This window comes from Aeromonas sp. S16(2024) (assembly GCF_041403065.1).
Taxonomy (GTDB): Bacteria; Pseudomonadota; Gammaproteobacteria; order Enterobacterales; family Aeromonadaceae; genus Aeromonas.
On sequence record NZ_JBGLQX010000021.1, the window covers coordinates 1 to 55,436 of the forward strand.

A 55,436-nucleotide genomic window follows, 5' to 3' on the forward strand; every position below is an offset into this window, starting at 1 on the left:
AAAGCGTCGATGGACATGAAATGGTTCCCGAAAAGGGAGCATAAGATCATAACCCGCGACATCGGTCAAATCATGTAAATGTGCTCAATAAACGTTCGCGATCTCGCCCTGTAATAGTGGTAGCTTCATCGAACATAGTAAAAAATCCCTTTGGGGATTCATTACTAAGGACTCTCTCTTGAAAAAGCTTCCAGCTTTCAGCAAATACGTCCTTCTCATTATAACCCAATCTCTCATGTATATATTTTCGCAGACCTAATTTTGCTGCTTTCCTATAATTCTGAATTGCTTCTAATTTAGTTGTTTGAGCGTAGTGGGCGTAATAATCAGTGATTGCCATCACTATCTGCTCTGGCACAGCATGAATTACACCAGTTATAGAGTTGTGGCTATCAATTTCAACATATAAACTATCGGGGACTGAATTAGACTCGGTCCACTCTTTAATCAGTTCTGTTAACTGTTGTCCTCTAGTTCTACCTTGCGCATCACCAGCCGCCCAGTCTTGAGCTAGTTGTATAACCGAGCTAGGAGCTAAACCACAGAACTTGGCTAAGCCTTGAAGAGAAAGGAATGTTTCACCATTGGGTAAAACACCCATGCTAATACTATCAACTTCTTGCATCTTAACTGGCACTAAGGACAAGTTTTGTTGAATCACGTTATACTCCATTAAGAATTTTTATATTGAGCTGGTGTAACATATCTGTCGGCAACTAAATAACACTATGGTGACTCTTTATATTTTTGAACTGTAATGAAATTAACAATGGCACAATAAATGGTAGGTTTTCCTGTGGAAGGCGCATAATGGACCTGTCCAGCAACTAATACATATGCTCCTTGTAAGTCATCGAGGCTTTTTAAGTGGAAAGATGAGATAAACTTTTCTTTTATATCTCTGAATATTTTTATACTGACACCTTTCCTAGATTCACTTGCATTTAGCCATAGACCACCATCAAGAACTTCATCTTGGGCATCAACAATAACCCCCCAGAATAGTCTATACCTATTATCATCCATGGAGTCGTTGACTTCATCAAATGAAACAACAAGATTCTTTATTTTCCCATCAACCTTCAGTCTACCAGTATCAGAAAACAATCTAACTTGCTTGTCTGATTGCCTAAATTCGGGGAATCTTTTTAGGTAAGATAAAATCTGTCGCAAACTTTTGTTTGCTTCAGTTTCATTTTTGACACCAGCCCCTTTTCCTATGGCTCCACCGCTAGGTTTAACGACAAACTCCTCTTCAGGTATTTGATCATACGATATATCAGCTAAAATTCCGCCAATCTTATCATCCAAATTAATAACGTATTCCGTTACTAATGGGATTTTGCCAGCCGTGGAAAGCTCACCATCGGTTTCATCTTCAATAAGTAAATATGATGTTCTATATTGGCACTCAGAATTATAGTGATGGGAGTTAAAGTGAGCTGCCCTTTTTACTTTAGCAAGAGGGTTAGTTGCAGAACGGAACCATGCAACATCGCCACATCCTTTACATACAAGACCTGCTTTTAATTTTTTTTGATGCTCAGGAGACAATATCGAAAAATCAGTAGCTGAGTATGTAATTCCAGTCTGTTGGCACAATGCATAATCCATAGAACCCTCTTACCAAGCATTGACAATATAAAGTCATGCTAATGGATGGAATGCTTCATTTGAAACAGTGTGAGCTCATTTTGTGATCATCAGCCAATTCAGGACAGTAGGTTCGATTACGCTTCGTTAATCGAACCTACATGCAGGCGGGTTCCGACAGGAAAAAAAACCAAGATCCCGCCTGTCGGGCTACCTCAACTGAAACGCCTTGACGATAAATTCGATAAAGAGCCGCACGTTGCGGGACTGCTCCTTGTGGAAGGGGTAGACGGCGAACAGGGCGTGGGGGTCGGGTTGCCAGTCGGGGAGCAGCTTCACCAGGGAGCCGTCCGCCAGCTCGTTCGACACGAACTCTTTGGGCACCAGGATCACCCCAAGCCCCTGCACCGCCGCCTGTTTCAGGGCGATGCCGTTGTTGGCGCAGAAGCTGGCGGGCTTCAATTCCACCGCCACGCTCTCCGCGTCCCGGGTAAAGAACCACTTGTTGGGGGAGGAGGAGAGGCTGTAGCGCAGGCAGTTGTGAGCCTTGAGATCCTCAGGGTGGGCGGGCTGGCCCGCCTCCTTCAGGTAGTCGGGGGCGGCGCAGAGCACTCGCTGCACCTCGCACAGGGGTTTGGCGCGCAGGGTGGAGTCCTCCAGGGTGCCTGCCCCCCGGATCACCAGATCCAGCCCCTGATCCACCAGATCCATATAGGCGTCGCTCAGGATCACCTCGATGCTGATTTCCGGATAGCGGCGCTGGAACTCGCAGACAAGGGGGTTGAGGCGGATCAGCCCGTAGGACATGGGCATGCCGATCCTCAACCTGCCCCTGGGGGTGAAGGAGGCGGCCATGATGGACTGGTCGGCGGCCTCCAGGCTGTCCAGCACGCCGCATATCTGGCCGTAGTAGGCCATGCCCGATTCGGTGACGCTCAGCCGCCGGGTGGTGCGGTTGATCAGCGCGATGCCGAGAAAGGCTTCCAGTTCGTTGATGTTCTTGCTGACCGCCGCCTGAGAGAGGCGCAGGTCGTCCGCCGCCGCCCTGAAGGTGCCCATCTCCACCACCCGGCGAAAGACGTTCAGCGCCGTGATCTTGTTCATCCTGCCCCCGTTAATTCACTACTGGTAAATGATGGCGCCATCATTGCGCACTTTTATCACAATAGTGCGGATCCCGGGGCTGTCCATCCCCCATCCCCGGCCATCGGTCGCCAGCCGTCATGGAAAAGAGAGGCATGACAAGGGCGGCCGGGCTGCAGCCCGACCGCCCGATCCATGGGGGAGGCTTATTGCGCCTTGCCCGGCGCGGGGGGCAGGGTGATGCCGACATCGGCCCAGGGATTGGTGCCGAGCAACTGGGCGTGGGGCACGTCGGCCTGGTAGCGCATGGTGAATGCCTCGGGGCCGTGGGCGAAGGCCACCAGCAGCCCCTGTCTGGCGTCCATCAACCCGGCGTGCATGCCCAGCCCGTGATAGCTGACTCGCACGGCCTTGTCCTCCAGGCCCACCTTGTCTATCTGGAAGCGGGCTATGCTGCCGTCTTTCAGGGTAAAGCCCCAGCGGAACGGGCCGCCGCTGACCACCGTCATCACCTCGTCGATGTCGGTGCCGTCTTCTGCGGAGTTGACGTGCATCCGGCCATATTTACCGAGCACGGCGCTGCGGGTGCGCTCGTCCAGCGCCATCAGGTCATAGACCTTGGGGTAGGGGCCGACGCCGGTCTCTTCGGTGGCGACGCCGCCCCCTTGCACCGCGGGCTCGCGCCCTGCGAGCCTGGCCTGCTCCAGCAGCTCCCCCTGACTCAGGTTGAAGGCCGCAATCAGGGCGCCGTGCTCAGCTTTGGTCAACGCGCGGCGGTGGGAGGCTTCGAGCAGCGGCCTGGCTTTGTCGGGAATGTCGACGGTGACCACGTTGACGCCTATGGGGTTGAGCACCCCGTTGACCGCCTCGACCCCGGTCACGGCGGGGCGGCCATCGCTGAACTGCACCGAGACAAGGTCACCGGCGAAGGTGTTGAAAGAGAGGGCCGAGGCGATGGCGCCAGCCAGCAAAGCGACTTGGGGGAATTTCATATCAGACTCCTCGTTAAGGTTCGAGAAGCAGTCTAGGGCGCTGAAGTGTTCACTGAAATGGCACTCAACTGATATCAAAATTCACTGATGGTAATGAATCACGAGGAAGAGGGGCCTGCCGGTCGATCCCGCCCGACCTGGGAAAGATCAACTTATCTCCCCCGTCTGTGTGTTTGCGTACAGACCGGGCCAGTGGACGGGCCGCACTATCAGACGGGTCGTTTATGTCGCCCACATGCAACGTCAAGGAGAAAGCCATGACCATTGGAACCGTTCTGCTGATCGTGCTTGTCCTGCTACTGATCGGCGCCATTCCCCGCTGGCCGCACAGCCAGGGCTGGGGCTACGCGCCAAGCGGCGCCATCGGACTGGTACTGACAGTACTGCTCATCCTGGTCTTGCTCGGCAAGATCTAGGCAAGTTCACTTCGGAGAAATCAACAGATGCCACACAGCAACCTAATCCTCATCGCCATCTCGCTGCTCTGCACCTTGGGGCTGAGCGGATGCGACAAACCGGGGTCGGCGGAACAGGCCGGCAAGAGCATAGATGAGGCGGCCAGCGAGACTGGCAAGAAGGTCGATGCCACCCTCGACAAGTATGAAAGCAAGGTGAGCCAGCAAGGTGCCGAGAGCGCCCAGGCCTGGGCAGACACCGAAGTCACCACCAAGGTGAAGACCAAGCTCTTCGGCGAGCCCGGCCTGAGATCACTGCAGATCAGCGTCGATACCGTCGGCGGTGTCGTCACCCTGACCGGGACGGCCGATTCGCAAGCCAACAGCGACAAGGCCAGCGCGATCGCGATGGCGGTCGATGGCGTCGAGAATGTCGTCAATCAGCTGACCCTCACCGCGACCCAATAGGGTCGCTTGCTCAAGGAGCACAAGATGGAAATGCACCAAGCCTACCGGGAAAGAATGAGCGCCCAGCTCAAGGAGTGGGGCTGCCAGATCAATTTGCTGGAAGCCAGGCTGGAGACCCTCTCGGCCGACATGAGGGTCAAGGGGGCCAAGGAGCTCCAGGCGCTTCGTGCCAGGCAGCATGCGGCTTCCGACAGCATGGAGGTGCTCGGCAGGGAGAGCGGCGAGTCCTGGGAGCAGGTCAAGCTCACCGCCGACCAGATGTGGCACGATCTGAAGAGCGGTCTGGCGGAGGCTCAGTCCAAATTCAAGTGAGCAGGGATCCCCCTGGGGGAAGCTGGGTGTCCCAAGATGAAAAAAGTCGGCGAGCGCCCGGGCGGGGAGTTCGCCGCCCACTCAGCCAGCATGATGATGTTCACCCGCCAGCGAGAGCAGGCCCCCTGCCAGCCCTTGAGCCGCTCGCCGGCATTCACGCCGCCTTTCCCCATGTCGCTGGCTGACCCCGGATGGCCAACTCCCCATCCCTCCTTCCGTCTCGTCAACCGCCATCACACAGAGCGCTGTGATCCAATCATTCGGAACAGTCATATCACTCTGGCCACTAACCAAATGGAGATTGATCAAATGAAATGGTTTCAGCGTTGTGCAGCCATTGCCATGGGATTAACCCTGGCCGCCTGTGGGGGTAGTGATAATGACAGCAACCCGGGCAATACCAATACCGCCATCAGGATCAGCCATCTGGCTCCTGATGCCCCCAAGGTCAATGTAAAGGTTGATGGTGCCGCTTTCCTGACGGCCGTTGACTATGGCTCAAGCAGCGGGCTCAAGCCGGTTGCCGCTGGCAGTCACGAAGTGGCGGTCGACGGTATCTTGCCGAGCGGTACGACGACGGTTATTGGCCCGGTGTCACTCGACCTGAAACCCGACACCCAGTACGACGTGCTGGCAGTGGGCAAACTGGCGGGCAGCGGGGATACCGCATTTGGCCCGCTGGTGATTGAGCGGCCGAACCAGGCGCCAACGGGCGGCGATATTCGTGTGCAGGTGCTGCATGCCGCACCGAGTGCACCGGCAGTCGACATCCATGTCACCGCGCCGGGGGCCGCCCTGACCAGCCCGACGCTGGCCAACATTCCGTTCAAGACCTATAGCGACCCCCTCACCCTGCCGGCAGGGGAATACCAGATCAGGCTGACCTTGCCGGGGACGGTGGATGTGGTCTATGACTCCGGCCCACTGCCACTCAATGCCGGGGCTGACCTGCTGATCGCGGCAATCGACAACCTGGGCGCAGGGCCAAGCCCGGTACAGCTGCTCGCCATAGACGGTGCTGGCGCAACCCCCATCTTGTCTGCCGATGAACAGGCTCAGTTGAGGGTGGTCCATGCGGTCGCCGATGCCCCTGCCGTCGACATCTGGGTCAATGGCGTTGCGCCGACAGCGGCCCCGCTGCAAGGATTGGCGTTCAAGGGGAATACCGGCTATCTGGATTTGGCGGCGGCGGATTATGACTTTGTGGTCACGCCAACCGGAGCCGCCACCCCTGAGGTGATCAGTGCCAGCGACGTGCCGCTCAAGGCGGGCGTTCGCTACTCCCTGTTTGCCGTTGGCCAGTTGCTGGACCCCGCCGGTGAAACCATAGAGCCGCTGTTGCTGACGGATACCGGACGTGTGGTTGCTACCGAGGCCCAACTGCGGGTGCTCCATGCCGCCCCCACGGCACCGGCGGTTGACATCTATCTGACGACGGGGTCGGACATCAGCAGCGCCACCCCCGTACTCAAGGCCGTGCCCTTCAAGGCTGACAGCGGCTATCTTGCCGTTGCCGCCGGGGATTACCAGGTCACCGTCACCGCCTCAGGCGACAAGACCCCGGTCATTGGTCCCCTGCCGGTCACCCTGGCCAACGGTCAGGTGCTGACAGCCGCGGCCCTGTCTGACAGCGTCGGTGGCGTGGATCCCGAGTTGCTGATCCTGGACGACGTCAGCAGTAAATGATGATCCTCTGCTAGTCGACTGACTCGCAACCTGACCCAAACTGAGCCCTTCGGTTTGGGTCTTTTTATGGCAGGAAATCAGGGTTCCCACCTTGCTGAACATGCCATCGCCAGGGGGCTGCCGAGGGGGACAGGGTGCGCCATGGGGCCTGGCTCCCGGCAATGGGGCGGCCCTTGTGGTATCAAGTCAGGGTTACTCCCCCCAACCAGAGCACATCGGAGAAGAATCATATGCTGGCGCTGATCACCACGGCTCACCACACCAGTTACCCCAATCCCATCGGCTTTAGCGCCGGGGAGCGGGTGCGTATCGGTCACGAGGATGACGAGTTTCCGGGCTGGGTTCGCACCGTCACGACGGATGGCAACGAGGGGTGGGCGCCGCTGTCGCTGCTGACGCTCCTCGGGGAAGGGGAGGCGCTGGCGCGCCAGGATTACACCGCCCGCGAGCTGGACGTGGCGGTGGGGGAGCGGGTGAGGGTGGATCGCGAGCTGGCAGGCTGGCTCTGGGTGCACAACGAAACAGGGTGCTCGGGCTGGATACCGGCAAGCTGCATCTCCTCGCCGTCATAAGGCGGGGGGGCCCAGGTGCGCGTGTTCGAGCGGAGAGAGTAGGGAGGAGGGAGAAACCCGGCCACCAACGGGGCGCGGCGGCCGGGTGAATTGTAAAGAGTAGGGTGACGGAAAGCGGGATCAGCCTAGTCTAATCAACTCGATGGGGGCGTAACGCTCCTGGCTGTTTGCCAGCAGCACACACTTCTCGTGTTCCGCCTCATAGGGGGTCAGGTTGTCGGTGTGCGCCTCCTTCAGGGTGTCGACCGCGCCGGTGGCGGCAATCATCACCCGTTGGCCCAGGGTCAGCACATTGCGGTTTCTGTCGTAGATCTTCATGGCATTCTCCTTGTGGGATGGGCGCCCCGGCCCGTGCCAGGGCAACGGGCCCCAGACTACGCCTCCGAAAAAGTGCGATACCTGTCACAGATCAAAAAAAGGGGAGAGAGGGACTCGGGGCAGCGAAGCGGCGCTGGCGCGCTGGCAAGGGGGCCGCCGAGGCCGCCACTGCCTGTCGCAGGGCGGGGAGGGTGCCCCCGCTTTTCATTTCTCCGGGCTCGAACTGCAAGGGGGATGCGCTATAGTGGAGCCGCTCGTTTTACTGCCTTCAACCAACCGAGAGTGCATTATGAATCGTGATATTGCCGCCCAGTTCATCAAGATGCTGACCAACCTGGACCAGTGTCTGGCCAAGGCCGAGGCCCACGCCGAGGCGAAGAAATTCAACGTGGAGAACTTCTTCAATGAGCGCCTCATCGTCGACATGCTGCCGCTGAGCAAGCAGGTGCTGATCTGTTGCGACAGCGCCCGCGCCCTGGTGGCCACCGCCAGCCTGAGCGAGCCGCCGGTGCTCGGGGATGATCCCAAGACCATGGCGGATCTGCGCGCCCATGTGGCCAAGACCATTGCCTATCTGCAGAGCAAGCTGGACGCCGACTTCAGCCAGTATGCCAGCGGCCACTACTACCCCTACTGGGCCGGTGGCAAGGGGATGGACGGCCACAGCTGCGTGCACGAGTACGGCATCCCTAACTTCTACTTCCACCTGACCATGACCTATGCCCTGCTGCGCCAGGCTGGGGTGGATCTCGGCAAGCGGGATTACCTGGGTGGCCTGAACCTGCAATAAGAGCCCATCCCATCAGGCTGTTTAACTCGCCATGTTGAACCCAGGCTGTGCTCGAAATCCTCACGTACTCCAGTACGCTCCGGTTTCTGCGCGCTGGCTGTGTCCAAACTGCCTTCGACAATGACGCCTATTGGGATAGGTTGTAAGCCGCTGCTCTGCCGGAATGAAGAGAGCCTGCCATCCGGCAGGCTCTCTGCTTTTCGGGGCTCCCGCATCCCGGGGGTGGCGCCGGCTTATTCGCTCGGGATCCCCGCCTGTTCGATGGCGAGATCGGTGCCGCACAGCACCTGGGTGAGGGTGATGGTGACCCGCATCTCCCCGGGCAGCTTGGGGTCGTCGAAGCGGTCTGTGTAGCGGATGCGCTTGCCCGGCGCCAGCTCGAGATACTCGCCGCCGAAGGCATGGCTGTGGCCGCTGCCAAAATGGAAGAACGCCATCCTGAAGGTGCCGCCGACGCTGGCCTCCAGGTGTTCTACCCGGCAGGTGAAGCCATGGGGCGGCAGCCACTTGGTCAGGGCGTCCGCCTCGATAAAGGCTCTGTATACCCGCATCGGCGGGGCCTTGAGAACGCGGTGCAGTGTCACGGTTCCAGTCGTCATGAGGGATACCTCCTCGGTTGGTCCGCAGCAAGAATAGTCGCCCACGGCGATGTTGGCCGCTGCTCGGGCGGCGAATCGGGTGAGCGAGGATGCCTGGCCCCGCCGCTCTCCTGCGTCGCACTTCTTCGCTAACGCAGTGATTTTTCAGCGGATTGGCGAGGAGTTGATCAAGGTAGAGGTTATTGCCGCCGTTCGCTCATATAATCGCCGCCATGCAAGCGACTCGGAAGGATTCGATGACAAAGCCGATGGTGGCCCTGCTGGGGTTGTTTTACGCCTGCCTGGTGTGGGCCAACCCCGTTCCCTTCGTGGCCAGTCCGTCACCGGTGCAGGGGAAGATGGAGCCGCTGCTCTCCTGGTTCACCGGCGAGTTCTCCAGCCAGGAGCAGGCCGGTTACGACCAGCGCTTCACCAGTGCCGAGCTGCGACTGGTGGAGATCTGGCAAGGGGAAGGTCCTTATCGCTGGGTCTATGCCGAGCAGTTTCTGACGGAACGGGCGGTGCGCCCGTTCCGTCAGCGCATCTACCGTTTCTCCCCGCTGCCCGATGGTCGCATCCTGATGGCCGAGCTGACCATGCCGAGGGCCACGGATTTCGCCGGCGCCTGGCGTCAGCCCAGGCTGCTTGACACCCTCACCCCGCAACAACTCTCCCTGCGCCAGGGCTGCGAGATCTGGCTGACCCGCCAGGCCAGCGGGGAGTACGCTGGGCACAGCAAGGTCGGCAGCTGCGCCACCGACTTTGGCGGCGCCACTACCCTGGTGCAGTACCTCTGGATAGGCCCCAACAGCGTCAGGCTGCTGGACAGGGCCTATGACAACGGCGCCCACCAGCGCTGGGGCAGCCCGGGGGAGGGGTATCTCTACCTGCGCAAGGTGAAGCAACGGGGGGAGTGACCTGGACGGCGCCGAATCACGCCGGCATGTCCAGCGCCCTGTAGTGTTGCGGCAGGCTTCGGCAGCGGGTGTTGCGGTTGGGCCGGCGGGTGCCGACCCTGGCCTCCTGCCATTTGATGTACTTGCCGATCATGGCCGGTGTCATCTCGAAGCGCTCCGCCACGGCACTGAAGCTGCCCACGCGGGCAGCCTTGACTAAGGTCTCGATGGCGGTCAGACGATTCACTCTAAACACCTGGTTTATCACGCCGAGCACCGTCATCTCTGGCTGGCGACGCGGCTGTCAATATACCGGGCGGCACTTGATTGACGATGGAATACCCTGTGATGAGCCTCGATTATTACGCCCTCTACCTGCTGCTCGCCCTGGGGACTGTGCTCAGTCCCGGGCCTGCGGTGATCTACACCATAGGCAACACCCTGACCCGGGGAACCCGCCACGCCATCGCAGGCTTTGTGGGGGTGGCGGTGGGGATACTGCTGGTGGCGACCCTGGCCTCGCTGGCGGTGATCTGGTTTACCCATTGGCTGGCCGGTGGGCAGCAGATCCTCACCCTGGGGGGCGCCCTCTATCTGCTCTATCTCGGGGTGAACTCCTGGCGTCAGCGCGGGGTGAGCCCAGTGGTGAGCACGAGCTCGGATCGGGATTGCTGGCGCAGCTTCGTCAAGGGGGCGCTCATCAGCCTGCTCAACCCCAAGGCGATCATCTTCTTCACCAGCCTGTTTCCCCAGTTCATCGACTTCCGCCAGGGGGCGCTGGGCCAGTGCATGCTGCTGGCGCTGACCTTCAGCGCCGTGGTGCTGGTGGTGCACGGCGGCTACTGCCTGGTGTTTCGCTGGGTGGGCTTGCAGGGCTATGGCGAGCGCTTCGCCAGGGGCATCAACCGGCTGTCGGCCGTGATGTTCACTGGCTTCGCGATCCTGCTGCTGATCAGGGCGCTGGGCTGAGAGAGGGCCAGGCGGGGCACCCCGCCTGGTCAGTGCGTGGTTTGGTCCCGTTTATGTCGCGAGCCCAGGCCAGTGCGCCTGAAGGTCGATGAGAATGGAGAGGCTGACCGCCCCGAACAGCAGACCCGTGGCCAGGTTCAGGGGCCGCTGCACCCGGCTTAGCAGGTGCTGGGCCCGGGCGGTGGAGAGGCTCCAGGCCAGCAGCCCGAACCAGGCCAGGGAGAGCAGGAACAGCTCCAGGATCAGCAGGCCCCGGGTCAGGCCATCCACCTGGGGCGTCACCATGGCCGCCAGCAATCCCATGAAAAACAGCAGTGCCTTGGGGTTGAGCAGGTTGGTGGCGATCCCGGCTCTCAGCCCCCGGTTCCAGCCCTGCAACTCCCCGCCGGCCCGCAGTGCCTGGGTGGCGGAGCCGCGGCGCGCCGCCTTGATGGCCCCCCAGCCGAGCCAGCCAAGATAGAGGGCGCCCACCACCTTCACCGCCAGGAACAGCCAGGGCTGGCTCGCGATCAGCAGGCTGATGCCAGTGAGGCTGAGGGTGGCGTGCAGCAGGATGGCGAGTGCTATGCCGAGCGCGGCCCCGAGCGCCGTGGGCCTGTGCAGGCTGGTGCGCAGGATGAGCGCGAAATCGGGGCCCGGGCTCGCCAGGGCGATCAGGTGGATGAGACCTATGGTCAGAAACAGGCTGGTGAACATGGCATACCTCGCTACAAAGATGAGGCAGCAGCATGGGGGATGGAGGCAGGGGCTGGCTTGTAAAAGATTGCAGTGGGGTCGGTCAGCCCGGGAGCATCTGCTGACGGTAGTCCGCCGGGGTCAGCCCGAAGGCCTGGCGGAAGCCGTGGTGGAAGTGGCTCTGATCGAAGAAACCGACCGCCAGCGCCACCTCGCTCACCGGCAGGCCGCTGCCGAGCAGGCGCTTGCCCTGCTCCAGTCTCAGCCGCTTGAGCCAGGCGTAGGGGGTCATGCCGGTCTTCTTCTTGAACTGACGCAGGAAGGCGAAGCGATCCAGCCCGAACAGGGCGGCCAGATCCTCCAGGCTGTGGTGCCCGTCCAGCTGGCCGAGAAGGTAGTCGCGCAGGAATCTTATCTGGGGATCCGCCAGGGCATGGCGCTCCGGTGCCAGGTGCAGCAGCTCGCCGAGCAGTGCCAGCAGCTGGCTCTCCGCCAGCAGGGCGTCGGGGGCGGGCTGATCCAGATACATGTGCAGCCGGGCGAAGCCCTGATAGAGATCGGGGCGGCTCTGCAACCCCTTGTCGAAGAAGGGTTCTGGCTTGTCTGGCAGCCAGCGGGCCAGCTGCTCGGGTGCGATGGCGAACACCCGCACCTCGTACCCTTCCGGCAGCAGGCTGAGGCCATCGTGCATCTCGTCCGGGTTGACGGTGGAGAGCTCGCCACGCACCAGATTGTGGCTGCTGCCCTTGTGGATGAATTTCTGGCCGCCCTGCTGCACCAGACCTATGTGGTAGTCCAGGTGCACGTGGCGGCCATAGCTGAACTCCCTGTGGTGGGAGTGGGAGAGTTCAACCCCCGGCAGCAGCCGGGATTGCCAGTAATGGATGCGGGATTGGGGAGCGCTCATCGACTATTGATAACCTGAAACCCGAATATTGGCTTGTAGATTATTGCAGTGTCGACGCGCCATGCCGTCAACCCTGACTGGCAGCCCTGCGCCGCTTGCCGCTGCGCAGCCCGTCCAGGCTGAACAGCACCAGGGCACTCCAGATGCAGCCGAAGGTGATCAGCTTGTCCGGTGTCAGCGCTTCCCCGTACAAGGCCACCGCCAGTATGAACATCAGGCTGGGGCCTATGTACTGGAAGAAACCCAGGGTGGAGAGCTTGAGACGGGTGGCGGCGGCGGTGAAGCAGAGCAGGGGCGCCGTGGTGACGGCACCGGCGGCGATCAGCAGCAGGTTCAGGTGCCAGTCGTTTTGCGTGAGGTGACTGGTGGGGCTGTCGGCGAATCCCCACAGGTAGATGGCGGCCGGCGGCAGCATGATCATGGTCTCGATCAGCAGGCCGGTGAGGGCATCCAGGGCCAGTTTCTTGCGGATCAGGCCATAGATGGCGAAGCTCGAGGCCAGCACCAGGGCTATCCAGGGCAGGGAGCCGAAGGCGATGAGCTGGACGGCGACACCTATCACCGCCAGCCCCACCGCCCACCACTGCAGGCGGCGCAGCTTCTCGCTCAGAAACACCATGCCGAGCAGCACGTTGAACAGCGGGTTGATGTAGTAGCCGAGGCTCGCATCCAGCATGTGGCCGTTGTTGATGGCCCAGATGAACAGCAGCCAGTTGCCGCCGACTGTGATGGAGGTGAAGGCCAGGGTGAGCAGCACTTTTGGCTGGCGCAGCACCGCCTGCACCTTGTGCCACTGGCGACCGATCAGGGTCAGCACCATCAGCAGGGCGCAGGACCAGATCATGCGGTGGGTCAGGATCTCGGCGGCCGGGACGGCGGAAATGGTCTTGAAGTAGATGGGCGCCAGGCCCCAAAGGGTATAGGCGCACAGGGCATAGATGATGCCCTGGCGCTGAGCTTGTTGCTGCATGCGTGAATGTTGCCTTATGGCTTGTTGGGGGTGATGGAGATCACAGGGCAATGAGTGTAACGAGTACCGTAGCGGGATCAAAGAACCATGTTTTGATGTGAATTATTTTGCTCAAAATAAACTGAAGAATCTATTTTTGAGTAATATAATTCTCAAAATATAAAAGATGTCATAGTTTTGAGCAAAATAACTCACATGGCGAGGTGTGATGGAACTGACTATCCAGATTTATGGTGAAAAGGGGTGGTGCGATGCAGCTCGTTTGCGGCTGAATGAGGGAGGGAAACGCTCGGCCCGTCTCGCCTATGAATTTGATTATGCCCTTGAATATCTGCATCAAACACAGGGATGGCACGCCTGTGCCTTGAGGTATCCCATTGAGCTGATGATCCCTCATGATGGTGGCTGGTTTCGTTTCCTCGATGACATTATGCCAGCGGGCAGTGCGCGCCGTTACTGGGTCAGGCAGCTCGACATTGGACATCTGGGTGAAGAGGGACAGGACCGTACCCTTCTGGCTCTCGGTACTATTGCTCCGATCGGAAACTTGCGTATCAAGGAGGCTGTAGAGAGAGTCGCGGCTCAGATACCCGAGCAGAGCCGGGTCACACAACTGCGCTTCCCTGTGGCAATGGTATTGGAACGTGATACCGACTTTCTGGAATATGCCCAGCAGATGGGGGCCGCCAGCGGTGGTGCGACTGGGGCCGGTGGAGAGGCTCCCAAGCTGTTGTTGCGGAAAAATCGCAATCAGGAGGTGTGGATAGACACTTTTCAGGATGATCCCTACTGCCTGGATGATTTCTATCTGGTCAAGTTCCCGCGTAACAATCGCAGCGCCATTGACCAGGATATCCTCAGAGCTGAGTATCACTATTATCAAGAACTTAATGCCTTGGGGATCGATACGATTCCGATTCATGGCATGCGTCTTGACGAAGGGAGCAAATACCCTTCGTTGTGGCTTCCCCGCTTTGATGTAGTGGTGCAGGAGCAAAAATTGGTTCGCTTCGGAGTGGAATCTGTCTACAGCGTGATGGACGCTGCCCCAGGCTCGGACCTTAACCATCTGGATATTCTCGATACCTTGCTGCCCATGCTGGAGGGGGAGGCCCGACAGCGTAACGCTCGTTTCAACAGCGCTGCATTTGTGATCGAGTGGGTCAGGCGTGACTTGCTCAACGTGGTCTTTGGAAATTCGGACAACCATGGCCGCAATACGGCATTGCTCAAGAGCGACGAGGGGATCTGGCTCGCGCCAGTCTACGACTTTGCCCCCATGAAAGCCGATCCAGAGGGGATCCGTCGCACGACACAGTGGGGGTTGGGGCTCGAAGAGGGAGGGCAGTTTGATTGGGTGGCCATTGCGCAACGTCTGTCACACCGGGTTGAGCCTGACGTCTTGTTGGCATCCTTGACCGAGCTGGCACTAAGGCTCAAGGGGTTACCGGAACGCTTGGCTCGACGTGGAGTACCCGTTTCCATCCTGACTATGCCGACATTCAATTTCAATACGCTCGATGAAAGGCTGACAGTCTGGATTGAGCAGTGGGGGGCATGAGGATGAAAAAATTATCTATAGAAGAGCGTGAGGAGCTGCTGCGTGAACTGTTGGTCAAGTTGCATCGTGGCGTCATCCACGAAGGCGACCTGCTACGCAAGTTGCGTAAAGAGATGCTAGGGATGGATCAGGAGGGCTATGCCAGTCTAATTGGAATCAGTCGACGCACCCTGTCAGCAATCGAACGCAATACTGCCACTCCTTCAATGAAGACGGTCGATCAGGTATTCCGGCCATTTGGATTGAAGATGAGGCTGACACCATTGAACTTGGGTTTGCAAAAACAGGTTGCCGATCAACTGGTTGATGATGAGTGGGAGTGATCAACGCCCACGGCGGATCTTCTCTACATCCATGAGCAGCCACAGCATGAGTGCGATGGCGGAGATCCAGGGACCCCAGGTCACATAGGCCTCACCCTCGCCCAGCATGAAGAAGAGCAGCGGCAGGCCCACCACCAGAAACAGTACACTTCCCAGAAAAAACAGCATTTTTATCTTTATATTTAAGGGCTTGTCTATTTGATGATTATATCGATTGAGGCTGTCGAGGAAAGGGTAAAAATGAAAAAGGGGGATTTCTCCCCCATTTCGATCGGTGAGCGGCATTTCTGATCTTATTCGAGCTGGATCCAGGTGCTTTTCAGCTCGGTGTACTTCTCCAGCGCGTGCAATGACTTGTCGCGGCCGTTGCCGGACTGCTTGAAGCCGCCGAACGGCATCGTCATGTCGCCGCCATCCCAGTTGTTGACGAAGACGGTGCCGGCACGCAGGGCGCGGGAGCCCTTGACCGCCTTGTTGAGATCCGCCGTCCAGATCGCCGCCGCCAGGCCGTAGTCGGTGTCGTTGCCAAGGGCGATGGCCTCTTCGAGGGTGTCGAAACCGGTCACCGCCAGCACTGGGCCGAAGATCTCCTCGCGGAAGATGCGCATTTGCGGCGTCACCTCGTCAAAGATGGTGGGCTCGATATAGAAGCCGCCGCTCTCTGTGTGGGTGCGCTTGCCCCCCAGCAGCAGTCTGGCGCCCTCCTGCTGGCCGATGGCGATGTAGTTCAGCACCTGCTCCATCTGGATGCCGTCCACCATGGCGCCGATGCGGGTGGCGGGATCCAGCGGGTTGGCGGCGATCCACTCGCGGGCATGGGCCAGCAGCCGTTCCATGAATTGCGGCTTGATGCTGTTTTGCACCAGCAGGCGGGAGGCGGCGGTGCACACCTCGCCCTGGTTGTAGAAGATGGCGCCCACGGCACTCCTGGCGGCGGCGTCCAGATCAGGCGCGTCCGCCAGCACTATGTTGGGGCTCTTGCCGCCGCACTCCATAAAGGCGCGTTTCAGATTGGATTTGCCGGAGCACTGCACCAGATGCTTGCCGATCTTGGTGGAGCCGGTGAAGGTGATGCAATCCACGTCCATGTGCATGGCCAGCGCCTCACCCACGGTGTGGCCAAAGCCCGGCAGCACGTTGAAGACACCGTCCGGGATGCCTGCCTCTTTCGCGATCCCGGCGATGCGCAGGGCGGTGAGGGGGGACTTCTCGGACGGCTTGAGGATGACGGAGTTGCCGGTGGCGAGCGCCGGGCCCAGCTTCCAGCAGGCCATCACCAGGGGGAAGTTCCAGGGCACAATGGCGGCAACCACGCCGAGCGCCTCCCGGGTCACCAGGGCCAGGGCGGACTCTTCCACCGGGGCGACCTGATCGTAGATCTTGTCGATGGCCTCGGCGTTCCAGGCGATGCAGTTGGCGGCGGCGGGGGCGTCATAACCCATGGCATCGCCGATGGGCTTGCCCATGTCCAGTGACTCCAGCAGGGCCAGCTCCACCAGGTGGAGGCGCATCAGTTCGGCGAAGCGCTGCATGACGAGCTTGCGCTGTTTCGGGGAGAGCCCGCTCCAGCGCTTGTCATCGAAGGCGGCGCGGGCGGCCTGCACCGCCAGCTCGGCATCGGCGGCGTCGCAGGAGGCCACCTTGGTCAGCAGCTGGCCGTTGGCCGGGTTGATGCAGTCGAAGGTGGCGCCGTTGACGGCATCCCGGTAGCTGCCGTCGATAAAGGCTTGCGAGGGCAGGGTCAGATGGGCGGCCTTGTGTTGCCACTGGGCCAGGGTCAGGTCACTCATGTTCACTCCTTGAACCGGCAAAAAACGTCTTCGCGTATCAATATGCTAAACATCCTGCCGCTTGTAAATCCATCCTGTAACAATTCATTAAACACTTGCCGCTCGGTGCCCGAGGAAAGACCCCGATCTGCGGCGGACCTCATCCAGCCAGCAGGGTCGTTTCGTGGAGGGCCGAGCTGCCTTGGCCACCCATGGGGATCAGAAGCTGGCCGGCGTGTTGGCCGAGATCAGCACGCACTCCTGCTCCCCCACGTTGCGGAAACGGTGAGGGGTGCGGCTGTCGAAGTAGTAGCCATCACCGGGTGCCAGCAGGTGTACCTGTTCGCCGACGGTGACCTCCACCTGGCCCTGGATGACGATGCCGCACTCTTCCCCCTCGTGGCTCAGCATGTCGTCGCCGGTGTCGGCGCCCGGGGGCAGTACCTCCTGCATCATGCCGATGGCGCGGTTGGCCCGGCTGTGACCCACCAGTCGATAGCTGATGGGGTGGGTGCCGAGATCCGGCATGTCGTCCGCGCGGAAGATCACCTCGGAATCCATCTCCGTCTCATCGGTGAAGAAGCTGGCCAGCGACATGGGGATGCCTTCCAGCACCTTGCGCAGCGACGCGACCGAGGGGCTCACCTGATTTTTCTCGATCTGGGAGATAAAACCGTTGGTCACACCGGAGCGCTTGGCCAGCTCGCGCTGGGAGAGGGCCGCCTTGGTGCGAACCGCCTTGAGGCGGTGACCGATATCCATCGATAGACACTCCTTGACTGTTTACTATTATTAAAATTGTGTTAAATATCTTATACCACCCCTGGGGGGTGACACCAAGCAGGGCGATAAAAGGCCCTTTTTTATGGATTCAGGTGTTTAATTTAATAGGCATCAGCCAAGTGTTACTAAACGCCTTAAGGATGAGGTGACCATGAAACCGATTAGCGACATCAATACCCCTTCCGACATGTCCGCCTTCTGGATGCCCTTCACCGCCAACCAGCAGTTCAAGGCGGCGCCGCGCATCCTGAAGTCGGCAGAGGGGATGTATTATCACTCAGAGGATGGCCGCAAGATACTGGATGGCACCGCCGGGCTCTGGTGTTGCAACGCGGGCCATGGTCGGCGCGAGATTGCCGAGGCGGTCTCCCAGCAGATCTCCCACCTCGATTTCGCCCCCACGTTCCAGATGGGCCACCCTCTGCCGTTCGAGCTGGCCAACCGGCTGGTGGAGATAGCCCCCAAGGGCTTCGGCCACGTCTTCTATACCAACTCCGGCTCGGAGTCCGTCGACACTGCACTCAAGATAGCGCTGGCCTGGCAGCGGGCCCGCGGTCAGGGCACCCGCACCCGGCTCATCGGTCGTGAGCGCGGCTATCACGGGGTCGGCTTCGGCGGCATCTCGGTGGGGGGCATTCCCGGCAACCGCAAGTGGTTCGGCTCCCTGCTTGGGGGGGTGGATCACCTGCCCCACACCCTCAACATAGGGAAAAATGCTTTCACTAGGGGTTTGCCAGCGGAAGATCTCACCCTGGCCGATGAACTGGAGAAGATCGTCTTCCTCCATGATGCCAGCAACATAGCGGCCGTCATCGTCGAGCCCATCGCCGGCAGTACCGGCGTCATCATGCCGCCAAAGGGCTACCTCAAGCGGCTGAGGGAGATCTGCACCAAACACGGCATACTGCTGATTTTTGACGAGGTGATCACCGGCTTCGGTCGCCTCGGCTCCCCCTTTGCCGCCCAGGAGTTCGACGTCATCCCCGACCTTCTCACCTGCGCCAAGGGGCTCACCAACGGCGCCATCCCCATGGGGGCGGTGCTGGTGCAGAAGCACATCTATGACGACATGATGGCCGCAGGCAAGGGTGCCATCGAGCTGTTCCACGGCTACACCTATTCCGGTCACCCTGTGGCCGCCGCCGCCGGGCTCGCGACCCTCGAGATCTACCGCAACGAGAATCTGCTGACTCGCGCCGCCGATCTGGCGGGCTACTGGGAGGAGGCGGCCCATTCGTTGAAGGGCTGCAAGCATGTCAAAGATGTGCGCAACTACGGTCTGGTGGCGGGCATAGAGCTCGAATCCCTGCCGGACGCGCCGGGCAAGCGCGCCTACGAGGTGTTCGTGCGCTGCTTCGAGAAGGGGGCGCTGATCCGGGTGACCGGCGACATCATAGCCCTGTCGCCACCCCTCATCATCGAGCGCAGCCAGATTGACGACCTCTTCACCCTGCTGCAGGACGTGTTGCAGAGCCAGGAATAACGCTTCACCCGATTGCATGGCGCCCGCCGGGCGCCCTCTTCCTGTGCCTGATGCCCACGGCCGCGCGCAGGGATGATGCGAATGACCCATCACGGAGGATTTATGAGTTACAGGATCGACAACTTCATCGACGGCGAAACCACAGAGAGTCGCAGCGAGCGTTTCGGCGCCATCTTCGATCCGGCCACCGGCCAGCAGCAGGGCACTGTTGCCCTCTCCACCGCCGCCGAGTGCCTCGATGCCATCGCCAGCGCCGAGCGCGCCTTCGCCGACTGGTCCCAGACCCCGCCGCTGGTGCGGGCAAGGGTGATGTTCCGCTTCAAGGAGCTGATGGAGCAGCACAGGGACGAGCTGGCCCGCCTCATCAGCCGCGAGCACGGCAAGGTGTTCTCCGACGCCCAGGGGGAGCTGACCCGGGGGCTGGAGGTGGTGGAGTTTGCCTGCGGCATTCCCCATCTGCTCAAGGGGGAGCACTCCCTCAACGTGGGCCGCGGGGTGGACAGCCACTCCATGATGCAGCCGGTGGGGGTCTGCGCCGGCATCACGCCGTTCAACTTCCCGGCCATGGTGCCGCTCTGGATGTTCCCGGTGGCGCTGGCCTGCGGCAACAGCTTCATCCTCAAGCCGTCCGAGAAGGATCCCTCCCTGGCCCTGCGCATGGCCGAGCTGCTCAAGCAGGCGGGCCTGCCGGACGGGGTGCTGAACGTGGTCAACGGCGACAAGGAGGTGGTGGACGTGCTGCTGACCGACCCGCGTGTACAGGCGGTCTCTTTCGTCGGCTCCACCCCCATAGCCCAGTACATCTATGCCACCGCCTCGGCTCACGGCAAGCGGGTGCAGGCCCTGGGCGGTGCCAAGAACCACATGCTGGTGATGCCGGATGCGGATCTCGATCAGGCTGTCTCCGCCCTGATGGGGGCGGCCTATGGCGCGGCCGGCGAGCGTTGCATGGCGATCTCGGTGGCTCTGGTGGTGGGCGATGCCACCGCCGATGCTCTGGTGGCCAAGCTGACGCCGCTGGTGGAGGCGCTGCGGGTCGGGCCCGGCCTTGGCCAGAGCCCGGAGAACGAGATGGGCCCCCTCATCAGTCGCGAGCACCTGGCCAAGGTGCGCGGCTACGTGGATCAGGGGGTGGCAGAGGGCGCCAGTCTGGTGGTCGATGGTCGCGGTGTCAGCCACGGTGAGGGCTACTTTATCGGCGGCAGTCTGTTCGACCGGGTCGGCCCCGAGATGCGCATCTACCGGGAGGAGATCTTCGGCCCCGTGCTCGCCATAGTGCGGGCGCCGGACTACGAGACGGCGCTGCGCCTCATCAACGAACACGAGTACGGCAACGGCACCGCCATCTTTACCTGCGACGGGGATACCGCAAGGGACTTCACCACGAGGGTTCAGGTCGGTATGGTAGGGGTGAACGTACCCATCCCTGTGCCCATGGCGTTTCACAGCTTCGGTGGCTGGAAGCGGTCTATCTTCGGGCCGCTCAACATGCACGGGCCGGACGGGGTACGCTTCTATACCCGGATGAAGACGGTGACTGCCCGCTGGCCCCAGAGCCTGCGAGCCGGCGCCGAGTTCTCCATGCCGACCATGAAATGATCAACATGCAGCAGCTAGCCCTGGCATGGCCCGGCGGAAGGAGTCCGCCGGCGTGTCCCGCTATCCCTGTGAAGGAGTAACAGATGCGACTGGGAATTCTCGATTGTGACCGGCTGGACCCCGACTTGGTTGGGAGTTTCGGCCCCGTTTACTCCGAGATGTTTATCAAGGGCTTCCGGGCGCTGGCCCCGGCGTTGGAATACAGGGTCTGGTCGGCGCTCGATGGGGAGCTGCCGGGCGATTTGAACGAGTGCGATGCCTGGCTCATCACGGGTTCGCGCCACGATGCCTACAGCGACATCCCCTGGATCCTGGCGCTGCGCGACTGGATCCGGCGGGCCCACGATGCCAACGTCAAGCTGGCCGGCATCTGCTTCGGTCATCAGGTGATCGCCCAGGCGCTGGGGGGAGAGGTGGTGAAGTCCACCAAGGGCTGGGGGCTGGGGGTCTCGGTCCACCCCATGCAGGCGGCGAAACCCTGGATGCAGCCGGGGCTGGAGACCATACGGATCCTGGCCAGTCATCAGGATCAGGTGGAGCAGCTGCCACCGGGAGCGACCCTGCTGGCGGGCAACGATTTTTGCCCGAACTTCATGTTCCTGCAGGGGGATCACATAGTCGCCATCCAGGGTCATCCGGAGTTTTCGGTGGAGTACAACCGGGCGCTGATCGAGCGGCGGCGGGATCGGCTGCCCGACGAGCACTACCAGAGCAGCCTCTCCTCCCTGGAGGGGGAAGTGGACTCGGCCACCATGATGCAGTGGCTGTTGCAGTTCCTCGGCATGCTGCCGGTCGGCCCCGCCGTGCGCTGAGCGTCCGTTTGTCATATCCTCCCGGCAGATGCTAGATTTTGTAGCAAAATGAAGGATCAAGCGGTGATATGCCGAGTTCGGATGGTACACTGGCCGCCATTTGTGGCGGCCTTGTCCATCTGACGACAGCCGCGCCAGCCTGTGAGGGTGCAACCTTGAAACTACAGCAGTTGAAGTATCTGATCGCGGTGCGGGACCACAATCTCAACGTCTCCGTCGCTTCCGATGCGCTCTATACCAGCCAGCCTGGGGTGAGCAAGCAGATCGGCTTGCTGGAGAGCGAGCTGGGGGTGCGCATCTTCGAGCGTCGCGGCAAGCACCTGCACAGGATCACCCCTGTGGGGGAGGAGATCATCAAGTGCGCCGAGGCCATGCTCAACATAGAGGGCAAGATCAAGGCCATCTCCCGGGAGTATCTGGACCCGACCGTGGGCACCCTCAACATCCACACCACCCACACCATAGCCCGCTACCTGCTGCCGAAAAGCGTCACCTATTTTACCAAGAAGTACCCCAAGATCTCGTTCCACCTGCACCCCGTGATGTCGGCCACCAAGGAGCAGATCAGCAAGGGTTACTCGGATTTTTCCATCGTGGCCCACGAGATAGGCTTCGACAAGGAGCTGATCGCGCTGCCCGCCTACCTCTGGACCCTGTCGCTGGTGGTGCCCCAGGATCACCCCCTGGCCAAGGTGAAGAAACCGACCCTGGAGCAGCTCTGCCAGTACCCCATCCTCAGCTACGAGAGTGGCGCCACCGGGCGTCAGGTGCAGGACAGGGTGTTCCAGGCGGCCGGCCTCAGCCCCAACTACTACATGACGGTGATGGATGCGGGCGTGATCAAACGCTACGTGGAGCTGGGCTTCGGCATCGGCATCATCTCGTCGCTGGTGGCCAACGACCACGATGCCCCCAGCCTGGTGGCCATCAACCTGGAGCACCTGTTCGAGCCCTGCCCGGCCCAGCTCTGCTTCAGCAAGAGCATCCTCTTGCAGAACTACATGTATGACTTCATCAGCTCCTTCTCCCCCCATCTCACCAAGGAGATGATCCAGAACGTGATGCAGCAGCCGACCCAGGCGCGCATCGACGAACTGCTGGTCGGGGTGGAGCTGCCCGTCTACTGAGTCGTCTTCCATGACAGATCCGGCGCCGCTGGGTGCCGGACCCTGCCCGCCCTGCCGAGGTCCCCATGTCCCGCATCCTGCTGCTTGCCAATCTCAACTGTGATCATGTGCTCTCCCTGGCCGAACCCCTGGTGGCGGGGGCACGGCTGCAATACGTGGATCAGGGGCGCAGGCTCGGCGGCGGCGCCGCCAACACCGGCATAGGGCTGGTGTGGGCGGGGCACGAGGTCATCATTGCCTCCCGCATCGGGCTGGACGAGACCGGCGACTGGCTGCTGGAGCAGGCGACTGGCCATGGGCTGGACTGCTCCCACGTGGAGCGCTTTGGCGGCGAGACGGGGGAGTTGCTGATCCTGGTGGACTCCACCGGGGAGCGCACCATTTTAAGGCGTCCGCGCCGCCCGGATCTGCCCGGCGACTTGCCGCTGGAGGGGGTGGACTGCCTCTATGTGAACTACCCCGGCACCGCCATCATTGGCTACATGCGCCAGATGCTCGGCAAGAGCTTCGTGGTGGCCCAGTACCCCAAGGGCGGGCAGGCTCGCCGCCCTTGCCACGTGCTGGTGGCCTCCCGCGCCGATCTCGCCGAGGTGGGCGATCCCTGGCTGCATGCCCGCCAGCTCGCAGGGGATCAGCTCGAATGGCTGGTGCTGACCGAGGGCAAGGCGGGGGCCGTTGCCATCCACGGCGAGGAGCAAGTGCGGGTGGCGGCGCGGCCGGTGTCCGTGGTCGACACCACGGGGGCGGGGGATGCCTTCGCCGGCGGTCTTATCCACGGTCTGGCCCGCGGCATGGCGATGGGGGATGCCCTGCAGTGCGCGGTGGACTGGGGCGCCTTCGCGGTCGCCTCCGAGAGCTCCATCCCCTCCCAGGCCCTGAAAACCTGGCTGAAACATCCCCACTGACAGCCGCGAACTTGCCCGCTCGCCGGACTGTGGCCCTGTGCCTGCCGATGGAATTTAGCCGCCGGAAATGGCCAAAACCCCGCCCCGAGCCGGCAAGTTTGCGATCAATCAAAGAAAGTGCCGATTTATGTACATCTTCGTCGACACCCGCCAGAGCTGCTCTTAACCTTGTCACTCCACGACCCGGCTGAAGAAGCGACACCTGTGCGGGCGCACGTGCAGTCTCACCTCTCTGGCCACTGGCCGTCGTCCTGATTTCTGGCTTGTAGTAAGAGGCAAGTGCGACCATGCAACTGACACGATTTACCGACTACGCCCTGCGTACCCTGACCTTTCTGGCTATCCAGCCCGGTGATCGCCTGTCGACCATCACGGAAGTGGCCGACACCTTCGCCATCTCCCGCAACCACGTGGTCAAGATAGTGCATCAGCTCGGCATCAAGGGGTACATCGAAACGGTACGTGGCAAGCATGGTGGCATCCGTCTCGGCCGCTCCGCCGTCTCCATCAACCTGCGCGACGTGGTGATGGACATGGAGCACGTGCTCTGCCCGGTGGACTGCAAGCGCGAGAACTGCCGCCTCTCCGGCGGCTGCCGCATCCAGGGCATACTGCGCCGCGCCATGAATGCCTTCCTCGAGGTGCTGGGGGAATACACCCTGGCGGATGCGGTGCGGGATCCGACCCGCTTGTGCCACCTGCTTGGCATCGAGCAGGACAATATCCTGACCATGGCCTGAGGGTCAGGTGAAAGGGCCCCGAGGGCCCTTTTTGCTGTCTGGCATGCATGCCGGGGACGGATGTCAGTGCGTCGGATGCCGGAGCCGTCAGAGCTGGGGGATCAGGGTGATGGCGCCGTGCAGGCAGGCGAGGCCGCAGGCGCCGCAACCGTCGCATGCCGCCATGTTGACGCTCACCCCCTCGCTGCTGGCCTTGATGGCCTGCTGGGGGCAGGCATCCTCGCACAGCAGGCAGTAGAAGCCCTGGCGGGCCTGACAGCTCGCCTCTATCCTGACCCGGGTCTGCACCTGACGGCCGAGCCGCAGGTCCAGCGCGCCGGTGGGACAGGCTCTGGCGCAGCTGCCACAGTAGCTGCACTGGCCGCAGGCGAGATCCAGCACAGGGGTGCCGGCTATGGGGGTGCCGGCATATTCGGGCTGGTCGGCGGGTTTGAGCAGGCCGTTTGGGCAGGCCTTGAAGCACTCGCCGCAGCGGCGGCACAGAGAGAGGAATTGCGACTCTTCGATGGCCCAGGGCGGGCGCGCCTCGTGGCAAGCCATGTCCGGTTTGCGGGAGCCCCCCAGTGCGTGCGTCAGCCAGCGATAGAAAAAATGAGTCATGCCCACCCCTATACCTATTAGGGGTTAATTTTATCCAGTTTTCCGCCGGCAAGCCAGATAATAGCGCCGGCCAGGATCGCAAGCCAGGTTGCCCTTGTGTAAGCTAGGCGGGTCTTTTTGCGGGATCTTATGAACTCATGTGGTTATTTCTGTGGCGTGCTTCTTTGCTGTATATCCTCCCCCTGCTGATGTGGGCCTACTGCCACCTCAAGGGCATAGAGTTCACCGAGCTCGACACCGGGGTCAACAGTCACAAGTGGGTGGTGCTGGCCGCCTACCTCATCTATGTCCTGCTCTGGTTGCTGCTCAACCGTTATCTCGAACTCTTCCTGCGTCAGCGGGGCCGCCGATGATCAGCTTGTCTACACGAGTTGATCTCCAGCCAGGGCCTCTGCTTGGCCGTTATCTCGAACTCTTCTTGTGTGAGCGGGGTCGCCGATGATCAGCTTGTCTGCACGAGTTGATGTCCAGCCAGGGCCTCTGCTTGGCCGTTATCTCGAACTCTTCCTGCGTCAGCGGGGTCGGCGATGATCCCGATGACGACCTGGCTGCCTGCCTTGCTGGCGGGTCTGCTCGCTCTGCTCCTCGGCTGGCTGGCGGGGCGTCGCACGGCCCGTGAGGAGACACTGCTCACCGAGGAGCGCCACCAGGCGCTGCAGGACAGGTTCGACGAGCTGCAGGACGAGAAGATGCTGGGCCAGCAGAAGCTTGAGCAGCAGCAGGCCCTGCTGCTCAAGCTCACCGCCCGCCTCAAGGATGCCGAAGCCACCCTGCGCAGCGAGCGCATCGCCAGCGCCGAGAAGCTGCAGTTGCAGCAGCAGGCGGAGGCTCGCCTCAGCCAGCAGTTCGAGAACCTCGCCAACCGCATCTTCGAACAAAACTCCGGTAACTTCCGCGAGCTGAACCAGAACAGCCTGGATTTGTTACTCACTCCGCTCAAGGAGCAGCTCGAGGGTTTTCGCCGTCAGGTGGGGGAGACCCATGCCCAGGAGACGGCCCAGCGCCACAGCCTCAAGTTCGAGCTGGAGCGTCTGGCCGAGCTCAACGCCCGCATGACCGAAGAGGCGGCGGCCCTGACCCGGGCCCTCAAGGGAGACAGCAAACAGCAGGGCAACTGGGGGGAGGTGGTGCTGGCCCGCATCCTCTCCGAGTGCGGCCTGCGGGAGGGCCACGAGTACCACACCCAGGTCAACATAGAGGTGGACAAGGGCAAGCGCTATCAGCCCGACGTCATCGTTCACCTGCCCCAGGACAAAGACATCATCATAGATGCCAAGGTGTCGCTGACCGCCTACGAGCGCTGTTACAACGCGGACGACGAGCTGGAGAGGGCGGTGGCGCTCAAGGAGCATATCGCCTCGGTGCGCAACCACATCCGCGAGCTGGGCCGCAAGGATTACCAGCAGTTGCCCGGGGTGCGCACCCTGGACTATGTGCTGATGTTCGTGGCGGTGGAGCCCGCCTTCCTCACCGCCCTGGAGGCTGACCCCTCCCTGGTACGTTACGGGCTGGATCACAACATACTGCTGGTGAGCCCCACCAATCTGATGGTGGCGCTGCGCACCATAGAGAACCTGTGGCGCTACGAGCGGCAGAACCAGAACTCGCGCCAGATAGCGGAGCGGGCAGGCCGTCTCTACGAGAAGCTGCGGTTGTTCGTGGAGGAGATGCAGCAGATGGGGGGCAGCCTGCACAAGGCACAGGAGAGCTACGACAAGGCGATGGGGCGGCTGGTCAACGGCCGTGGCAACCTGATTGCCCAGGCCGAGCGTTTTCGCGAGCTGGGGGTGGAGGTCACCAAGCCCCTGCCTGAGCCCCTGGTCAACCGCGCGCTGGAACGGGAAGACTCCGCCGACTGACGCAACGGCGGTGGTCGAACGCAGATGGAAAGGGCAGCCCGCGGGCTGCCCTTTTTGTCATGATGATCGCCACATCGGCCTCATTGGCGCCAGAACGAGGGGAAGAAGATCACCGCCACCGTCAGGATCTCGAGCCGCCCCAGCAACATGCCGAACGACAGTATCCACTTGGCAGAATCCGGCAGGCTGGCGAAGTTGGTGCTGGGTCCGATGACGGGTCCCATGCCCGGGCCCACGTTGGCCACCGCCGTGATGGAGCCCGAGATGGCAGTCAGGGGGTCCAGGCCGATGGCGGCGAGCAGGGCGGCGATCAGCAAGATGATGGCAAAGTAGGCCAGCACGAAGGAGATCATGGAGCGGATGATGGCGTCGTTGACCGGGCGGCCGTTGTACTTTTGCGGGAAGACGGCGGAGGGGTGCATCAACTGGCGCATCTGCTTCTTGAACAGGGCGAAGGCCACCTGTACCCGGAAGACCTTGAGGCCACCGGATGTGGAGCCTGAGCAGGCACCGATCGCCAGCAATACCATGAAGATGATGCTGGTGAGGGGCCCCCAGGTGCCGAAGTCGCCGAGGCCATATCCCGTGGTGGTGAGTACCGAGACTATGTTGAAGCTGCTGACGCGCAGGGCATCCATAAAGCCGTAGATGTCCCTTATCCAGAGATAGAAGGTGACGACGACCGTCACCCAGACCACCAGCCAGAAGAAGCCCCGTACCTGGGCGTCCCGCAGCAGGCTGTTGTCACGGCGGGAGAGGGCCTGCACATAGAGCAGGAAGGGCAGGCCGCCGAGGAACATGAAGAGGGTACCAATCCAGTGGGCCGAGTTGGAGAAGTGGGACATGGATTGGTCCGAGGTGGAGTAGCCCCCGGTGCTCAGGGTCGTCATGGCATGGTTGACCGCCTCGAACAGCGTCATGCCGCTCACCCAGTAGGCGAGGAAGCAGAGCATGGAGAGCACCAGATAGACCACCACTATGTTGTTGGCCACCGTCTTGGCGCGGGGGGCGCTCTTGTCTGACCAATCCGAGCTCTCGGTCTGAAACAGCTTCATGCCACCGACGTTGAGGTAGGGCAGCACCGCCACCGCCATCACGATAAAGCCGACGCCCCCCAGCCACTGCAGAGTGGAGCGCCATAGCAGTATGCTGTGGGCCATGCCGTCGAGCCCCGACAGCACTGTGGAGCCCGTGGTGGTGACCCCCGACATGGTCTCGAAATAGGCATCGGCAAAGCCGATATGGGTGATGAAGACGAAGGGCAGGGCGCCGAAGATGCAGGCCACCACCCAGACCGAGGTGGTGAGCAGGAACATCTCACGCACCCCGAGATGAAACTCCGCCTTGCGACCATGGTGGAGGCAAAGCAAGGCTGCGCCGTGAGTGATCAGCACGGACTTGAGAAACTCGACGAAACCCTCCGAGCCGGTGAACAGGGCCAGCAGGGTGGGCAACCACATGAACAGGGCCAGCTTGGAGAGCACCAGCCCCAGAGTGAAGATGATGGGACGCAGCTTGATCATGCAGGATAACCTGGTCGTTGATTGAAAAAAGACCCGGACCTTCCCTCTGGGAAGTGTCCGGGTCTGAATGTCGTTGCCTGTTGCATGGCGGGCTTACAGGAAGAAAGGGCTGGGCTGGAACAGGCGTTCCACTTCCGGGATGTACTTCTTGTCCACCAGGAACATCACCACGTGGTCATCCTGCTGGATCTGGGTGCGATCGTGGGCGATCAGCACCTCATCCCCCCGTACCACGGCGCCGATGGTGGTGCCCGGCGGCAGCTTGAGCTCACCCACCGTCTTGCCCACCACCTTGGAGGTGTTCTCGTCACCGTGGGCGATGGCCTCGATGGCTTCGGCGGCACCGCGGCGCAGGCTGTAGACGTTGGCGATGTCGGCACGGCGCACGTGGGTCAGCAGGGCCGAGATGGTCGCCTGCTGGGGCGAGATGGCGATGTCGATGGAGCCGCCTTGCACCAGATCCACGTAGGCGCCGCGCTGGATCAGCACCATTGTCTTCTTGGCGCCCATCTTCTTGGCGAGCAGCGCCGACATGATGTTGGCCTCGTCCTCGTTGGTCACCGCGATGAAGACGTCGATCTGATCGATGTGCTCCTCCGCCAGCAGCTCCTGATCCGCCGCGTCGCCGCAGAAGACAATGGTGTTCTCCAGGATCTCCGAGAGCTGCTCCGCCCGCTTCTGGTTGCGCTCGATAAGCTTGACGCTGTAGCGCTTCTCCAGCTGGCGGGCGAGGCCGGCGCCTATGTTGCCACCCCCGACTATCATGATGCGGCGATAGGGGCTCTCGAGGCGTTGCAGCTCGGACATCACTGCCCGGATGTGGCCCGCGGCGGCGACGAAGAACACCTCGTCATCCGCCTCTATGATGGTGGTGCCTTGCGGGCGGATGGAGCGGCCCTGGCGGAAGATGGCGGCGACACGGGTCTCGATGTTCGGCATGTGATCCCGCAGGGTGGAGAGCGCATTGCCCACCAGGGGGCCGCCGTAGTAGGCCTTGACCGCCACCAGACCCACCTTGCCGCCTGCAAAATCAACCACCTGCAGCGCACCCGGATACTCGATGAGGCGACGCACATAGTCGGTCACCAGCTGTTCGGGGGCGATCAGGTGATCCACGGGTACGGATTCCGGCAGGAACAGGCGATCCCGCTCCACCAGATAGGCGGGGGAGCGAATGCGCGCCACCTTGTTCGGGGTGTTGAACAGGGAGTAGGCCACCTGACAGGCGATCATGTTGGTCTCGTCACTGTTGGTGACCGCCACCAGCATGTCCGCATCCTGGGCCCCTGCCTCGCGCAGCACCCTGGGGTGGGCGCCGTGACCGTTCACCACCCGCAGGTCGAACTTGTCCTGCAGCTCGCGCAGGCGGTCGCTGTCGGTGTCGACTATGGTGATGTCGTTGTTCTCGCCGGCGAGGTTTTCCGCCAGGGTACCGCCCACCTGACCCGCACCCAGAATGATGATTTTCATAGGGAAATCTTACTCAAGATTGTTGCTTCGAAACGAGGCAAGCCAGCCTGTCGCCCGGACTCATCATCCAGATGCACGGCCTACAGCTTGATCAGCTTGGCATAATAGAAGCCGTCCATCTCCGCCTCGCCGGGCAGGAACTGGCGACCCGGGCAATCCGGGCTGTCCTGCTGGTGCAGCGGCACCAGACGGGCGTCCTTGGTGTCAGCCAGGAAGGCGCGGATCTGGTCGCGGTTCTCTTCCGGCAGCACAGAGCAAGTGGCGTAGAGTAGGGTGCCGCCGCTCTTCAGCTTGCCCCAGAGGGCGTTCAGAATGCGGCGCTGCAGCTCGGCCAGCTCGCGGATGTCCTGATCCCGGCGCAGCCACTTGATGTCCGGATGACGGCGGATGACGCCGGTGGCGGAGCAGGGGGCATCCAGCAGGATGCGATCGAACTGACCCTCTGGCCACCACAGATCCGGCGTGCTGGCATCGCCGTGGATCACTTGAGCGGTGAGGCCGATGCGATCCAGGTTCTCCTGCACCCGCTTGAGGCGGTTCTCGTCGGCATCGACGGCCACCACGCCAGCAAGCGCAGGTTGCAGCTCCAGCAGGTGAGCCGTCTTGCCACCGGGGGCGGCGCAGGCGTCCAGTACCCAGTCACCCGGCTGGGGGTCGAGCAGGGCGGCGGCCTGCTGGGCGGCACCGTCTTGTACCGAGCAGTCACCGGTTTCGAAGCCGGGCAGCTTGGTCACATCGCAGGGGCGCTCCAGCAGTATGCAATCCTCCCCCTCTTCGCCGGCCACCGCATTGATGCCCACGTCGGCCATGCGGGCCAGCATCTGTTCGCGGCTCTGGCGCTGGCTGTTGTTGCGGATCCACATGGGGGGGCGCTGGTTGTTGGCCTCCATGATGAACTCCCAATCTTCGGGATAGGCCTGACGCAGACGCTTGGTGAGCCACTCGGGATGGCCGAGGCGGATGCTGGGCACCCGGTCGATGCGCAGCAGTATGACTTCGGCGCTGCGCTGGAAGTTGCGCAGCACGCCGTTGATGAGGCCGCGCAGTGAGGTGCCCTTGAGCAGCTTGACGGCATTGACGGTCTCGGCCACGGCGGCATGGGCCGGAATGCGGGTGTAGATGAGCTGATAGAGACCGACCAGGATCAGATAGTGGAAGATGCGGCTCTTGTTCTTGAGCGGTTTGTCCATCATCTCGCTCACCGCCGCGTCGAGGCGGGGCAACCAGCGCAGGGTGCCGTAGCAGAGTTCTTGCAGGAGGGCGCGATCGCGAGGCGCCACCTTCTCCTGGGCAGCAGGCAGAACAGCGGAGAGGGATTGGCCCTGATCCAGCACCTGTTGAATAACGAGAGCGGCCTGTGCACGTGTTTTCATAGAGTTACCTTAGATGCGCAAGTCGGGGCCTGGGCCCCGCTTGTGTCAATTCAATCCAGTTCAATGCAATTGCGTGCCGGGTTCAAACCAGTCGCGGCGAGAGTTGAGCAGATCCGGGACGGACATGGCCTTCTTGCCGGGCGGTTGCAGGGTCAGCAGACGCAGCACCCCCTTGCCGGTGGCGACGTCGATCCCCTGCTTGTCGGCCTTGAGCAGGGTGCCGGCGCTCTGGCCATGGTCGCTGTCGATGACCTCGGCCTGCCACACCTTGATGGTCTGCTCCGCGACTTCGAACCAGCTGATGGGCCAGGGATTGAAGGCGCGGATGCAGCGCTCGATGGCGACGGCCTCCATGGACCAGTCGATGCGCGCCTCTTCCTTGGAGAGCTTCTGGGCATAGTTGGCCAGCGCATCGTCCTGCGCCTCGGCAGCTGTGTCACCGGCGGCCATGGCATCGAGGGTGTCGACCAGCGCCTGCGGGCCCAGCTCGGCCAGCTTGTCGTAGAGGCTGGCGGAGGTCTCATCACTGGCGATGGGGCAGCTCACCTTGCGGATCATGGCGCCGGTATCCAGCCCCACATCCATCTGCATGATGGTGACACCGGTCTCCGCATCGCCCGCCCAGATGGCTCGCTGGATGGGGGCCGCGCCGCGCCAGCGTGGCAGCAGGGAGCCGTGCACATTGAGGCAGCCAAGGCACGGGGTGTCGAGCACCGCCTTGGGCAGGATCAGGCCGTAGGCCACCACCACCATGAGATCGGCGCCAAGGGCGGCCAGCTCGGCCTGGGCCTCTTCATTGCGCAGGGACGCGGGCTGGTAGACCGGCAGATCGTGGGCCAGCGCCAGCTCCTTGACCGGGCTGGCGGTCAGTTTCTGGCCGCGGCCCGCCGGCTTGTCGGGCTGGGTGTAAACGGCGACGACCTCATGGTCGGAAGACAACAACGCCGCCAGGTGACGGGCGGCGAAGTCGGGGGTACCGGCAAAAATCAGTTTCAGCTTATTCAATGGGGCAGATCCTCAGAGGACTTTGCGATCTTCACGGGCCATCTTTTCCAGCTTCTGACGGATGCGCTGGCGCTTGAGCGGGGACAAGTAATCCACAAACAGCTTGCCAACCAGATGATCCATCTCATGCTGTATGCAGATAGCGAGCAGATCGTCCGCTTCCAGCTCGAATGGCTTGCCGTGGCGATCCAGTGCCCGGACCTTGACCCACTCGGCGCGCGGTACCAGGGCCCGGCTGCCGGGGACCGAGAGGCAACCCTCTTCTATGCCGGTGCTGCCTGACTGCTCCAGGATCTCCGGGTTGATCAGCACCAGCTGATCTTCACGGTCTTCAGAGACGTCGATGACGATGATGCGCTGATGAATGTCGACCTGAGTCGCGGCCAGGCCTATGCCTTCCTCCGCGTACATGGTTTCGAACATATCATCTACAATCTGTTGTAACTCGGGTGTAATGGTCTCGACAGGGGCTGCGACTGTGCGCAGGCGCTCATCGGGGAAACGCAATACATCTAGAATGGCCATAGTTTTTTCTTTAGTTTCATATAAACGCAGTCAATATTGACGTAATTCTAGTCATTTACGTCGACAAAAAACAGCAACACTTTGCGTGCAGAAGTAACAGGGAGTGTTATGCATCTGAAGCAAATCATCCTCGCCTGTCTGGCGACAGCCCTGGCCAATGGTGCCATGGCACAGCAGTTGACGCTGAAATCCGGTTATCCCGAGAGTTATGTGGTGCAGAAAGGGGATACCCTCTGGGATATCTCGGGCCAGTATCTGGCCGAACCCTGGCTCTGGCCACGTCTCTGGAACATCAATCCCCAGATCGCCAACCCACACTGGATTTACCCCGGCGACGTGCTGCAACTGAGCTGGGTCAATGGTGAGCCGCGTCTGGGCAAGGCCAGCCAGGGCGGCAAGCAGGTCATTCACCTGTCTCCCAAGAACCGCTACGAGAACAAGGCCAATCCCATTCCGACCCTGCCCCTCAGCGAGATAGTGCCCTTCCTGCAAACCGATCACATTCTGTCCGATAGTCAGCAGAGCAAGGATCTGCCCTATGTGCTTGGCAATAACGACAAGCATATCGGCATGCTGGAGGGGGATACCCTCTATGTGCAGGGGGCGCTGAATCCGGGTCAGAGTTATGGCATCTATCGCCCAGGGGTGACTTACAAGGACAAGCTGACCGGTGAGCAGCTCGGCCAGGAAGCGATTTTTATCGGCACTGTGCGGGCGGAGGATCGCCAGGCCAACAACAGCACCAGAGTCACGCTGACGCACAACAGGCGCGAGGTGTATCAGGGAGACAAGGTCATCCCGTTGCCACCGCAGGAGAGTCTCTCAGCCGTTTTCATGCCAAAGGCGGCGCCAGTGATTTCCCCCGGTTATGTGATAGAGCTGCCGAGCAAGGTGCGTGGGGGAGGCAAGTTTGACGTTGTCCTCATCAACAAGGGGCAGCGGGATCAGATTGCCCCTGGCGATGTGCTCGAGATCCTGCGTCCGGGAGCCGAGATGGTGGACAAGAATGGCAAGGTCTCGTATCGGGAATATGCATCCGTCTATGACAAGGCATTCCACTCTGCTGGCAAGTCGTCCTTGCCCGCCGAAGCGGTTGCCAGGGTCATGTTGTTCAAGGTCTATGACAAGCTGAGTTATGGCCTCATCCTGCAGAGCCAGGATCTGGTCAGCTCGGGTTATCAGGTCAGTAACTTCTGACGTGCCACTTCCACTCGAACGGCTGTGGTTGACGCTGGATACGGTGACCGGCATAGGTCCGGTCACCGCCGCCCGCCTGCTGGCCCATTTTGGTGGCGACATCACCGCTCTGTTTGACTCAGACGATGGCACCCTGCGATCGCTTGGTCTGCAGAGCGCCCAAATTCAGCAGATGAGATGGCCCCTGCCGGTTGTGGATCAGGGGCTGAGTTGGGCCGAAGCGCCTGGCAATCACCTCCTTTGTCTCGATGACCCCGCCTATCCCGCTCTGCTAAAAGAGATCCCCGCCGCCCCCTTGCTGCTCTATTGCCGCGGGGATCTCGCAGCCCTTTCCCTGCCACAACTGGCGATGGTGGGCACTCGTCACCCCACCTATGCAGGCAAGGACAACGCCGCCCGCTTGTGTGCCGAATTGGTGGAGAGCGGTCTGGCGATCACCTCCGGATTGGCGCTGGGTATCGATGGCGTCTGCCACCAGCAGGCCTTGGCATCGGGCGGTGTGACGCTGGCGGTGCTGGGCTCCGGGCTTGACTGTCTCTATCCAAAGCGCCACCAGGGCCTGGCGATGCAGATCCTCGAGCATGGTGGGCTGCTTGTCTCCGAGCTGGCACCGGACCAGGGGCCGCTGGCGGAACATTTCCCTCGTCGCAATCGCATCATCAGCGGCCTGTCGCTGGGCACCCTGGTGGTGGAGGCTGCCGAGCAGAGCGGCTCACTCATCACTGCCCGCTACGCGCTGGAGCAGGGTCGCGAGGTCTTTGCCGTCCCGGGGGCACCGCAAAATACCCAGGCTGCGGGGTGCAATCGCCTGCTTCAGCAAGGGGCCAAGCTGGTATTGAATGCGGCAGATGTTGTGGAAGAGTTGCCTGCCCTTGTGCCGTTAAAGAGGCCGGTGAACCCTTCTCCCGAGCCATTGCATAATAGCGAATTGCCTTATGCCGATTTGTTGGATAACGTAGATTATGAGACCACGAGCGTGGATACCGTTGCCGAGCGGGCCCAGCTTCCTGTCGAAGTGGTATTGGGCAGGTTGGTAGAGCTGGAGCTTGCCGGTGCAGTGATGGCGGTAGCCGGTGGATACGTCAGAGCGAGGAGGGCGAATCATGTTTGATGTATTGATGTACCTTTTCGAGACCTACATCCACAGCGATGCAGATGTGATGGTCGAGCAGGATGAACTCACCGACGAACTTAGCCGGGCCGGTTTCAATCAGGACGAGATTGAGAAGGCACTCAACTGGCTGGAACGACTGGCCAATCTGCATGACAGCGAGCGGGAGGTGTATGTCACCGCCAGCGCGCAAGGTTCGATGCGGATCTACGCCCCGCAAGAGCTGGCTCGCCTCAGCACAGAGTGCCGTGGTTTCCTGCTGTTCCTGGAACAGGCTCAGGTACTGAACGCCGAAACCCGCGAAATCTGTATCGAGCGCTTGCTGGAGCTGGACAAGCCGGATATCGAGCTGGATGACCTGAAGTGGGTCGTCATGATGGTGCTGTTCAACGTCCCGGGCAGCGAGAATGCCTACCAGCAGATGGAGGAGCTGGTGTTTGACGAGTCAGACGGTGTCATTCACTGACAGTCCGGTGCCGCGCTGGTAGAATTCAGGCCATCTGGATTCCAAGGCGCGGCCCATGTCAAAAATCGATCATCACCTCTTTTCTGCCCACGAACATGCCTTCGAGCGCGAGCCTTGCCCGCAGTGTGGTGCCGAGCTGGTGATCCGTCAGGGCAAGCATGGCCCCTTTCTGGGCTGCTCGGCCTACCCCTCCTGTGACTATATTCGTTCCCTGACGCCCTCTGGCCGCGACATCGAAAAGGTGCTCGAAGGATCCGCTTGCCCCGATTGTGGTCAGCCGCTGGCGATCAAGAAGGGGCGCTACGGCCTGTTCGTGGGCTGTACCCAGTATCCGGCCTGCCAGCATATCGAGTCCCTGCAGGAGAGCGACGATACCCAGATCCTCTGCCCGGAGTGTGGCAAGGGTCATCTGGTGAGCCGAACCTCCCGCTATGGCAAACAGTTTTACTCCTGTGATGCCTATCCTCACTGCAAGTACGTGGTGAATGACAAGCCTGTTCCCATGCCTTGCCCTGAGTGTGGCTGGGGCATCATGATCGAGAAGAAAGTGAGAGGGAGTCTGCGCTGGGTCTGCCCGCAAAAGAAATGCTGTCATCAGATTGAGCGGGTATAATCCTGCCGCCATAAGCCGGCTGGCAGCTTGCTGGCAAGAGGGTGCTTCATCTGGATTTATCATCTTGCCGTGACTGCTACGGCCGTGCCGTTGGGCGCCGATCCCGATGTTGCCGCGCCGTCAGCCTCTTGACCTATTCATGTGGCCCGACATCTCAGGCGTTGCAGTGGCCAATGATGAGCTGAGGCTCTGTTGGCGGGTCAAACGTCCGTATGTACTGAAGAGGTGAGGGCACCAAGGTGCCCTCACCTCGGTTCAACTTACAACCCAGTGATGAGAGGTGGCAGCCCGGCTGTCGCATTTTTTCTATGCCAAAAGAATTTGAACAAGCGATCTCTGCCCTGCACCGCGAAGGGGTGATCGCCTATGCCACCGAGGCCGTCTTTGGCCTGGGGTGTGATCCCGACTCCGAGGCTGCGGTTCAGCGCCTGCTGGCCATCAAGCAGCGTCCGGTGGAGAAGGGACTGATCCTGATCGCCGCCGATCTGGCCCAATTGCAGGATTACATCGATCTGAGCCAGCTCAGCAGCGAACAGCTTGCTCGCGTGCAGGCGAGCTGGCCCGGCCCCTTCACCTGGATCATGCCTGCCCGTGCAACCACGCCGGCCTGGCTGACCGGGCAGTTCGATACTTTGGCGGTGCGCGTCACGGCCCATCCTCAGGTACAGGCCCTGTGCCGCGCCTTTGGCAAACCTCTGGTCTCGACCAGTGCCAATCTGACCGGCGAGGAGCCTGCCCGTCGGGTGGCCGATATAGGTGAGCTGCTGGCAAGTCAGCTGGCCCATATCCTGCCTGGGGAAGTCGGGGGACAGGCCAATCCATCCGAGATCAAGGACGCCCGTACCGGCGCCATCATTCGTCCCTCCTGAGGGGGCGCTGATTTGCAGCCATGACGGGCGATGTGCTCATGGCGTGACACCACAATATAAAATGGACGGGACGATCAAGATCCTGTCTGACTGGAGACAAGATGAGCAAACCGGATGTGGCCCAGGTCAAGGCCTTCCTGCTGCAGTTGCAGGACGAGATCTGTCGGGGACTGGAGCAGGCTGACGGCGCCGGACACTTCGTGGAGGATGTCTGGCGCCGCGAAGGCGGTGGTGGAGGCCGTACCCGGGTGCTGCGCCATGGCGCCGTGATCGAGCAGGGCGGGGTCAACTTCTCCCATGTCTATGGCGATGCCATGCCGGCGTCGGCGACCGCCCACCGCCCCGAACTGGCCGGCCGCAAGTTCGAGGCCATGGGGGTCTCGCTGGTGATCCATCCGCACAACCCCTACGTGCCGACCAGCCATGCCAACGTCCGTTTCTTCATCGCCGAGAAAGAGGGCGAGGCGCCCATCTGGTGGTTTGGCGGCGGTTTCGATTTGACGCCCTTCTATCCGTTTGCCGAGGATGTGCAGCACTGGCACCAGGTCTCCCGTGATCTCTGCCAGCCTTTTGGCGACCAGATCTACCCCGAGTTTAAGTCCTGGTGCGATCGCTACTTCTTCCTCAAGCATCGCAACGAGACCCGAGGGGTGGGTGGCCTCTTCTTCGATGACCTGAACCGCTGGCCCTTTGCCGACTGCTTCGCCTTCATGCAGGCGGTAGGTCGGGGTTATCTCGATGCCTATCTGCCCATTGTCGAGCAACGCAAGGCGCTGCCCTATGGCGAACGGGAGCGGGCGTTCCAGCTCTATCGCCGCGGTCGTTACGTGGAGTTCAATTTGGTGTATGACAGGGGCACCCTGTTCGGGTTGCAGACTGGCGGACGTACCGAGTCGATCCTGATGTCGATGCCACCGCTGGCTCGCTGGGAGTATGACTGGCAGCCGGAGGCTGGCAGCCCCGAGGCTTTGCTCTATACCGACTACCTCACGCCACGAGAGTGGCTGTGACTCGAGGGGCCATGACGGGCCCCTTTTTACTGGCCGATATTCGGCTTGTTCCCGGCTGAGAAAACCCGTTAAATCGGGTGATCACCCTCTGATGGAACTCTTTGATGGATCGTTATCTGGTTTTTGGCCACCCGGTGCGCCACAGCAAGTCTCCCTTCATTCATACCCTGTTCGCCAGACAGACCCAGCAAGAGCTGGAGTATGGGCTTGCCGAGCCCCCCGTCGACGAGTTTGCCGCTACCCTGCGCAGCTTCTTTGCCCAGGGGGGCAAGGGGTGCAATGTCACAGTGCCGTTCAAGGAGCAGGCGTTCTCCCTGGTCGATCGGCTGAGTCCAAGGGCCAAGCGGGCTGGAGCGGTCAACACCATCAAGCTGACCGATGATGGCGTGCTGCTGGGGGACAACACCGATGGCGCCGGGCTGGTAGCCGATCTCAAGGCACATGGGGTGACAATGGCGGACAGCCGGATCCTGCTGCTGGGGGCCGGTGGGGCGGCTCGAGGTGCGCTGGCGCCGCTGCTGGCGGAGAAGCCGAGCGAGTTGGTCATCGCCAACCGCACTCACGGAAAAGCGCAGCAGCTGGCTGCCGAATTTCACGATCTGGGGCCCGTGACCGCCCAGATCTATGAGCAGCTGGCGGGGCCGTTCGATCTCATCATCAATTCCACCTCCGCCAGTCTGCAAGGGGAGCTGCCACCGCTGGATCCTGCCCTGATCCACGCCGATATCGCCATTTACGACATGATGTACGGTGCGACGGACACGGCCTTCATCGGTTGGGCCAAGCAGCATGGCGCCCGTCAGACCATGGATGGGCTCGGCATGCTGGTGGAGCAGGCTGCCGAAGCCTTTACCGTGTGGCGCGGCATCCGGCCTGGCACCAAGCAGGTGTTGAGAGAGCTGAAACGCAATCTGGGCACTTTGTAAGTCGGTTCGCTAATAAAGTCGGCGGGGAGTGGGACAACCGCGAATGTGCGCTCCTGCTGACGGGCTCTGGCAACCTCACCCTCGGGTATCTGGGCAGAACATCCCTCCTCCTCGGGGAAAAGTGTTCCTCGCGGGTGGGGGAGTGAAATTGGCACTATGTTGAAGTGGGATTTAAATCGATAAATAACAATGAGTTACTGTGTATTAAAGCTTGCGGCATTCGCGTTTATCAAGTTTTTTCTCAAAGCAGCGGAACTTGTGCGAAATGGTGCTGACTAACTAGATAGTTGAGGAAGTGCTAGCTAGTCACCTTTATAACTCCCCGGTATTGATACTGGGGATTTTTTTATCCATTTGAAAAATATAGAAATTTACCTCTCTCATTTTAAGTGAAACTAAATTACATAAATTACTTTCACTTTCTGCTGCTTTGCTATACAGTTATCGGCGTAGGGTACAGAGGTAAGATGTTCTATCTTTCAGACCTTTTATTTCACGTAATTGAATGTGGCTGAATAGCAGCCCCGATGAGTCATCGTCGGGGTGTTTTTTTATGCGAAACGTTTAGAGTAAATGCTTTAAATTGGGCAATCTTTTGTTAGAATGGGGATGTTTCTTGAGGAAAACCAATCGTCTTTGTTCTCGAGAACTCGCTTTTTCCCAATTTTTTGAACTCATTTCTTCAGGCCGGTCCGCGACAGCGAGACTGGCCTCATTTTTATCCCTCCCTATCCCTTTTTTGTAATTAAATTTCAATTTTGTTGATGTTCGGCATTATTCCCGGCTTGTTTGGTGGGAGAGATGAAAACGGTGTCAAGGGGAGTGGAAGTTAATTTTCACAGCAGCCTAACGCTCTATCTCTCTGATTGACAAGACTTATAAGCTATAGGGATGGGTTGTAACAGAAGGGGGGGGGGCTGGCCCGGGCAGGGGAAAACTGAAAGTCTTTCAATCAGCGGAGGGCCAACTCCGCTCATTGCAGCAAGAAGAGGAGCAATTTACTCCTCGATCTGGTGGTCTTCTTCTGTGTCGGTCAGGGCGGTTTCGGCATTGGACAGATACCAGCCGCTCAGGGTCTGGGCCAGCTTCTCGACGCCTATGTTGTTGAGGGAGGAGAAGGCTTCAACCTGGATCTGCGGGCCCAGCTCGGCTACTGCCTGGCGCACCTTGATCACCTGGTTGTTGCGGGGACCCGGGCTCAGTTTGTCTGCCTTGGTCAGCAGCAGCATCACCGGCAGTTCGCGGTGTGAGCTCCATTCCAGCATGTTCATGTCGGTCTCTTTGAGCGGGTGGCGAATGTCCATCAGGATCACCAGACCTTTCAAGGACTCGCGGCGTTGCAGATATTCAGCCAGTGACTTTTGCCACTTGAGCTTCATTTCCAGCGGAACCTGCGCATAACCGTAGCCTGGCAAGTCGACCAGGCGCTTGCCCGGTTCCAGTTCAAACAGGTTGATCAGCTGGGTACGACCCGGTGTCTTACTGGTTCGTGCCAGGTTCTTGTGCTTGGTCAAGGTATTCAATGCAGATGATTTACCGGCGTTGGAACGCCCGGCAAACGCGATCTCGACACCCCCATCATTTGGCAGGTGGCGGATGTCGGGTGCGCTGGTCACAAAATGCACCTTATTGAAATTCAGAGTTTGTGTATCCAACGTAAATTCCCCATAGAGATAGAGGGTTATAGAGTTACTTTTTTGTGAAATCGTGTAAAATGGCGTCGTTTAAACGCGTTTATTTTAACATGCCTTCGGCGGCATGGGATCTGGAAGTCTAATAACGAGAAAGTTGGAACGCCATGAAGAACCTAGTCATTACACTTGCTCTGATGGTTGGCGTAACTGGGATGGCACAAGCCAAGGGCGATGCCGCTGCGGGACAAACCAAGGCTGCCGTCTGTGCGGCCTGTCATGGACCGGACGGCAACAGCCCAGTCGACATGTATCCCAAGATTGCTGGTCAGCACGCATCATATATCAAAAAACAATTAGTTGAACTGAAGGCTGCAGCTTCTGGCCAAACTGGTCGGGTTGCACCCATCATGGGACCCATGGCGTTGCCGCTGTCCGATCAGGACATGGACGACCTGGCCGCCTACTTCTCCAGCCAGAAGGTGACTCCGGTTGCCGTGCCCGATGACGTGGTTGCCGCAGGCAAGGCGCTCTATATGGGAGGCGACATGGAACGTGGTTTGGCCGCTTGTACTGCCTGCCATGGTCCGCGCGGTTCCGGCGTAGAGCAGGCCAAGTATCCCAGCTTGTCGGGGCAGCACCCTGCGTATATCAAGGCGCAGCTCACCGCCTTCCGTGCGGCAGCCCGTGACAATGACCCCAATGGCATGATGCGGGATGTGGCCAAGAAGCTGACGGATCAGGATATCGAAGCCCTCTCCAAGTATGTGGCGGGTCTGCACTGATAAGGTCCTGAATCTATCTTGTTGAAAAGAACAGGGAACTATCGAGGTTCCCTGTTCTTTTTTTCGGCTTCTGGCGCCATGTCTGCAAATGCCCTGCATTGTTGTAAGAGATCCCCCCTTTCCGAACCCGGTCGGGGCTGAAACAGTGTTCAGCCTTCGGTATGGAAGCTATAACTTTCAATATGTTAAAAATGGGATGGCCACTTGTCTTCGTTTGAAAGAATGCCGAGTGGATTGAGCCCTACTGCGAAATTGTTACAGTGAGCCCATGGAATGACCGGGCGAGCTGTTGGCGTTCTGGTTGGACAGGGAGTCGGCTCAGCAGGCAAGTGATGAGCAAGGTAGTCAGAGACCAGGATGGTGACCGCCAGGGATGAGCGGGGCTGCGGGAGGCAACCACCCCAGAAAGACGACCGGATGTTGTCCGCCTGGGTTAGACAAGCACACGCACATTCAGGATCGAGCAACAAGGGTCAGGAAGACCTAACGACATGATGCGCAGAGGTACGCCCAGGGATAAGGCGATTTGTAGCCAGGGAATGGGACTCGCATGACAGGATCAAGGCAGCTTCGGCTGCCTTTTTTCTGTTGGGTCATTAACCCGCCAAGGCATTCTGTGTCAAAATACCAGCAACATGCCCAGAGGATGCCGATCCTGCGGTGTTCAGCGGCCCAATATGGTCGAATTGGTGCAGGATCCCACTCTTGTTCCAGATTTACTGTTCCCCGCTTCAGCATCCTCCCCGGACGAAACAATCCCGGGGGTTTCAATCCAGTTATTTGTCGGAGTCATTCATGTCGGCCAAACAACCCACCCGCAAGCCTACCGGCAAGCGCAAAGAATCAGATGCCAGTGCCCTGGAAGGCCGCGAGCGCAAACGCGCCGCCAAGCGCAAGGGCTTGAAGGCGGGCTCCCGTCAGCAGGTCGAGCAGGGCAAGAAGGGCGGCAGTGGCAAGCAGGCCAAGGATCCGCGCATCGGCTCCCGCAAGCCGGTCGTGCTGATCGTGGAAGAGAAGCAGAGCAAGCCGGTGGCGCCCAAGCCGCAAAAAGAGAAGAAGTTGGTGATGACGCCCGAGCAGGAGCTGGCCTCCATCGAGAATGATGATCGCCTGAACGATCTGCTGGATCGACTGGATGCCGGTGAAACCCTGGAAGCGGCCGAGCAGGCCTGGGTCGATCAGCGCGTCGATCGCTATCAGGAGCTGATGGACGAGCTCGGCATCATAGACACCGACGAAGATGACGACGGTGATTTTGACGAGGTCGAGTATGAAGAGCCGAGACAGCCAGCCTCCGAGGAGGAGCTGTGGGAGCGTTTCAGCCAGGTTGACTATCAGCCCGAACCCAAGCCAGAGCCGAAGAAGAAGTGATGAGTGGATGGATGCTGGCCGCCTTGCTGGGGGGCCTTGTCTTGCTGGGGCTGGCTGTCTATGCCGCCACCCTGCTGGCGCGTCTCAAGCGTCAGCACGACATGCAGCGGCAGGCCATCGCGGCCCGCAACGAGCGCATCCTCGACAGCGTCAGGGTGATCGCCCATGCGGTTCGGGATGGTCAGTGCGACTACTCGGAGGGGGCCATCCGGCTGACCAATCTGCTGGACGCCTTGCAGATCAAGGGAGGACGGGCCTTCGCCAGTGAATTCCCCGGTCTCTATGGCCTCTACGAGAAGGTGAAGGAGATGCCGACTCACGAGGCGAGGCGAGCCCTCAAGCGCAACGAAGTGATGAAGATGGATCTCGAGCGCAGCGGCTACGAGGCCGAGCTGGAGGCGCAGATCCTCAAGGATGTCGCCCGACTGAAGGACTTTCAGCTAAGCCGGTGAGCCCTGGATAACAAAGAAAGAGGAAGCAAGCGTGCAAGCAGAACAGATTGTGTGGGATCAGGCCCTGATCGAGAAATATAACTACAGCGGCCCGCGTTACACCTCCTATCCCACCGCGCTGGAGTTCAACGAGGGCTTCGGTTATCCGGACTTCGTCCAGGCCGCGGGCCAGTATCCGGCGCGCAATCTGTCGCTCTACGTGCATATCCCCTTCTGCCACAAGCTCTGCTACTACTGCGGCTGCAACAAGGTGATCACCCGTCACCAGCACAAGGCCGATCAATACCTCGATTACCTCGAGCAGGAGATCAAGGCGCAAGCCCCCCTGTTCAAGAACCGGCTGGTGACCCAGCTGCACTGGGGTGGCGGCACCCCCACCTATCTGAACGAGGGGCAGACCCGTCGCCTGATGGCCATCTTGCGGGAGCACTTCCACTTCGCCGAGGAGGGGGAGATCAGCATAGAGGTGGACCCGCGCGAGATCGAACTCTCCATGCTGGACGTGCTGCGGGAGCTGGGTTTCAACCGCATCAGCCTCGGCGTGCAGGATTTCAACAAGGCGGTGCAGGTCGCGGTCAACCGGGAGCAGGACAACGACTTCATCCGCGCCATGCTGGAGCGCGCCCGGGCATTGGGATTCAGCTCCACCAATCTCGACCTCATCTACGGCCTGCCGCACCAGAACCGGGAGAGCTTCCACCACACCCTGGAGGAAGTGCTCAAGACGGATCCGGCCCGCCTCTCCATCTTCAACTATGCCCATCTGCCGAGCCGCTTCGCCGCCCAGCACAAGCTGAAGGAGGAGGACATGCCGGCCCCCCGGGAGAAGCTGGCCATGCTGCAGGACACCATCGCCTTCCTCACCGGTCAGGGTTATCAGTTCATCGGCATGGATCACTTCGCCAAGCCCGATGACGAGCTGGCGGTGGCCCAGCGCGAGGGCAAGCTGCACCGCAACTTCCAGGGCTACACCACCCAGGGGGATTGCGATCTGCTGGGGCTGGGGGTCTCTTCCATCAGCATGATGGGAGATGCCTATTCCCAGAATCAGAAGGATCTCAAAACCTATTACGCCCAGGTGGAGACGCTCGGCCACGCCCAGTGGAAGGGGTGTTCCCTCAACCGGGACGACCTGATCCGCCGCGAGGTGATCAAGCGCCTCATCTGCGACTTCTCCCTGAACTTCGCCGCCGTCGAGCAGGCCCATGGCCTGGTCTTCCGGGAGTACTTCGCCGAGGATCTCAAGCTGCTGCAGACCTTCATCGACGATGGTCTGGTGCGCATGACAGACGACGGACTTGAGGTGGTCTCCACCGGTCAGCTGCTCATTCGCAACATCTGCATGTGCTTCGATGTCTACCTGCGCAGCAAGGCGCGCCAGCAGCAGTTCTCCCGGGTGATCTGAGCCGTCGCCCAGCGTTGAACATAAAAAAAACCGCCTCGGCGGTTTTTTTTATTAGGTTTGCCTGCACTCAGCGTTGGGCTGCGCGGGCGTTCAGTTCGGCTTTCTCGCCATCGCTCAGGAAGGCCAGGGTCAGGCCGTTCTGCTGGGCGGTGCGGATCTCGCTCGCCGTCATGCCGGCGGCCGGGGCGGCCACCTCGTATTCATGGGGCAGGTCAATGCCTTCCACTGCGGGGTCGTCGGTGTTGAGGCAGGCCAGCACGCCGGCGGCCAGGAACTGGCGGATCGGGTGCTCGGTCAGGCTGGCGACAGTGGTGGTCTGGATGTTGGAGGTGAGGCAGGACTCGATGCCGATGCGGTGCTCCGCCAGATAGGCCATCAGGGCCGGATCCTGGACGGCCTTGACACCGTGGCCGATGCGCTCGGCGCCCAGATCGCGAATGGCCTGCCACATGCTCTCGGGGCCCGCCGCTTCACCGGCGTGCACGGTGACGCGCATGCCCGCATCCCGCACCTTGCGAAAATGTTCGGTGAAGAGTTCCCCCGGGAAGCCCAGCTCGTCACCGGCCAGATCGATGGCGACCAGCTTGTCACGGTGGGCCAGACAGGCGGCCAGCTCCTTGTTGCACTGCTCGGTGCCGAAGGTGCGGCTCATGATACCGATGAGGTTGGTCTTGATGCCAAAGTCGCGGCTGCCGGCGGCCACGCCGTCGATGATGGCTTCCACCACGCCCTGCGGATGCAGCTTGTGGGCCATCGCCATGTAGGCGGGGCTGAAGCGCAGCTCGGCATAGTCGATGCCGGCGCGCAGCAGATCTTCCACGTTTTCGTAGGCGACCCGGCGGCAGGCGTCGTAATCGGCCAGCACGGCCACGCCCCAGTCCAGTTTCTTCAGGAAGGCCACCAGACTCGGCTCGTTCTCGACGATCTGAACGTGAGGGCGCAGGGCTTCCAGCTCATCGGCTGGCAGCTGGATGTTGTGCAGGCGACCCAGCTCGAGAATGGTCTGCGGACGGATGTTGCCATCCAGATGGCGGTGCAGGTCGGTCAGGGGGAGGGATCTGTCAATCATGATGGCGCCTTCTGCGAGTCGGGTTGGAAAGCCTGTCATTCTAGGCGGGGATCTTGAAAAAGATACCCCGTTTGCAGGCAAACGGGGTCTGATTGGTCAGGCTTTCCCTCAAGGCGTGATGGGAATCGTTTTTCCCGAAGACTCAGGGAATGTCGAGTTCCTTGAGCTTGCGGGTCAGGGTATTGCGGCCCCAGCCGAGCAGGCGGGCGGCCTCCTGCTTGTGGCCATGGGTGTGCTCCAGTGCCGTCTCCAGCATGATCCGCTCGAACTGGGGCATGGCATCGGCCAGGATGTCGGTCTCCCCCAGCGCCAGCTTGGCGGCCACCCAGTCCTGCAGTTGTTGCTGCCAGCCACCGGTCAGCGCGGGCTGGCCGGGCTCCGCCGTGCTGGTGATGGGGGTCAGCAGCTCGGTGGGCAGATCGCCGACCAGCACCTCCTGACCGGAGGCCATCACGGTCAGCCAGCGGCAGACGTTCTCCAGCTGGCGCACGTTGCCTGGCCAGGGCAGGCGGCTGATGTAGGTCTGGGTATCCGGGTGCAGGCTCTTGGCCTCCACGTTCAGCTCCTTGGCGGCTCTGAGCAGGAAGTGCTGTGCCAGCTGGGGTATGTCCTCCCGGCGCTCCTTGAGGGCGGGGATATGGATGCGGATGACGTTGAGGCGGTGGAACAGATCCTCCCGAAATTCGCCGTCGGCGACTCGTTTCTCCAGATTCTGGTGGGTGGCGGCGATGATCCGCACATCCACCTGCACCGGCTGATGGCCGCCGACCCGGTAGAACTGGCCGTCCGCCAGCACCCGCAGCAGCCGGGTCTGGACGTCCAGGGGCATGTCGCCTATTTCGTCGAGAAACAGGGTACCGCCGTCGGCCTGTTCGAAGCGGCCGTGACGTATATTGTTGGCGCCGGTGAAGGCCCCCTTCTCATGGCCGAACAGTTCGGATTCGATGAGATCCTTGGGGATGGCCGCCATGTTGAGGGCGATGAAATTCTTGTGGGCGCGCGGGCTGTGCTTGTGCAGGGCATGGGCGACCAGCTCCTTGCCGGTGCCGCTCTGGCCGTTGATGAGCACCGAGATGCTGGAGCGCGACAGCCGGCCTATGGCGCGAAATACCTCCTGCATGGCGGGAGCCTCACCGATGATCTCCGGGGTGGTGGTGGCCTCCTGCTGGCGCGCCTTGCGCTTGGTGCGCTGCTCTTTCAGATGATTCTCGGCGCGGCGCACCAGGGTGACCGCCTCGTCGATGTCGAACGGCTTGGGCAGGTATTCGAAGGCGCCGCGCTGGTAGGCGTTGACCGCGCTGTCGAGATCCGAGTGCGCCGTCATGATGATGATGGGCAGATCGGCCTGGCGGCGGTGGATCTGCTCCAGCAGGCTGAGGCCGTCGATGCCCGGCATGCGGATATCGGAGAGGATCACGTCCGGTGAGCGCATCTCCAGCGAACTCAGCAGGGCTTCGCCATCGGCAAAGCTCTCGCATTCGAAGCCTTCGCTACCAAGGGTGCGCTCCAGGACCCACCGGATGGAGCTGTCGTCATCGACGATCCACACTTTTGCTGTCATGAGGTTCCCTTACTTGCGAAGTGGTAGGTAGATGGTGAATTCGGTGTGGCCGGGCCAGCTGATGCAATCTATGCGTCCCTTGTGCTGATCGATCAGGTTCTGGGCGATGGAGAGGCCAAGGCCTGTGCCCCCCTCCTTGCCGGTGATCATGGGGTAGAAGAGGGTGTCGCGAATGGCATCGGGAATGCCGGGACCGTTGTCGACGATCTTGATCTCGGCGGCCAGGCGGTAGCGTTGGCCGTGGATGGTGATCTGGAAGGCGGTGCGGGTCTTGATGCGGATGAGCCCGGTCTGATCGCCGAGGGCTTCGGCGGCATTGCGGACTATGTTGAGAAACGCCTGCTGCAGCTGGTCCGGCTCCATCTCGAACTCGGGAATGCTGGGGTCGTAATCCCGCTCGATGCGGATCTGGGGCGGCAGCTCCAGATCCACCAGACGGCGCACCTGCTCCAGCACCGAATGCACATTGTGCATCTGATGGCGTCCCGGTCGCTGGGGGCCGAGCAGACGATCGACCAGTACCCTCAGGCGGTCGGCCTGCTCTATGATGATGCCGGTATATTCACGCAGGGCCGGGTCCGGCAGCTCCTTTTGCAACAACTGGGCGGCGCCGCGCAGGCCCCCGAGGGGGTTCTTTATCTCGTGGGCCAGCCCGCGCACCAGCTCCTTGGCGGCCTGCTGCTGGGCATGTTGCTGCAGCTCCTGGCTGATCTTCTTCTGCTGATCGATCTTGCGCAGCTCCACCACCATCAGCCGCTGCTCGTGGTCGGCCATGGGGCTCACGCTGATCTCCACCAGCCTGGGCTCTCCCTCCACCACCAGGGTGACTTCGCTGTCGGTGAAGCCCTGCCCTGAAATGAGGCACTGCTTGAATCGTTGCAGGTCGAGGGAAATGTGCTCCAGCAGATGGGGCAGTTCGATCCCGATCAGTCGCCGTTCGCTGAGGGAAAGCAGCTGTTCGGCCGCCGGGTTGACGAATTGAATGCAGAGCCGCTCATCCATCAGGATGACGGCGGTCAGCAGGTTGTCCAAGAGTGTCTTGGCGTGATCCAAGCGGGTTGGCACAGGTTTCTCCCTAAAACGGTGCTTTACACCTGTTATGCACCGATATGGTGCATTGAGTTTACCCGCATCGGTGCGTCACATCACCCCTAATTGGCCTTGGGGGTGGCTTTGGGAGCCTGATTCACAGTCGTTCTATGCAGGTAAAAGGTGGCTGCTTTGGATTTAGCAAGGATCGTACCGTCTTTGGCGAGCAGCTCGAGCCGCGCCTCGTAGGCGCCGCGAGGGAGGTTCTCCACCCGGATGGCCAGGCTGTTGTGAACGAGGGGAATGGCCTTGTCGTTCAGCAGCAGGCGCACGTCATATTGCACCGGCGGCTGGGGATGGACCTGGGCCTGGAAGACGATGTTGCCCGTGTTGTCGCGCAGTGTGCTGCCCGGCTCGGGGGAGAGCAGCTCTATCTCCAGGGGGGCTGCTTCCTGGGCCTTTTTGGCATCGACGCCGGTCAGGCTGTTGAAGTCGTCGACCTGGACCGAGTGGGGCGAGGTGCCGATGAGGGGGGAGACCCGCAGGTCTACTTCCCTGGCGTTCTTGCCGGGGGGAGGGGCGTCTGTGTAATGGGTCACCCCTTGGGGATCTATCCAGGAATAGACTCTGGCCCCCTGGGCGGTGCAGGAGATCATCAGCAAGAGGCCCAGCGTCCATGTCGGGTGCATTGTTTTCATCCATCTCTCCTTGACGGGGTTCACCTTAATCCTATCAGAGAAAAAAATGTCGGGCTTATTGTCGGATTCGCGGTGAAGAACGGGCTCGACGAGCTGTATGCCCCATGCAGTGTGAGGCCATGAGTCATGATATTTCAGCCCCTTAGATAAAAAACCCGCCAGATGGCGGGTTTGTCATGATGAAGCAATGGGCACCGGATTAGACGGAGTAGTACAGCTCGAACTCCAGGGGGTGCGGGGTCATGCGGACACGATCCACGTCATGCTGCTTCAGCTCCAGGTAGGAGTTGATGAAGTCGTCGCTGAACACGCCGCCACGGGTCAGGAACTCGCGATCGCTATCCAGTGCGGACAGGGCCTCGTCCAGGGAACCAGCAACGGTCGGCACTTCTGCGGCTTCTTCCGGCGGCAGGTCATACAAGTTCTTGTCCATGGCATCGCCCGGATGGATCTTGTTGATGATGCCGTCCAGACCGGCCATCAGCTGGGCAGCGAAGGCCAGGTAGGGGTTGGCAGCCGGATCCGGGAAGCGCACTTCGATGCGGCGGGCTTTCGGGCTCGGCACAACCGGGATACGGATGGAGGCAGAGCGGTTGCGGGCGGAGTAGGCCAGCATGACAGGGGCTTCATAGCCCGGCACCAGACGCTTGTAGGAGTTGGTGGTCGGGTTGGCGAAGGCGTTGATGGCCTTGGCGTGCTTGATGATGCCGCCGATGTAGTGCAGCGCCATCTCGGACAGACCGCCGTACAGGTCGCCGGCGAACAGGTTGACACCGTTCTTGGCCAGGGACTGGTGGCAGTGCATGCCGGAGCCGTTGTCACCGAACATGGGTTTCGGCATGAAGGTGACTGTCTTGTTGTAGGCGTGGGCCACGTTGTGGATCACGTACTTCAGCACCTGCACTTCATCAGCTTTCAGCGTGAGAGTATTGAAGCGGGTTGCGATCTCGTTCTGACCGGCAGTGGCCACTTCGTGGTGGTGAGCTTCAACGACCTGGCCCATCTCTTCCAGCACCAGACACATGGCGGCACGGATGTCCTGGGAGGAGTCAACCGGCGCAACCGGGAAGTAACCACCCTTGACGAAGGGACGGTGACCCTTGTTGCCGTGCTCGTACTCGGTACCCGAGTTCCAGGCAGCTTCTTCGGATTCGATCTTCACGAAGCTGTGGCCCATGGTGTTGGAGAAGGTGATGTTGTCGAACATGAAGAATTCCGGCTCCGGCCCGAACAGCACGGTGTCAGCGATGCCGCTGGCTTTCAGGAAATCTTCGGCACGCTTGGCGATGGAGCGCGGATCGCGGTCATAGCCTTGCATGGTGGCGGGTTCAAGCACGTCACAGACGATGTTCAGCGTGGTCTCTTCGGTGAACGGGTCCAGTTTGGCGGAGGCCGGATCCGGCATCAGCACCATGTCAGACTCGTTGATGCCCTTCCAGCCGCCGATGGAGGAGCCATCGAACATCTTGCCGTCTTCGAAGAAGTCTTCGTCGACCTGGTGGGAAGGAATGGATACGTGCTGCTCTTTACCCTTGGTGTCGGTAAAACGCAGATCAACAAACTTGACTTCGTGTTCCTGGATCAGGGCCAAAACGTTCTGGGCTGACATGCTAAGTAACCTCCGGTGTTAAAACTCTTTGGGTGAATGCGTCATCACATTCACATAAGCCAGTATCGTGCCAAGTTTGTGACAGCTTGATTTCAGTGCATTTGCACCCTTTCAGGCTGTCGGGACTCCCGCTTTCATGCTTGGCTGCGCCTCAAAGTGGTGCAACCTTGGATCGTTTTGGTGCACCAGTATGGTGCGCCTACGTGTCAAGACCATCTAAGCAGGCTTTTGGCGCGGGGTCCATGATCCAGATCCCCTGTCGTACACGAATGGTCTGCAATTCTGCTAGGCAGATCACAAAGGCGAGAGTACAATTAGCGCCCAATTTTACCCGGTGATTTGAGGCGAGAATGTTAGAGAATTTACGCAATATTGCGATTATTGCGCACGTAGACCACGGCAAAACTACCCTGGTTGATAAGCTGCTGCAGCAGTCTGGAACCCTGGACCGTACCACTGATGGTCAAGAGCGTCTGATGGATTCCAACGATCTGGAAAAGGAACGTGGTATTACCATTCTCGCCAAGAACACTGCGATCCGCTGGAATGACTACCGCATCAACATCGTCGATACCCCGGGTCACGCCGACTTCGGTGGTGAAGTTGAGCGCGTAATGTCCATGGTTGACTCCGTGCTGCTGCTGGTCGACGCCGTTGACGGCCCTATGCCGCAAACCCGTTTCGTGACCCAGAAAGCCTTCGCCCAGGGTCTGAAGCCGATCGTGGTCATCAACAAGATCGACCGTCCGGGTGCTCGTCCTGACTGGGTAATGGATCAGGTATTCGACCTGTTCGACAACCTGGGTGCCACCGATGAACAGCTGGACTTCAAGGTTGTTTACGCCTCTGCACTGAACGGTTGGGCCACCCTGGACCAGAGCGTCGAGTCCGACAACATGGAACCCCTGTTCCAGGCCATCGTTGACAACGTCGAGCAGCCGAAGGGTGACCCCGCCGGTGGCTTCCAGATGCAGATCTCCCAGCTGGACTACAACTCCTACGTCGGTGTTATCGGTATCGGCCGCATCACCCGTGGTCGCGTCAAGACCAACCAGCAGGTCACCATCGTTGGTGCCAATGGCAAGAACCGTACCGGCAAGGTCGGTCAGGTGCTGGGTTACCTGGGTCTGTCCCGTACCGAAGTGGCCGACGCGCAAGCGGGCGACATCATCGCCATCACCGGTCTGGGCGAGCTGAAGATCTCCGACACCATCTGTGACAACAATGCCGTCGAAGCCCTGCCACCGCTCTCCGTCGACGAGCCGACCGTGAACATGACCTTCCAGGTCAACACCTCACCGTTCGCCGGCAAAGAAGGCAAGTTCGTGACCTCCCGCAACATTCTGGAGCGTCTGAACCAGGAGCTGGTCCACAACGTGGCCCTGCGTGTGGAAGAGACCGAAGATCCGGACAAGTTCCGCGTCTCCGGCCGTGGTGAACTGCACCTGTCCATCCTGATCGAAAACATGCGTCGCGAAGGCTACGAGCTGGCGGTATCCCGTCCGGAAGTTATCCTGCGCACCGTTGACGGCGTGCTGCACGAACCGTTCGAAACCGTGACCGTGGACGTGGAAGAGATCCACCAGGGTTCCGTCATGGAGCAACTCGGCCTGCGTAAGGGCGAGATGACCAACATGACCCCGGATGGCAAGGGCCGTGTCCGTCTCGACTTCATGATCCCGAGCCGTGGCCTGATCGGTTTCCAGACCGAGTTCCTGACCATGACCTCAGGTACCGGCCTGCTGTACCACACCTTCGACCATTACGGTCCGCACAAGGGTGGCAGCATCGGTGAGCGTCAGAACGGCGTGCTGATCTCCAACGCCACCGGCAAGGCCCTGACCTTCGCCCTGTTCGGTCTGCAAGACCGCGGTCGTCTGTTCATCGGTCACGCGACCGAAGTGTACGAAGGCCAGGTGATCGGGATCCACTCCCGTTCCAACGACCTGACCGTCAACTGCCTGAAGGGCAAACAGCTGACCAACATGCGTGCTTCCGGTACCGACGAAGCCCAGGTGCTGACTCCGCCGATCCGCATGACCCTGGAGCAGGCTCTCGAGTTCATCGACAACGATGAGCTGGTGGAGATCACGCCGAAGGCCATCCGTATCCGCAAGAAACTGCTGACCGAGATGGATCGCAAGCGCGCCGGTCGTGCTTGATCGATAGCTGTTCATCGACAGACCAAAGAGAGGCCTTATGGCCTCTTTTTTTATGGTCGCGCGGCGGCCTCTTGCTCCGGGTTGGTCGATGGTGATGGCCGCGAATCGGCTCATGGGTGGTCAGATGGGCACCCTATCTGACACAATATCTGCATGATGACGCTTACGAGAATCAAGATGCAGCAGCAAATCCGGGGCCGCCTGGCCCACGCAGTCTCCTTCTTGCGCCACGATGGCGCCCATTTCGCCCAGTTTGTCTGGGGCCGTTTCCAGCAGGACAGGCTGACGGTCACCGCCGGTTACCTGGCCTATGTGACCCTGCTCTCCCTGGTGCCCATGGTTGCCGTGGTGTTCGGCATGATGTCGGCCTTCCCGGTGTTCCAGACCCTGAAACAGCAGATGGAGCAGTTCGTCTATCACAACTTCGTGCCCACCGCCGGCGAGATGCTCAAGGAGTACATAGATGGCTTCGTGGCCAATGCCACCAACACCACTGCGGTCGGCATAGGCGCCCTGATAGTGGTGGCACTGATGTTGATCTCGGCCATCGACAAGAACCTCAACTACATCTGGCGTTCGACCCAGAATCGACCGCTGGCCCAGGCCTTCGCCATGTACTGGATGATACTGACCCTGGGCCCCGTGCTCATCGGGGCCAGCCTCGCCATTTCCTCCTACATACTGTCGCTGAAGCTGTTTGCCGCTGACAGCCTGTTTGGCGCAGGATATCTGGTGCTGCGCAGCCTGCCGTTCCTGTTCTCTGTGTTCGGCTTCCTGCTTATATATACTGTGGTGCCCAACTGCAAGGTGCGGCTGACCCACGCCTTGATCGGCGCCCTGGTGGCGGCCACCCTGTTCGAGCTGGCCAAGCGCGGCTTCTCCATCTACATCACCAACTTCCCCTCCTATCAGGCCATCTACGGCGCCCTGGCGACCATCCCCATTCTGTTCGTCTGGGTGTATCTAAGTTGGTTGGTAGTCTTGCTCGGTGCGGAGACCACCGCCTGCCTCGGAGAGTATGAGAAGCCCGGCAACGAGGAGCTGGCCTGAGTCAGCTGCTCATTGTTGGCACCGATATCCATTCTGTTCGTCTGGGCCTTTGTAAACACTCTGAGTTGGTTGGTGGTCTTGCTCGGCGCGGAGACCACCGCCTGCCTGGGGGAATACGAGAAACCGGGCAACGAGGAGCTGGCCTGAGGCCAGCCTGCCATAGCCCCGATCCCGGCGGGAAAGGCGTTGGCCCGGGCAGGGCATTTATTGGTAGCATCAACGACCGCCCCGTCATGACGACGGCGGCGGTCGTTTTGTTTTGAGAGGAGAGGGATGTGATTGCATTGATTCAGCGGGTGTCAGAGGCCAGCGTGACCGTCGAGGGAGAGGTGACCGGGGCCATAGAGCAAGGGTTGCTGGTGCTGCTCGGGGTAGAGCAGGGGGACGATGAGGCCAAGGCCGACAAGCTGCTGCACAAGGTGAGCGGCTATCGCATCTTCTCCGATGCAGAGGGCAAGATGAACCTCAACGTGGGCCAGATCGGGGGCAGTCTGCTGGTGGTCTCCCAGTTCACCCTGGCGGCGGATACCGGCAAGGGGATGCGACCCAGCTTCTCCGGCGGCGCCCACCCGAGCGATGCCGAGCGGCTCTATGACTACTTCGTTGCCCGGGCCAAGGAGGGCGGCATGCCGACCGAGACGGGACGTTTTGCCGCCGACATGAAGGTCAGGCTGCTCAACGACGGCCCCGTGACCTTCTGGCTGCAGGTGTAGGTATCATTGCTGGCGCCAGGCCGTGGATGCCTGGCTTTTCACCCTGCCGAGGGCTCTCGCGGCGATCCGCCAGCAAGAGTGAGGGCCCGCAACAGGCCTAGGCGAGATTGGTGGCGTGCAGTATGACGTTGCGATAACCCGGCACCCCGTGGGCGCTGGTGGGGCCTATCCACTCCTCGGCCAGCCGTTTGGCCTGCGCCAGTTCGAGGTGGGTCCGTGGCAGCAGGTTGACGATGAGGGTGCCGTGCAGGCATCTGGCCAGCGCCTGATAGATGGGCGCCTGGAACAGCAGCAGGGGATTGCCGTCCTGGCTGAACAAGTCCAGCAGCACCAGATCGTAGGCGTCCTGGCTCTGGAGCAGGAAGTGCAGGGCGTCCGCATGATGCAGCCTAGGGGATCGCTGTGAGGCGTCCTGGAAGAACTGCTGGAACAGGGTGAGGATCTCGGCGTCCAGATCCACGCAGTCGTGGCGGGCCTCGGGCCAGCGGGCCCCCAGATGGCGGGTGAGATCCCCCCCTCCCAACCCCAGCTCCAGGATCCGGCTCGCCTCTGCGGGCAGCCGCTCGGCGATGCTCTGTTGATGGGGCAGGCAGAGGTGTTCCGGCTTGCTCAGGCTCATGGCGGATTGCACCACGCCGTCCATTTCCAGCCAGCGGTGGCGGGCATTTTCCAGGATGGAGAGGCGGCGTTCGGGTTTGGCGCTGAGGTGCAATAAGTGATCGGCTTGGTACGCTTGCAGATTGAAGTCCATGAATTTGCACGGCAAGATGGCTTTCGACCAGTGTAACTCAAGGATGTCGCTATGTACCGGGTGGTCACTCCTCAAACGGCAGCCGAGCGGGGCTCTTACTACCAGCTGCGCTGGGAGGCATTGGTGCGCAAGCTCTTCAATCTGCCCGTCGGCGCAAACTCAAGGATCTCTTTATGTACCGGGTAGTTACCCCCCAAACCCCAGCCGAGCTGGATGCCTACTACCAGTTACGCTGGGAACTCCTGCGCAAGCCCTTCAATCTGCCCGTGGGCTCCGAGCGTGACGAATACGATACCG

Annotated in this window: 58 protein-coding genes and 2 pseudogenes (1 of these 60 running past the window's edge); 34 read left to right on the plus strand and 26 right to left on the minus strand. The window is 60.7% G+C overall.

Annotated features, from left to right (window positions below):
• Positions 1-70: 70 nt before the first annotated feature.
• From ACB030_RS15415 to ACB030_RS15430, 4 genes are all read right to left on the minus strand, one after another.
• Positions 71-661, minus strand: a complete 591-nt coding sequence (locus ACB030_RS15415) for a hypothetical protein (RefSeq protein WP_371160971.1) — start codon at positions 659-661, stop codon at positions 71-73.
• 65 nt (positions 662-726) lie between these two features.
• The gene (locus ACB030_RS15420; RefSeq protein ID WP_371160973.1) at positions 727-1,614 is read right to left on the minus strand and encodes a hypothetical protein; all 888 of its coding nucleotides are present in this window, start codon (positions 1,612-1,614) and stop codon (positions 727-729) included.
• A gap of 189 nt (positions 1,615-1,803) precedes the next feature.
• On the minus strand, positions 1,804-2,697 hold the full coding sequence (locus ACB030_RS15425; RefSeq protein ID WP_371160975.1) for a LysR family transcriptional regulator: 894 nt from the start codon (positions 2,695-2,697) through the stop codon (positions 1,804-1,806).
• A gap of 185 nt (positions 2,698-2,882) precedes the next feature.
• On the minus strand, positions 2,883-3,668 hold the full coding sequence (locus ACB030_RS15430) for a hypothetical protein (protein ID WP_371160977.1): 786 nt from the start codon (positions 3,666-3,668) through the stop codon (positions 2,883-2,885).
• Positions 3,669-3,925: 257 nt separating this feature from the next.
• Between ACB030_RS15430 and ACB030_RS15435 the strand changes: the two genes are divergently transcribed.
• From ACB030_RS15435 to ACB030_RS15455, 5 genes are all read left to right on the plus strand, one after another.
• Positions 3,926-4,084, plus strand: coding sequence for a DUF3309 family protein (locus ACB030_RS15435; RefSeq protein WP_163148960.1), 159 nt, complete (start codon positions 3,926-3,928; stop codon positions 4,082-4,084).
• Between the two features lie 27 nt (positions 4,085-4,111).
• Positions 4,112-4,531: a BON domain-containing protein gene (locus ACB030_RS15440; RefSeq protein ID WP_371160979.1), complete on the plus strand. Its 420-nt coding sequence runs from the start codon at positions 4,112-4,114 to the stop codon at positions 4,529-4,531.
• A gap of 24 nt (positions 4,532-4,555) precedes the next feature.
• Positions 4,556-4,843 carry a hypothetical protein gene (locus ACB030_RS15445; RefSeq protein WP_371160981.1) on the plus strand — a complete coding sequence of 96 codons (288 nt, stop codon included), beginning with the start codon at positions 4,556-4,558 and terminating at the stop codon, positions 4,841-4,843.
• Positions 4,844-5,152: 309 nt separating this feature from the next.
• Complete coding sequence (locus ACB030_RS15450) at positions 5,153-6,529, plus strand: DUF4397 domain-containing protein (RefSeq protein ID WP_371160983.1); 1,377 nt, start codon at positions 5,153-5,155, stop codon at positions 6,527-6,529.
• A 230-nt stretch (positions 6,530-6,759) separates the two neighbouring features.
• Positions 6,760-7,101 (plus strand): ligand-binding protein SH3, encoded by a 342-nt coding sequence (locus tag ACB030_RS15455; RefSeq protein WP_371160987.1) that lies wholly within the window; start codon positions 6,760-6,762, stop codon positions 7,099-7,101.
• Between the two features lie 120 nt (positions 7,102-7,221).
• Here the strand turns inward: ACB030_RS15455 and ydfZ are convergent, their stop codons facing one another.
• Positions 7,222-7,419 (minus strand): putative selenium delivery protein YdfZ, encoded by a 198-nt coding sequence (gene ydfZ / locus ACB030_RS15460; protein WP_043132242.1) that lies wholly within the window; start codon positions 7,417-7,419, stop codon positions 7,222-7,224.
• Between the two features lie 289 nt (positions 7,420-7,708).
• Here ydfZ and ACB030_RS15465 point away from each other — a divergent pair, with 289 nt between their 5' ends.
• Complete coding sequence (locus ACB030_RS15465; protein WP_371160990.1) at positions 7,709-8,209, plus strand: DUF1993 domain-containing protein; 501 nt, start codon at positions 7,709-7,711, stop codon at positions 8,207-8,209.
• Between the two features lie 239 nt (positions 8,210-8,448).
• Here the strand turns inward: ACB030_RS15465 and ACB030_RS15470 are convergent.
• Positions 8,449-8,808: pseudogene (locus ACB030_RS15470) on the minus strand (SRPBCC domain-containing protein); the annotation flags it as partial.
• Between the two features lie 236 nt (positions 8,809-9,044).
• Here ACB030_RS15470 and ACB030_RS15475 point away from each other — a divergent pair.
• Entirely contained in the window at positions 9,045-9,704 is a 660-nt protein-coding gene (locus ACB030_RS15475; protein WP_371160992.1) for a chromophore lyase CpcT/CpeT, read from the plus strand.
• A gap of 16 nt (positions 9,705-9,720) precedes the next feature.
• Here the strand turns inward: ACB030_RS15475 and ACB030_RS15480 are convergent, their stop codons facing one another.
• Positions 9,721-9,930: a LysR family transcriptional regulator gene (locus ACB030_RS15480; protein WP_371160994.1), complete on the minus strand. Its 210-nt coding sequence runs from the start codon at positions 9,928-9,930 to the stop codon at positions 9,721-9,723.
• 101 nt (positions 9,931-10,031) lie between these two features.
• Here ACB030_RS15480 and ACB030_RS15485 point away from each other — a divergent pair, with 101 nt between their 5' ends.
• On the plus strand, positions 10,032-10,652 hold the full coding sequence (locus tag ACB030_RS15485; protein ID WP_371160996.1) for a LysE family translocator: 621 nt from the start codon (positions 10,032-10,034) through the stop codon (positions 10,650-10,652).
• 51 nt (positions 10,653-10,703) lie between these two features.
• Here the strand turns inward: ACB030_RS15485 and ACB030_RS15490 are convergent, their stop codons facing one another.
• The 3 genes from ACB030_RS15490 to rarD form a co-directional block, all read right to left on the minus strand.
• Positions 10,704-11,348, minus strand: a complete 645-nt coding sequence (locus ACB030_RS15490; protein ID WP_371160998.1) for a LysE family translocator — start codon at positions 11,346-11,348, stop codon at positions 10,704-10,706.
• Positions 11,349-11,430: 82 nt separating this feature from the next.
• Complete coding sequence (locus ACB030_RS15495) at positions 11,431-12,234, minus strand: helix-turn-helix domain-containing protein (protein ID WP_371161000.1); 804 nt, start codon at positions 12,232-12,234, stop codon at positions 11,431-11,433.
• Between the two features lie 67 nt (positions 12,235-12,301).
• Positions 12,302-13,204, minus strand: a complete 903-nt coding sequence (gene rarD, locus ACB030_RS15500) for an EamA family transporter RarD (protein WP_371161001.1) — start codon at positions 13,202-13,204, stop codon at positions 12,302-12,304.
• Between the two features lie 208 nt (positions 13,205-13,412).
• On the opposite strand from rarD, the gene ACB030_RS15505 reads away from it, so the two are divergent.
• The gene (locus ACB030_RS15505) at positions 13,413-14,765 is read left to right on the plus strand and encodes a type II toxin-antitoxin system HipA family toxin (protein ID WP_371161003.1); all 1,353 of its coding nucleotides are present in this window, start codon (positions 13,413-13,415) and stop codon (positions 14,763-14,765) included.
• 2 nt (positions 14,766-14,767) lie between these two features.
• The gene (locus ACB030_RS15510; RefSeq protein ID WP_371161005.1) at positions 14,768-15,088 is read left to right on the plus strand and encodes a helix-turn-helix transcriptional regulator; all 321 of its coding nucleotides are present in this window, start codon (positions 14,768-14,770) and stop codon (positions 15,086-15,088) included.
• Here the strand turns inward: ACB030_RS15510 and ACB030_RS15515 are convergent, their stop codons facing one another.
• The 3 genes from ACB030_RS15515 to ACB030_RS15525 form a co-directional block, all read right to left on the minus strand.
• Complete coding sequence (locus ACB030_RS15515; protein ID WP_371161080.1) at positions 15,089-15,373, minus strand: hypothetical protein; 285 nt, start codon at positions 15,371-15,373, stop codon at positions 15,089-15,091.
• An 8-nt stretch (positions 15,374-15,381) separates the two neighbouring features.
• Positions 15,382-16,878, minus strand: a complete 1,497-nt coding sequence (locus ACB030_RS15520) for an aldehyde dehydrogenase (protein WP_371161007.1) — start codon at positions 16,876-16,878, stop codon at positions 15,382-15,384.
• 198 nt (positions 16,879-17,076) lie between these two features.
• Complete coding sequence (locus tag ACB030_RS15525) at positions 17,077-17,619, minus strand: cupin domain-containing protein (RefSeq protein ID WP_025325324.1); 543 nt, start codon at positions 17,617-17,619, stop codon at positions 17,077-17,079.
• Positions 17,620-17,791: 172 nt separating this feature from the next.
• Here ACB030_RS15525 and ACB030_RS15530 point away from each other — a divergent pair, with 172 nt between their 5' ends.
• The 6 genes from ACB030_RS15530 (at position 17,792) to ACB030_RS15555 (ending at position 24,306) form a co-directional block, all read left to right on the plus strand.
• The gene (locus ACB030_RS15530) at positions 17,792-19,123 is read left to right on the plus strand and encodes an aspartate aminotransferase family protein (RefSeq protein WP_371161009.1); all 1,332 of its coding nucleotides are present in this window, start codon (positions 17,792-17,794) and stop codon (positions 19,121-19,123) included.
• 102 nt (positions 19,124-19,225) lie between these two features.
• Positions 19,226-20,722: a CoA-acylating methylmalonate-semialdehyde dehydrogenase gene (locus tag ACB030_RS15535; RefSeq protein WP_307766045.1), complete on the plus strand. Its 1,497-nt coding sequence runs from the start codon at positions 19,226-19,228 to the stop codon at positions 20,720-20,722.
• Positions 20,723-20,805: 83 nt separating this feature from the next.
• Positions 20,806-21,534 (plus strand): glutamine amidotransferase, encoded by a 729-nt coding sequence (locus ACB030_RS15540; protein WP_371161011.1) that lies wholly within the window; start codon positions 20,806-20,808, stop codon positions 21,532-21,534.
• Between the two features lie 155 nt (positions 21,535-21,689).
• Entirely contained in the window at positions 21,690-22,661 is a 972-nt protein-coding gene (locus ACB030_RS15545; protein WP_205642732.1) for a LysR substrate-binding domain-containing protein, read from the plus strand.
• 65 nt (positions 22,662-22,726) lie between these two features.
• Complete coding sequence (locus ACB030_RS15550) at positions 22,727-23,566, plus strand: PfkB family carbohydrate kinase (protein ID WP_371161014.1); 840 nt, start codon at positions 22,727-22,729, stop codon at positions 23,564-23,566.
• Between the two features lie 287 nt (positions 23,567-23,853).
• A complete protein-coding gene (locus ACB030_RS15555; protein WP_005326180.1) occupies positions 23,854-24,306 on the plus strand; it encodes an Rrf2 family transcriptional regulator in 453 nt (150 codons plus the stop codon).
• Positions 24,307-24,393: 87 nt separating this feature from the next.
• Here ACB030_RS15555 and ACB030_RS15560 read toward each other — a convergent pair whose 3' ends face one another.
• Entirely contained in the window at positions 24,394-24,906 is a 513-nt protein-coding gene (locus ACB030_RS15560; RefSeq protein WP_371161016.1) for a ferredoxin-type protein NapF, read from the minus strand.
• 137 nt (positions 24,907-25,043) lie between these two features.
• Between ACB030_RS15560 and ACB030_RS15565 the strand changes: the two genes are divergently transcribed.
• Complete coding sequence (locus tag ACB030_RS15565; protein ID WP_205642729.1) at positions 25,044-25,259, plus strand: hypothetical protein; 216 nt, start codon at positions 25,044-25,046, stop codon at positions 25,257-25,259.
• A gap of 174 nt (positions 25,260-25,433) precedes the next feature.
• Positions 25,434-26,765: a DNA recombination protein RmuC gene (gene rmuC, locus ACB030_RS15570; protein WP_371161019.1), complete on the plus strand. Its 1,332-nt coding sequence runs from the start codon at positions 25,434-25,436 to the stop codon at positions 26,763-26,765.
• 80 nt (positions 26,766-26,845) lie between these two features.
• Here the strand turns inward: rmuC and ACB030_RS15575 are convergent, their stop codons facing one another.
• The 5 genes from ACB030_RS15575 to def form a co-directional block, all read right to left on the minus strand.
• The gene (locus ACB030_RS15575; protein WP_371161021.1) at positions 26,846-28,288 is read right to left on the minus strand and encodes a TrkH family potassium uptake protein; all 1,443 of its coding nucleotides are present in this window, start codon (positions 28,286-28,288) and stop codon (positions 26,846-26,848) included.
• A gap of 93 nt (positions 28,289-28,381) precedes the next feature.
• Positions 28,382-29,758: a Trk system potassium transporter TrkA gene (trkA, locus tag ACB030_RS15580; protein ID WP_005326185.1), complete on the minus strand. Its 1,377-nt coding sequence runs from the start codon at positions 29,756-29,758 to the stop codon at positions 28,382-28,384.
• Between the two features lie 80 nt (positions 29,759-29,838).
• Positions 29,839-31,131, minus strand: coding sequence for a 16S rRNA (cytosine(967)-C(5))-methyltransferase RsmB (rsmB, locus tag ACB030_RS15585; protein WP_371161023.1), 1,293 nt, complete (start codon positions 31,129-31,131; stop codon positions 29,839-29,841).
• 60 nt (positions 31,132-31,191) lie between these two features.
• Positions 31,192-32,136: a methionyl-tRNA formyltransferase gene (gene fmt, locus ACB030_RS15590; protein ID WP_371161025.1), complete on the minus strand. Its 945-nt coding sequence runs from the start codon at positions 32,134-32,136 to the stop codon at positions 31,192-31,194.
• Between the two features lie 12 nt (positions 32,137-32,148).
• Positions 32,149-32,661 carry a peptide deformylase gene (def, locus tag ACB030_RS15595; RefSeq protein ID WP_025325337.1) on the minus strand — a complete coding sequence of 171 codons (513 nt, stop codon included), beginning with the start codon at positions 32,659-32,661 and terminating at the stop codon, positions 32,149-32,151.
• A 108-nt stretch (positions 32,662-32,769) separates the two neighbouring features.
• Here def and ACB030_RS15600 point away from each other — a divergent pair, with 108 nt between their 5' ends.
• From ACB030_RS15600 to aroE, 7 genes are all read left to right on the plus strand, one after another.
• Positions 32,770-33,858 carry a LysM peptidoglycan-binding domain-containing protein gene (locus tag ACB030_RS15600; RefSeq protein ID WP_371161027.1) on the plus strand — a complete coding sequence of 363 codons (1,089 nt, stop codon included), beginning with the start codon at positions 32,770-32,772 and terminating at the stop codon, positions 33,856-33,858.
• 1 nt (position 33,859) lies between these two features.
• On the plus strand, positions 33,860-34,969 hold the full coding sequence (gene dprA / locus ACB030_RS15605) for a DNA-processing protein DprA (RefSeq protein WP_371161029.1): 1,110 nt from the start codon (positions 33,860-33,862) through the stop codon (positions 34,967-34,969).
• Entirely contained in the window at positions 34,962-35,435 is a 474-nt protein-coding gene (locus ACB030_RS15610; RefSeq protein ID WP_025325340.1) for a DUF494 family protein, read from the plus strand. The genes dprA and ACB030_RS15610 overlap by 8 nt, the downstream gene beginning before the upstream one ends.
• Positions 35,436-35,490: 55 nt before the next feature.
• Entirely contained in the window at positions 35,491-36,048 is a 558-nt protein-coding gene (locus tag ACB030_RS15615) for a type I DNA topoisomerase (protein ID WP_139745007.1), read from the plus strand.
• A gap of 308 nt (positions 36,049-36,356) precedes the next feature.
• On the plus strand, positions 36,357-36,917 hold the full coding sequence (locus ACB030_RS15620) for a Sua5/YciO/YrdC/YwlC family protein (RefSeq protein ID WP_371161032.1): 561 nt from the start codon (positions 36,357-36,359) through the stop codon (positions 36,915-36,917).
• A gap of 101 nt (positions 36,918-37,018) precedes the next feature.
• Entirely contained in the window at positions 37,019-37,927 is a 909-nt protein-coding gene (gene hemF, locus ACB030_RS15625) for an oxygen-dependent coproporphyrinogen oxidase (RefSeq protein ID WP_371161034.1), read from the plus strand.
• 104 nt (positions 37,928-38,031) lie between these two features.
• Positions 38,032-38,853, plus strand: a complete 822-nt coding sequence (gene aroE / locus ACB030_RS15630) for a shikimate dehydrogenase (protein ID WP_371161036.1) — start codon at positions 38,032-38,034, stop codon at positions 38,851-38,853.
• Between the two features lie 998 nt (positions 38,854-39,851).
• Here the strand turns inward: aroE and yihA are convergent.
• Positions 39,852-40,508 carry a ribosome biogenesis GTP-binding protein YihA/YsxC gene (gene yihA / locus ACB030_RS15635; protein ID WP_025325345.1) on the minus strand — a complete coding sequence of 219 codons (657 nt, stop codon included), beginning with the start codon at positions 40,506-40,508 and terminating at the stop codon, positions 39,852-39,854.
• 143 nt (positions 40,509-40,651) lie between these two features.
• Here yihA and ACB030_RS15640 point away from each other — a divergent pair, with 143 nt between their 5' ends.
• The 4 genes from ACB030_RS15640 (at position 40,652) to hemN (ending at position 44,497) form a co-directional block, all read left to right on the plus strand.
• A complete protein-coding gene (locus tag ACB030_RS15640) occupies positions 40,652-41,269 on the plus strand; it encodes a cytochrome c (RefSeq protein ID WP_041206664.1) in 618 nt (205 codons plus the stop codon).
• Positions 41,270-42,064: 795 nt separating this feature from the next.
• Entirely contained in the window at positions 42,065-42,640 is a 576-nt protein-coding gene (gene yihI, locus ACB030_RS15645) for a Der GTPase-activating protein YihI (RefSeq protein WP_139437654.1), read from the plus strand.
• An 11-nt stretch (positions 42,641-42,651) separates the two neighbouring features.
• Positions 42,652-43,092 (plus strand): DUF2489 domain-containing protein, encoded by a 441-nt coding sequence (locus ACB030_RS15650; protein WP_371161078.1) that lies wholly within the window; start codon positions 42,652-42,654, stop codon positions 43,090-43,092.
• A 31-nt stretch (positions 43,093-43,123) separates the two neighbouring features.
• Positions 43,124-44,497, plus strand: a complete 1,374-nt coding sequence (gene hemN, locus ACB030_RS15655) for an oxygen-independent coproporphyrinogen III oxidase (RefSeq protein ID WP_371161039.1) — start codon at positions 43,124-43,126, stop codon at positions 44,495-44,497.
• A 67-nt stretch (positions 44,498-44,564) separates the two neighbouring features.
• Here hemN and add read toward each other — a convergent pair whose 3' ends face one another.
• The 5 genes from add to glnA form a co-directional block, all read right to left on the minus strand.
• Entirely contained in the window at positions 44,565-45,566 is a 1,002-nt protein-coding gene (gene add / locus ACB030_RS15660; RefSeq protein WP_106885258.1) for an adenosine deaminase, read from the minus strand.
• 142 nt (positions 45,567-45,708) lie between these two features.
• Complete coding sequence (gene glnG / locus ACB030_RS15665) at positions 45,709-47,127, minus strand: nitrogen regulation protein NR(I) (protein WP_106885257.1); 1,419 nt, start codon at positions 47,125-47,127, stop codon at positions 45,709-45,711.
• A gap of 9 nt (positions 47,128-47,136) precedes the next feature.
• Positions 47,137-48,192: a nitrogen regulation protein NR(II) gene (gene glnL / locus ACB030_RS15670; RefSeq protein WP_139437660.1), complete on the minus strand. Its 1,056-nt coding sequence runs from the start codon at positions 48,190-48,192 to the stop codon at positions 47,137-47,139.
• An 86-nt stretch (positions 48,193-48,278) separates the two neighbouring features.
• On the minus strand, positions 48,279-48,854 hold the full coding sequence (locus ACB030_RS15675; RefSeq protein WP_371161042.1) for a DUF4124 domain-containing protein: 576 nt from the start codon (positions 48,852-48,854) through the stop codon (positions 48,279-48,281).
• Positions 48,855-49,053: 199 nt separating this feature from the next.
• A complete protein-coding gene (gene glnA / locus ACB030_RS15680; RefSeq protein WP_205642717.1) occupies positions 49,054-50,463 on the minus strand; it encodes a glutamate--ammonia ligase in 1,410 nt (469 codons plus the stop codon).
• A 350-nt stretch (positions 50,464-50,813) separates the two neighbouring features.
• Here glnA and typA point away from each other — a divergent pair, with 350 nt between their 5' ends.
• The 4 genes and pseudogenes from typA to dtd all read left to right on the plus strand — a co-directional run bounded on the left by typA (position 50,814) and on the right by dtd (position 54,388).
• Positions 50,814-52,625 carry a translational GTPase TypA gene (typA, locus tag ACB030_RS15685; protein WP_041206669.1) on the plus strand — a complete coding sequence of 604 codons (1,812 nt, stop codon included), beginning with the start codon at positions 50,814-50,816 and terminating at the stop codon, positions 52,623-52,625.
• Between the two features lie 177 nt (positions 52,626-52,802).
• Positions 52,803-53,675 carry a virulence factor BrkB family protein gene (locus tag ACB030_RS15690; RefSeq protein WP_025325356.1) on the plus strand — a complete coding sequence of 291 codons (873 nt, stop codon included), beginning with the start codon at positions 52,803-52,805 and terminating at the stop codon, positions 53,673-53,675.
• A 60-nt stretch (positions 53,676-53,735) separates the two neighbouring features.
• Positions 53,736-53,822, plus strand: a pseudogene (locus ACB030_RS15695) (ribonuclease BN); the annotation flags it as partial.
• Positions 53,823-53,950: 128 nt separating this feature from the next.
• A complete protein-coding gene (gene dtd, locus ACB030_RS15700; RefSeq protein ID WP_371161046.1) occupies positions 53,951-54,388 on the plus strand; it encodes a D-aminoacyl-tRNA deacylase in 438 nt (145 codons plus the stop codon).
• Between the two features lie 97 nt (positions 54,389-54,485).
• Here dtd and ACB030_RS15705 read toward each other — a convergent pair whose 3' ends face one another.
• The gene (locus ACB030_RS15705) at positions 54,486-55,139 is read right to left on the minus strand and encodes a spermidine synthase (RefSeq protein ID WP_371161048.1); all 654 of its coding nucleotides are present in this window, start codon (positions 55,137-55,139) and stop codon (positions 54,486-54,488) included.
• A gap of 173 nt (positions 55,140-55,312) precedes the next feature.
• Here ACB030_RS15705 and ACB030_RS15710 point away from each other — a divergent pair, with 173 nt between their 5' ends.
• Positions 55,313-55,436: the 5' portion of a bifunctional GNAT family N-acetyltransferase/hotdog fold thioesterase gene (locus tag ACB030_RS15710; RefSeq protein ID WP_025325359.1), read on the plus strand. It continues 785 nt past the right edge of the window; the window shows 124 of its 909 coding nt (coding positions 1-124); it begins with the start codon at positions 55,313-55,315; the stop codon falls past the right edge of the window.

What these genes read in the sequence shown, in the direction of transcription:
- ACB030_RS15610 (WP_025325340.1), top strand. Translation starts at nt 34,962, where the DNA reads ATGTTTGATGTATTGATGTACCTTTTCGAGACCTACATCCACAGCGAT.
- ACB030_RS15525 (WP_025325324.1), bottom strand. Translation starts at nt 17,619, where the DNA reads ATGGATATCGGTCACCGCCTCAAGGCGGTTCGCACCAAGGCGGCCCTC.
- ACB030_RS15490 (WP_371160998.1), bottom strand. Translation starts at nt 11,348, where the DNA reads ATGTTCACCAGCCTGTTTCTGACCATAGGTCTCATCCACCTGATCGCC.
- glnA (WP_205642717.1), bottom strand. Translation starts at nt 50,463, where the DNA reads ATGTCAGCCCAGAACGTTTTGGCCCTGATCCAGGAACACGAAGTCAAG.
- ACB030_RS15425 (WP_371160975.1), bottom strand. Translation starts at nt 2,697, where the DNA reads ATGAACAAGATCACGGCGCTGAACGTCTTTCGCCGGGTGGTGGAGATG.
- ACB030_RS15465 (WP_371160990.1), top strand. Translation starts at nt 7,709, where the DNA reads ATGAATCGTGATATTGCCGCCCAGTTCATCAAGATGCTGACCAACCTG.
- ACB030_RS15520 (WP_371161007.1), bottom strand. Translation starts at nt 16,878, where the DNA reads ATGAGTGACCTGACCCTGGCCCAGTGGCAACACAAGGCCGCCCATCTG.
- ACB030_RS15640 (WP_041206664.1), top strand. Translation starts at nt 40,652, where the DNA reads ATGAAGAACCTAGTCATTACACTTGCTCTGATGGTTGGCGTAACTGGG.
- rarD (WP_371161001.1), bottom strand. Translation starts at nt 13,204, where the DNA reads ATGCAGCAACAAGCTCAGCGCCAGGGCATCATCTATGCCCTGTGCGCC.
- ACB030_RS15455 (WP_371160987.1), top strand. Translation starts at nt 6,760, where the DNA reads ATGCTGGCGCTGATCACCACGGCTCACCACACCAGTTACCCCAATCCC.
- rmuC (WP_371161019.1), top strand. Translation starts at nt 25,434, where the DNA reads ATGATCCCGATGACGACCTGGCTGCCTGCCTTGCTGGCGGGTCTGCTC.
- ydfZ (WP_043132242.1), bottom strand. Translation starts at nt 7,419, where the DNA reads ATGAAGATCTACGACAGAAACCGCAATGTGCTGACCCTGGGCCAACGG.
- typA (WP_041206669.1), top strand. Translation starts at nt 50,814, where the DNA reads ATGTTAGAGAATTTACGCAATATTGCGATTATTGCGCACGTAGACCAC.
- yihI (WP_139437654.1), top strand. Translation starts at nt 42,065, where the DNA reads ATGTCGGCCAAACAACCCACCCGCAAGCCTACCGGCAAGCGCAAAGAA.
- ACB030_RS15475 (WP_371160992.1), top strand. Translation starts at nt 9,045, where the DNA reads ATGACAAAGCCGATGGTGGCCCTGCTGGGGTTGTTTTACGCCTGCCTG.
- ACB030_RS15560 (WP_371161016.1), bottom strand. Translation starts at nt 24,906, where the DNA reads ATGACTCATTTTTTCTATCGCTGGCTGACGCACGCACTGGGGGGCTCC.
- ACB030_RS15530 (WP_371161009.1), top strand. Translation starts at nt 17,792, where the DNA reads ATGAAACCGATTAGCGACATCAATACCCCTTCCGACATGTCCGCCTTC.
- ACB030_RS15505 (WP_371161003.1), top strand. Translation starts at nt 13,413, where the DNA reads ATGGAACTGACTATCCAGATTTATGGTGAAAAGGGGTGGTGCGATGCA.
- ACB030_RS15550 (WP_371161014.1), top strand. Translation starts at nt 22,727, where the DNA reads ATGTCCCGCATCCTGCTGCTTGCCAATCTCAACTGTGATCATGTGCTC.
- ACB030_RS15445 (WP_371160981.1), top strand. Translation starts at nt 4,556, where the DNA reads ATGGAAATGCACCAAGCCTACCGGGAAAGAATGAGCGCCCAGCTCAAG.
- trkA (WP_005326185.1), bottom strand. Translation starts at nt 29,758, where the DNA reads ATGAAAATCATCATTCTGGGTGCGGGTCAGGTGGGCGGTACCCTGGCG.
- ACB030_RS15540 (WP_371161011.1), top strand. Translation starts at nt 20,806, where the DNA reads ATGCGACTGGGAATTCTCGATTGTGACCGGCTGGACCCCGACTTGGTT.
- ACB030_RS15420 (WP_371160973.1), bottom strand. Translation starts at nt 1,614, where the DNA reads ATGGATTATGCATTGTGCCAACAGACTGGAATTACATACTCAGCTACT.
- ACB030_RS15515 (WP_371161080.1), bottom strand. Translation starts at nt 15,373, where the DNA reads ATGCCGCTCACCGATCGAAATGGGGGAGAAATCCCCCTTTTTCATTTT.
- glnG (WP_106885257.1), bottom strand. Translation starts at nt 47,127, where the DNA reads ATGACAGCAAAAGTGTGGATCGTCGATGACGACAGCTCCATCCGGTGG.
- ACB030_RS15675 (WP_371161042.1), bottom strand. Translation starts at nt 48,854, where the DNA reads ATGAAAACAATGCACCCGACATGGACGCTGGGCCTCTTGCTGATGATC.
- ACB030_RS15650 (WP_371161078.1), top strand. Translation starts at nt 42,652, where the DNA reads ATGCTGGCCGCCTTGCTGGGGGGCCTTGTCTTGCTGGGGCTGGCTGTC.
- ACB030_RS15620 (WP_371161032.1), top strand. Translation starts at nt 36,357, where the DNA reads ATGCCAAAAGAATTTGAACAAGCGATCTCTGCCCTGCACCGCGAAGGG.
- ACB030_RS15435 (WP_163148960.1), top strand. Translation starts at nt 3,926, where the DNA reads ATGACCATTGGAACCGTTCTGCTGATCGTGCTTGTCCTGCTACTGATC.
- ACB030_RS15485 (WP_371160996.1), top strand. Translation starts at nt 10,032, where the DNA reads ATGAGCCTCGATTATTACGCCCTCTACCTGCTGCTCGCCCTGGGGACT.
- aroE (WP_371161036.1), top strand. Translation starts at nt 38,032, where the DNA reads ATGGATCGTTATCTGGTTTTTGGCCACCCGGTGCGCCACAGCAAGTCT.
- ACB030_RS15430 (WP_371160977.1), bottom strand. Translation starts at nt 3,668, where the DNA reads ATGAAATTCCCCCAAGTCGCTTTGCTGGCTGGCGCCATCGCCTCGGCC.
- ACB030_RS15575 (WP_371161021.1), bottom strand. Translation starts at nt 28,288, where the DNA reads ATGATCAAGCTGCGTCCCATCATCTTCACTCTGGGGCTGGTGCTCTCC.
- hemF (WP_371161034.1), top strand. Translation starts at nt 37,019, where the DNA reads ATGAGCAAACCGGATGTGGCCCAGGTCAAGGCCTTCCTGCTGCAGTTG.
- ACB030_RS15600 (WP_371161027.1), top strand. Translation starts at nt 32,770, where the DNA reads ATGCATCTGAAGCAAATCATCCTCGCCTGTCTGGCGACAGCCCTGGCC.
- ACB030_RS15450 (WP_371160983.1), top strand. Translation starts at nt 5,153, where the DNA reads ATGAAATGGTTTCAGCGTTGTGCAGCCATTGCCATGGGATTAACCCTG.
- ACB030_RS15565 (WP_205642729.1), top strand. Translation starts at nt 25,044, where the DNA reads ATGTGGTTATTTCTGTGGCGTGCTTCTTTGCTGTATATCCTCCCCCTG.
- ACB030_RS15615 (WP_139745007.1), top strand. Translation starts at nt 35,491, where the DNA reads ATGTCAAAAATCGATCATCACCTCTTTTCTGCCCACGAACATGCCTTC.
- ACB030_RS15690 (WP_025325356.1), top strand. Translation starts at nt 52,803, where the DNA reads ATGCAGCAGCAAATCCGGGGCCGCCTGGCCCACGCAGTCTCCTTCTTG.
- def (WP_025325337.1), bottom strand. Translation starts at nt 32,661, where the DNA reads ATGGCCATTCTAGATGTATTGCGTTTCCCCGATGAGCGCCTGCGCACA.
- add (WP_106885258.1), bottom strand. Translation starts at nt 45,566, where the DNA reads ATGATTGACAGATCCCTCCCCCTGACCGACCTGCACCGCCATCTGGAT.
- ACB030_RS15535 (WP_307766045.1), top strand. Translation starts at nt 19,226, where the DNA reads ATGAGTTACAGGATCGACAACTTCATCGACGGCGAAACCACAGAGAGT.
- ACB030_RS15555 (WP_005326180.1), top strand. Translation starts at nt 23,854, where the DNA reads ATGCAACTGACACGATTTACCGACTACGCCCTGCGTACCCTGACCTTT.
- ACB030_RS15510 (WP_371161005.1), top strand. Translation starts at nt 14,768, where the DNA reads ATGAAAAAATTATCTATAGAAGAGCGTGAGGAGCTGCTGCGTGAACTG.
- ACB030_RS15495 (WP_371161000.1), bottom strand. Translation starts at nt 12,234, where the DNA reads ATGAGCGCTCCCCAATCCCGCATCCATTACTGGCAATCCCGGCTGCTG.
- rsmB (WP_371161023.1), bottom strand. Translation starts at nt 31,131, where the DNA reads ATGAAAACACGTGCACAGGCCGCTCTCGTTATTCAACAGGTGCTGGAT.
- ACB030_RS15440 (WP_371160979.1), top strand. Translation starts at nt 4,112, where the DNA reads ATGCCACACAGCAACCTAATCCTCATCGCCATCTCGCTGCTCTGCACC.
- ACB030_RS15705 (WP_371161048.1), bottom strand. Translation starts at nt 55,139, where the DNA reads ATGGACTTCAATCTGCAAGCGTACCAAGCCGATCACTTATTGCACCTC.